Here is a 56,018-nt window from a genome sequence, read left to right as displayed (position 1 = left end):
GTGTACACCATTGGCGATAATCAGACGGTCGACCAGATGCGGATGAAACATCGCCAGCCCATAGGCGATTGCGGCGCCCCAATCGTGACCAAACACCGTCACCGGCCCCTGCTCGGCGCCAATCAGCGCAACCATATCGCCAATCAGACTTGAGGCGGCGTAGTTCTCGACGCCTTCAGGAGCCCAGCTCTGGCCATATCCGCGCTGGTCGGGGGCAATACAGTGGAAATGTTGACTGAGATGGCTTGCGGTTTCCGCCCAGGCCCCACCGTATTCCGGGAACCCGTGCAACAGCAACAGACGGGGCAGGGCGGGGTCGCCCCAGCGGCGGACAAAAAAGGGCTGCCCCTGGAGGCTTTCGATGGCGCTGTGCATGTGGTGTCCTCCTGCGATGAAAGACAAGGCTGGGGCCAGAGCCTTTTGCAATCAAGCCAACCGTTGCGTCACCAGGTGCGGCAAGACTGTTTTGAAATGCACTCCATATGACAGCTTCTTGACACAGGTCAGCGCGTGGATGCGCTGGGGCATATAACATCGCCTCGAACAGCGTCACTCGAACAGAGTAAATGAGTAAAAGGGAACACTGATGACAGAAACCACTGGAAATTCGCCAAGTGCTGCGACCCCCGCAGAGGCCCCGCAGGCCGCGGCCGTTAGCCATCCCTCACCAGAAGATATCCGCCGGGTCTTTGAAAGTGGGCGCTATCCCTACAAGCGTAAGATGTCGCGTCGGACCTATGAGGCCGAGAAGGCGCGCCTGCAGGCAGAGCTGTTGAAAGTTCAGATCTGGGCGCAGGACACGGGTCAGAAATTCGCCATGGTGTTTGAAGGGCGTGATGCTGCTGGCAAGGGGGGGACGATCAAACGCTTTACCGAGCACCTGAACCCGCGCTCGGCCCGGGTTGTTGCCTTGAATAAACCCACCGACGAAGAGCGTGGCCAGTGGTACTTCCAGCGCTATATCAATCACCTGCCTACCAATGGTGAAATTGTTCTCTATGACCGCTCTTGGTACAATCGGGCAGGCGTCGAGCGGGTCATGGGCTTTTGTGAGCCGGATGAGTACCTCGAGTTCATGCGCCAGACACCTGAGCTGGAGCGGATGTTGGTGCGGTCTGGAGTGCGGCTTTATAAATACTGGTTCTCGGTCACTCAGGCCGAACAGCGACGCCGGTTCCAATCCCGCGAAACGGATCCGCTGAAACAGTGGAAGCTGTCACCGATCGACAAAGCCAGCCTTGGCAAATGGGATGACTACACCGAGGCCAAGGAGGCGATGTTCTTTTACACAGACACCGCAGACGCGCCCTGGACCGTGGTCAAATCCAACTGCAAGAAACGGGCGCGCCTGAATTGCATGCGACATTTCCTGAGCACAGTGGACTACCCGGGCAAAGATCCCTCAATCGCCCAGGCCCCTGATCCACTGATCGTGGGCCAGGCGCATCATGTGATTCATCGGTCCGATCACATTCTGGGTAAGGCGCTGCATCCAGACGCAAAAGCGTGATACACGGAGTGCGATAGCGCCCCCTGTCTGGGGGCGTTATTGGGGTGGTATTGCGCGCAGTACTGTCGGTACTTGCCGGGCGCGCAGTACCTGCTAAGACTGCCCTATGATAGATCAATCCAGCACTCATCTTACCACATCCACAATGACCAAAGGCGGCCACCTGCGGGCTGTGTCTTTGCTTGGTTTTCCGTTGGTTGGCGGTCACGTGGCGCAATATGCCATTGGCATGACGGATTCGCTCATGCTGGGCTGGTACGGGGCCGAGGCTCTGGCGGCGGTGACACTGGCCGGATCCTATTTCTTTGTGTTTTTCCTGATGGGTGCAGGATTCGCCTTTGCGGTAATGCCTCTGGTGGCCGCCGCTGCCGGGGCCGGGGAAGAGCGCCAGATCCGCCGCGCCACCCGCATGGGGCTGTGGCTGTCGCTGCTTTATGCTGTGGCGGCGATGCCGGTGCTGCTGTTTTCAGAATATATCTTGTTGGCGCTGGGACAAAATCCAGAAGTGGCAGGACCGGCCTCTGCCTATCTGCAATTGGCGGGCTGGGGGCTGTTTCCGGCGCTGTTGGTCATGGTGTTGAAATCTTATCTGGCGGCGCTGGAGCGCACGCAGATCGTGCTTTGGATCACCATTTTGGCGGCTGTGGTGAACGGGCTGGTGAACTATGCGCTGATATTTGGCAACTGGGGCGCACCAGAGCTGGGCATTGCCGGGGCGGCCTATGCCTCGATTGCGACGCAGTCGGTGTCCTTGCTGACAGTGGGAGCATACGCCCTGTGGGTGCTGCCCGAGCATGAACTGTTAAAGAATTTTCACCGCCCGGATTGGGAGATGTTTTTCCGGGTGTTTAAATTGGGCATGCCCATTGGTCTGACCAATCTAAGCGAAGTCAGCCTGTTTGCCGCCTCCGCCATGATGATGGGCTGGTTGGGAACCATCCCGTTGGCGGCCCATGGCGTGGCGATGACGCTGTCGGGGCTGACATTCATGGTGCATCTGGGCCTGAGCAATGCAGCCACTATTCGTGCCGGCAACGCCTATGGGCGCCGTGATCGCGCTCATATGGCGCTGGGCGCCCGGGTGGTGATTTTACTGTCGCTGGCCATGGCGCTGCTTGGCAGTGCGGCCTTTTTATTGGTCCCGGACCCGCTGATTTCGCTGTTTCTGGACCCCACGGACCCCAACAAGCCTGAAATCCTGATTGTTGGGGCGGGTCTCTTGGCGATGGCAGCCCTGTTTCAGCTGGCGGATGGCATGCAGGTGATCGCGCTGGGCTTGCTGCGCGGTGTGCAGGACACCAATTGGCCGATGGTGATTGCGGCGCTCAGCTATTGGGCGATTGGCGTTCCGGCCTCTTATCTCTTTGGCTTTACCTTTGGCTGGGGCGGCGTCGGGGTCTGGTCGGGGCTGGTGCTGGGGCTTTGCTTTGCTGGTGTCTTCCTGATGTCGCGCTTTTGGCGCCATTCCATCCTGCTGACAGAAGAAAAGCCTGCGGCGTAAATCGCCACAGTGATTTGCTAAAACGCCGGGGCGGGCTGCAGAGCTTAGTCGCCCTTTTGCCCCTTGATGAGCCGATCTGCCTTTTTGCGCACCAAGACGCTGCGCAGGTCATGCATGGTCAGCAACAGATCATCGGTGACAGATTCGAGCTGTTCGTCGGTGGCCTTGGTCTGGGCCCAGTGGGCGGTGAGGTTCAGGTGATCCACCGCCCGCTTGATGTCATCTATGTCCCGTGCGGCCAGGACCGCGCGCCGGTCTGCCATCCAGGATTTGATCGCCGCCAGATCCTGGTCTGACAGGGCGCGTCCGCCATGTGGCTTGATCTCGCCGTTGCGGATGTTGATGGCTGCAATCTGATCCATGTCGATGCGCCGCTGCCGGTTTTCGGTATCAACCCGAAACACAAAAGCACCGTTTTCACGCACGCGAAAGAAATACTCGGGCAGCGTTGCAGCCATCAGCTTGGATCCTTTGGCTTAGGTCAGGGAGGCGCAGAACGCGGCAATACGCGCGCAGGCCTCGGTGAGGGCTTCGTCCGAGGTGGCATAGCTGACCCGGAAATTTGGCGACAGGCCAAAGGCCGCGCCAAAGACCACCGCGACATCCGCCTCAGCCAAAAGCGCCGTTGCAAAGGCCTTGTCGTCCTCAATCACTGTGCCTGTGGGCGTTGTCTTGCCGATCAGCCCTTTGATCGACGGATAGACATAAAAGGCGCCTTCTGGGGTGGGGCAGGTCAGGCCGTCGATAGCGTTGAGAGCAGCCACCACCAGATCGCGGCGCCGTTTGAAGGCGACATTGTTGGTTGCCAGAAAATCCTGCGGGCCATTCAGCGCCTCAACCGCAGCCCATTGGCTGATGGAGGAGGGGTTGGAGGTCGACTGAGACTGGATCTTGCGCATGGCAGCAATCAAATGCTGGGGGCCTGCGGCATAGCCAATGCGCCAGCCGGTCATGGCATAGGCTTTGGACACACCGTTGCAGGTCAGCGTGCGGTCATACAGACCGGGCTCCACCTGCGCCGGAGAGGTGAATTCAAAGCCATCAAAGACCAGGTGTTCGTACATATCATCCGACATCACCCAGACGTGGGGATAGCGCATCAGCACATCAGTCAAGGCTTTCAACTCGGCGCGGGTATAGCCGGCACCGCTGGGGTTGGAGGGCGAGTTGAAGATGAACCATTTTGTATTGGGTGTTATCGCCGCTTCCAGCTGTGCGGGCGTCAGTTTGAAATCCGTTTCCAGGCTTGCCTCAACCGCGACAGGTGTGCCGCCGGCCAGCAGTACCATATCCGGGTAGCTTACCCAGTAGGGGGCTGGAATGATCACCTCGTCGCCGGGGTTAAGTGTCGCCATTAGCGCATTATACAGTGTTTGTTTGCCACCGGTCCCGACCGAGACCTGTGCCGGTTCATAGGACAGGCCGTTCTCGCGCTCAAATTTGGCGCAGATGGCCTGTTTCAGCTCGATGATGCCGTCAGGGGCGGTGTATTTTGTCTTGCCCGCAGCAATGGCGGCATTTGCCGCATCCTTGATGTTCTGCGGGGTGTCAAAATCGGGTTCACCCGCGCTCAGTCCAATCACATCCCGGCCAGCGGCTTTCAGCTCGGCAGCCATTGCAGTAATCGCAATCGTGGGCGACGGTTTTACACGCTCGAGGGTCTTGGAGAGGAAAGACATGGCTGCGGGTCCTTGTTTGAATGTTCTTGGCATCTGTCATAGGGTGCCACCAAATTGCGATCAAGCAGCATTGACAAAGAGCAGAAACGGAGATGGCAAATGTCTGACGAAACAACAGATTGGTTCGGACCAGAGGCAGCAACATTTGGCGATCGTGTCGCCGCCGCCCGCGAGGCCGCCGATATGACCCAGGCACAGCTGGCGCGACGCCTTGGGATCAAGAAATCCACTCTGATGGGCTGGGAACAGGATCTGTCTGAACCACGCGCCAACAAGCTGTCGATGGTATCGGGGCTGTTGAATGTCTCGATGTCCTGGTTGCTGACCGGCGAGGGCGAGGGGATGTCGGAACCCGCAGATGTTGATCTTGCGGTGGGCGATTTCGCCGGTGTGCTGAATGAGCTGCGCGCCCTGCGCAATGAGATGCGTAGCAATGCCGAACGCACCGCACGGCTGGAAAAGAAGCTTCGCACACTGGTGCAGAGTGCCGCGTCTACGTGAGGCTGATTGGATGACTGAAACGACGGAATTGCACGAACATCGCCTCAAGCGTCTAAAGATGCGGTCCATGCGTCGCGGCATTAAAGAAATGGATATTCTGCTCACCGCCTATGCAGATGCCAACTTGCCTGCGATGGATGCGGCCAAGCTGGATCTCTATGATCAGATGCTGCACGAGAACGATCAGGATCTCTATCAGTGGGTGACAGGGCAGGTTGCTGCCCCCAGCTCTTATGAGGCTCTGATCAGGGAAGTCGCACAAACCCATCAAACTAAATAAAAAACCAGCTTAACGCATTTTTGGGGAATTTTCTGCATTCTCTCCTGAGCAAACTCGAGTCGGAGATGCGAATGAGTATGGAAATGCCAATCGGCCAGCAGGACCGCAAAGGGTTCATGACTGGTTACCTTGAAGCGCTGGCACTGGTGGAGCGACTGCACCGGCTGTTGTTGGATGTTATCAAGGATGAGTTCGAACGCGTCGGCGTTCTGGAAATAAACGCAGTGCAGGCACTGCTCTTGTTCAACGTTGGTGACAATGAAGTCACCGCCGGTGAGCTCAAGAGCCGTGGCTATTATCAGGGCAGCAATGTCAGCTACAATCTGAAAAAGCTGGTTGAGCTGGACTATATGCACCATCAGCGCTGCGAGATTGATCGCCGGTCTGTTCGGGTTCGCCTGACGCCACGCGGTCGCGAGATCCGCGATATCGTCGCGGGCCTCTTTGCACGCCACGCCGAAGGCCTAGAGGGCAAGGATGTTATCAGCCGCGAAGGCATCGCTGACATCACAAGCTCGCTGAAGCGTGTGGAACGGTATTGGTCGGATCAGATCCGCTATATCTATTAAAAACAGATCTTTGGGTGCGGAAGCTCCCTGAGAAAAGACCTGGGTGGGCAAGAAATGCACCGCCCATATCCAAATAATCCTGATTCGGCTGAACACCAGTCGCATCTAGACTTGAAGAATTCGGGTTCGCTATAAAACGCACCGCAAAGTCCTAACTGGACTGGCGGTGCGTTCTTATATCTGCCTGCCTGTTATCGCAGAGGCAGAACGCCGGGGCTGGTTCTGCCTGTGGCCGGTTTTACCAGTGGCCTGTCTTACCAGTGGCCGGTCTTACCAGTGGCCTGTGTTTGCCATGCTGGACCAGGGCTCTGCTGGCTCCAGGGCCTCGCCATTTTGCAGCAGCTCGATTGAGATATTGTCGGGCGAGCGAATAAAGGCCATGCGCCCGTCATGGGGGGGGCGGTTGATGGTGACGCCGTTGTCCTGCAAAAACTGGCAGGTTTCATAGATATTATCGACCCCATAGGCCAGGTGGCCAAAGTGACGGCTGTCACTCGGCAGGCCCTCGTCGCCATCCCAGTTATAGGTCAGCTCTACCGGGGTTTCTTCCTGACCGGGGGCGGCCAGATAGAGCAGGGTGAAACGGCCCTTTTCGCTGTCGTAGCGCCGGGTTTCGCGCAGTCCCAGAAGTTCATAAAATGCTCTGGATTTTTCCAGGTCTTTCACCCGAACCATTACGTGCAAATAAGTAAGCGCCATGTGCGAGGTTCCTTGATCGTTTGACATCTCCTCACCCAAGGTGTGAGGGCGAAGATTTTTCGGAGAGTTTATTTTGCTTGGTACAACTTGCCGACACTATAGGCCAGATCCAATCGATTCGCAGGGCCGGAAGGTTTGGAGTTTCCACATCTAGGCGCCAGGACGTGAAGGCAGAACGGTGGCCACCGCCGCCTTTAGCGCCCTGTGTGTACTGCATGACTGTGCAGCTGGTGCCAATCCGCCGCTACGCATCGGCTTGTTATTTGGGGTCACTCCCCGCTATGACTGCAGGACAGGCATCGAGTGTCAAAGAGGGATCACTGTGCAGCAATATCACGCGGCCTTGCGCCAAATTCTGGAAACCGGGGTGCCCAGCAGCGATCGCACTGGCACCGGTACGATCTCTTGTTTTGGTATGCAGACACGATACCCTCTGGCGGATGGTTTTCCGCTGGTGACCACCAAAAAGCTGCATCTGCGCTCAATCATACATGAGCTTTTGTGGTTCCTGTCCGGCGATACCAATATCAAGTATCTCAAAGACAATGGGGTCTCAATCTGGGACGAATGGGCTGATGAAAACGGTGACCTCGGGCCGGTTTATGGCCACCAGTGGCGCAGCTTTCCAAAACTGGAGCTGGTGCCCGGCACCACCGGGGATGAGCCGCTCTATCGCGCTGGTTCGGTTGATCAGATCGCCGACCTGGTAGAGATGATCAAAACCAGCCCAGACAGCCGCCGTCTGATTGTTTCCGCCTGGAACCCTGGCGATGTGCCGGATATGGCGCTGCCGCCCTGCCATACGCTGTGGCAGGTTCGGGTGTTAGGCGGCAAGCTGCATCTGCAACTGTATCAGCGTTCGGCGGATATGTTTCTTGGGGTGCCCTTCAATATTGCCTCCTACGCCTTGTTGCAGGTGATGCTGGCCCATGTGACGGGCTATGAGCCGGGGGACTTTGTCCACAGTTTTGGCGATGCGCATATCTATTCAAATCATCAGGACCAGGTGGCACTACAGCTGTCGCGCAGCCCTAAGCCGCTGCCACAGATCCGGATCAAACGGCAGGTCTCGTCGATTTTTGATTTTACCTATGATGATTTTGAGTTCCTGAACTATGATCCCGATCCGGGCATCAAGGCCCCCGTCGCTGTGTAAAACTGCTCGTCAGGCGCCGCTCGCCTTTTGTCGTTTCATCCACCCCCACCGCAGGCGGGGCGCTGTTTCAAGGCAGACCGTAGAATGATTACCCTGATTGTTGCCCGCGACCGGAATGGTGCTATTGGCAAGGACAATACCATTCCCTGGCATGCCCCCGAGGATCTTAAGGCTTTTCAGCGTGAAACCCTTGGCGGGGCCATTGTCATGGGGCGCAATACCTGGGACAGTCTGCCGTTCAAGCCCTTGAAAAACCGCCTGAACCTGGTGGTGTCTTCCAACCCCGAGGCCGCAGATGAGGTGCATGGCTCAGTCGCTGAGGCCGTTGCAGCGGCCTATGCACAGGGCTATCGTCGGGTTTACGGGATTGGCGGCGCGGGGATTTACCGCGAAATGATGCAGATCGCTGATCGGCTGTTGATTACCGAGGTCGCGGTAGAGGTCGAGGGCGCAGATACGTTCTTTCCTGAGATACCAGAGGCGGAGTGGCAACGGCAGGGCTCCACCCAGCTGCGCCCCGCAGATCCGGCCTGCGTCATGGTGGAATATCTGCGCATCCATTCTGGCCGCTAAGAGGGCGCTTTACCCGTTCCTACCTAAGTCTTGACGGTCGGCTGGGAGGAGCGGATTTGAGCGTTGCTGAACGCAAGCTGCCTCCAAGCAACCGCTGAAGGGGCGCACTGTCGGCAACGCGCATGTGCAGAGGCTTGAACCAGCAGGCCGTGCGGTTGGGGCAAGGCCCCAGGGCGAGTCTCTCAGATTAGTTGGAGCTCTGAAGGGGTTTGATTTCTCCCGCCATTTGTCGGCCATCGCGCCCCTCGGTGAGCTCATAGTCAACTTTCATATTGTCAGCGAGACCGGTGAGGCCGGACCGCTCAACCTGAGAGATATGCACAAAGACGTCACTTCCGCCGCCGTCGGGTTCAATGAAGCCAAATCCTTTGGTTGTGTTAAACCATTTCACGGTGCCGCTTGGCATTTCCCGTGTCTCCTTCTACTTATGTATTGTTCTGGGGCAGCCCAGAGAATTTCGGGGTTTGCGACAGGCAGCCCATTGTTTTCAAACGTAGTCTGCTGACATGCAGGCCACACCAGTGCCGACCTGTGTGTCAGCCCTGTTGCAACTGTTGCATGCAGGGGAAATAAATCAAGTGGCTATGGGTATTCTTCTTTAGATTGTGCTCATTGCCACGCTGAGGAAGGAAGATTGATGATCCTTTATGGCTTAAAGAACTGCGATACCTGTCGTAAGGCGTTGAAACAATTGCCTGACGCGGGCCTGGTGGATGTCCGAAGCGAAGGTGTGCCAACAGAGCTGTTGGCAGAGGCGCTGGCGCAGTTTGGCGACAAAGTGGTAAATACCCGGTCAACCACTTGGCGCGGGCTGAGCGAAGATGAGCGCGCCGGCGCACCAATTGACCTGTTGCAACAGCATCCGACCTTGATGAAACGTCCATTGATTCAGACCGCTGATGGCCTGTTTCTGGGCTGGGACAAGGCAACACAGGCGGCCTTGCTGAAGGGGTGAAACCGCGGGGCTTTGGGGCGGTCGTGTTAAGACATAAAAAAGGCGCCGCTGCCGGGAGCAGGGCGCCTTTATTCGTGCTTTATGAAAGATTACATCGCCTCAGTTTCAAGGCGGCGCTTGATGATCCGGTCCAAGGACAGCGCACCTGCGCCTTTGATCACCAGAACGGCAAGAACAAAGACCCAGAACAGACGTTGATCCAGGATGATGCTATCCGGGAAGCGGTCGAACAGGGCGCCCAGGGTTTTTGCATCGGTGGCATTGTGGCCAATGACGTCGGTCAGCGACTGCACGATGACAAATCCGATCATTCCCAGCGCCGCCAAGCGGGTGAACAGGCCCAGCAGGATCAACAGGGGCAGGATGAATTCGGCATATGTGCCTGCCAGAACAACCAGCTGATGAAAGATGCCGAATTGGGACACATCATATCCCGCGGCTTCGAGCTGTTTGGGAAAGATCTGGGAGTAGGCGCCAATAGACGGGCTGAACAGGCCCAAAATGCCGTCGCCCAGCTTGGTCAGGCCAGAGTTCCAATAGTAGAGCAGCAAAGTGGCGGCAAAGACAAAGCGTGCCGCCAGCGGCAGCACCCAGGTGCCAGCCTTTTCTACCAGGCCAAAAACGGCGTTATGAATGGTGACAAGTGCGTGCATGTTGTTACCCTTTGCTTTCTTCAAGTCCAGTGATTGCTCCGCCCTGCAACAACAGGGTGAGTGGGGAGCTGAGGTCAAAATCAGTATCTAGGTCCTGGGCTTGGCCGAGGGCCTCGCCAATGCTGGCCCCCCGCATCAAAGCCTCAATCCAGGCGGCATCCGCGGCGCTGACCACCTGCGGCAGGGGGTCGTATTCGGGGCGGGTGATCACCACAGCCTCGGCGCCGGCCTGCGGTTTTGGCGCCTTTTCTTCTGTGTTGAAGCGCCAGATCGAATGGATCGGCCAGGGGGAGCGCAGCAGATGCAGCGCCGGGGCAAGACAAAGCCTGGCCTGCAACAGGCTCTGCTCTGACAGGCCAGCCAGCTGCAACGGGTCAATGGCTGTGGCATCGGCGGCGTGATAGGCGTGGCGCAGGGCCAGTTCCAGTCGGGCCACATCCCCAAGATATCCAAGATGATCCAGCTGCTGCATGCCTTCCAGAAAGCCGGGGAACTCAGCGCCATAGAACATCATCAGGGGCGAGCTGGGGGGATGGGCGCGCAGATAAAGACCGGATAATCCATCCATGTTTTTACGCCCCAAAAGCTTGGCAATCACCGGAAAGGCGCTGTGCATGGCCTCGGTCAGCGAAACCGCGACATTATTGCGGTAAACGGAAAACCGCCGACCTGCCGCTTCTGCCGCCTGATCAACCAGACCGGCGGGCACCGGCACGGCAGCATCCATCAGCGCTGTGATGAACTGGGCCTGATCGACCGCAGGTCCCTGGGGTTTTGTGGTTCTGCTCATGCCGGAACGTGCTGTGTTGCGGTGGCTGTGGTCGTGGTGGGGAGGCTGGCAAGGGCAAAGGCGGCGCGTTCCGCTTCAGCAGCCAGGGTGGGCCAGTCAGGAACATCTGTGTCCCATTCAATCAGCACTGGCTTGGGACCGGCGCGGTCAAGCGTGTAGTCCAGCAGGGACCAGACAGGATCGACCACGGCGTGGCCATGGCTGTCGATCAACAGCGGCCGTCCCTGATCATCCGTATCTTCGTCGTGCCCCCCGAGGTGGATTTCCCCCACCTTGTCCAAGGCGAAGGCATCAATATAGCCCTGCGGAGAGAACTCCAGATTGGTGGCCGAAACAAAGACATTGTTCACGTCCAGCAGCAATCCGCAGCCGGTGCGTTGGCTGATCTCAGCCAGAAAATCCGGCTCTGACCAGGTGCTCTCGGCAAAGGCGAGGTAGCTGGAGGGGTTTTCCAGCAGCATTGGGCGGCCGATCGCCTCTTGCAGCTGATCAATATGGCTGCAGACCCGGTCGAGCGTTGCATCGGTATAGGGCAGCGGCAGCAGGTCGTTGTAGAACTGTCCCTCATGGGTCGACCATGCGAGATGTTCGGAAAAGCTGGCTGGATTGAGCCAGCCCAGCAGGTGTTTCAAGCGGGCCAGGTGCTCTGGGTCCAGAGGGGCCTCTCCACCAATCGACAGACCAACACCGTGTACCGAGATGGCAAATTTTTCGGCCAGGTGGCGCAGCTGGGCCAGGGGGCGCCCGCCCGCGCCCATATAGTTTTCGGCGTGAATCTCCAGCCACTGTACCGGGTCAGCCTGTTCCATGATCTCAGCAAAATGCTGCGGTTTGTAGCCAACGCCGGGGGCATTGGGCAGGGAGGGAGCGGTGCGGGGGTGAAGCATGGCAGATCTCATATCAGTCGGACCCGAACCGGACAGATCAGGTCAAAGCAGGAGGAGGTCAGGAAAAAACATTTGAGCAAACAGCCACATGCGATGGTCTGCAGAGGGTGTCAGGCAGGGGGCCCATTCGGACAGTCAGGCGGCAAAGGAGGGAGCCAAGAGGCCAGCGTCGTCACTGGCCTCTTGGGGTTTGTTTAAAGCGCTGACTTATGCAGGCAGATCGCGCTCCAGGGCTTCCAGCGAGCCAGTGCGCTTGGTGCCATCGGCGAGGTCGGGCAGTTCGACATCGGCACAGGTGCCCGCGTCGACCAGGGTCCAGGCGTTGCCCTGATAATCAACGGTCGAGCTGCCGGCGCAGGTTGTGCCGGGACCCGCAGCGCAGTCATTTTGACCGGCAAGGGATACACCATAGCACTTTTCCTTGGTGGCGGCGGCGGCAGGCATGGTGGCAGCTGCGGTCAGAGCGGCGGCTACGGCACTGGCAACGGCGAAAGATTTGGAAGTTTTCGACATATCATGAATTCCTTTTGTGTTGGTCTTGCGCTGTTTTATTCGCTGTCTTGTTGACACCAAAAACCTAACCCGATGTGAGGGAGAGTTTAAGTCACGAGAGCGTGTCTCACGGCTGCGTCAGCCTATGTGACAAAAGCATACAGTATAGGTGTCTGAAAATAAATGAAATTAGCGGAATTCAAAGCAAAACGGCCCCCAGATGGGGGCCGCCAAATGCGCTTTTATGGGTAAATGTTACAAAAGGTCGGGCGCGGTCGCTTCGAGCTTTAGCGCCTTTGTAACATTTTCGAGACTGTCGACACGGGTCTGCTTTTCGCCAAGGCGGCGGATCGAGACGGTGCGCTCTTCCACTTCGCGATGACCAATGGCCAGAATCACCGGCACCTTGCCGAGGGAATGCTCGCGGACCTTGTAGTTGATCTTTTCATTGCGAATATCTGCCTCAGCCCGCACGCCTGCTGCCTGCAGCTCGGCCACGACCTCTTGCACATAGTCATCCGCGTCCGAGGTAATGGAGGCGACAACAACCTGGCGCGGGGCCAGCCAGAACGGCAGCTTGCCGGCATGTTCTTCGATCAAAATACCGATGAAACGCTCGAATGAACCCAGGGTGGCCCGGTGCAGCATCAGCGGGCGGTGCTTGTCGCCGTCCTGACCGATATAGCTGGCGTCCAAACGCTCCGGCAGGTTGGGATCGATTTGCAGCGTGCCGCATTGCCAGTCGCGGCCAATGGCATCGGTGAGCACGAATTCGAGCTTTGGCCCGTAAAAGGCGCCTTCGCCTTCCTGGATCTCGTAGTCATAGCCCGCCGCCTGAATACCCGCCGCAAGCGCCGCCTCGGCCTGATCCCAGCTTTCCTCGCTGCCGACCCGTTTTTCGGGGCGGGTGGAGAGTTTGACACGCCAGGTCTCAAATCCGAGGTCCTTGTAGACCTTGGCGAGGAAGGAGACAAATTCCTTGGTCTCGGATTCGACCTGATCCTCGGTGCAGAAGATATGGCCGTCATCCTGGGTAAATCCACGCACCCGCATGATGCCATGCATGGCACCGGAGGGCTCGTAGCGGTTGCAGGAGCCGAATTCCGCCATGCGCAGGGGCAGGTCGCGGTAGGATTTCAGACCCTGGTTGAAGATCTGGATGTGGCAGGGGCAGTTCATCGGCTTGAGTGCGTTCACTGCCTTTTCGCGGGCGTGGTCTTCGTCGACCTCAACGATGAACATGTTTTCCTGGTAGTTGTCCCAGTGGCCCGAGGCCTCCCACAGCTTGCGGTTCACCACCTGCGGGGTGTTGACCTCGACATAGCCGTGGCTGTCCTGCATGCGGCGCATGTAGTCCTGAAGCTGGGTGTAGACGCGCCAGCCATTGGGGTGCCAGAACACCATGCCGGGGGCTTCTTCCTGCATGTGAAACAGGTCCATTTCGCGGCCCAGCTTGCGGTGGTCGCGTTTGGCGGCCTCTTCCAGCATGGTGAGATGGGCCTTGAGTTTTTCCTTGCCGGTAAAGGCCACGCCGTAGATCCGTTGCAACATGGCGCGGTCACTGTCACCGCGCCAGTAGGCGCCGGCGATCGACATTAGTTTGAAGGCATCCCCCGGCAGCTGCCCGGTGTGCTGCAGGTGCGGGCCACGGCACAGATCCTGCCAGTCGCCATGCCAATACATCCGCAGAGGCTCGTCGCCTGGAATAGCGTCGATCAGCTCGACCTTATAGGGCTCGTCATTGGCGGTGTAAAAATCAATGGCGCGCTGACGCTCCCAGACCTCGGTCCGCACAGGCTCGCGTTTGTTGATGATTTCTTTCATCTTTTTCTCGATCACGCCGAGATCTTCCGGGGTGAAAGGCTCTGCCCGGTCAAAGTCATAGTACCAGCCGTTTTCAATGACCGGCCCAATGGTAACCTTGGTGTCGGGCCAAAGCTCCTGCACGGCGCGGGCCATGACATGGGCGAGATCGTGACGGATCAACTCATTCGCCTGGGGCTCATCCTTGAGGGTGTGCAGGGCAATGGCGGCGTCGCCCTGTATTGGCCACTGCAGGTCCCAGTGCTGGTCGTCAAGGGTGGCTGAAATGGCCTTTTTCGCCAGCGAGGTGGAGATGTCGGCGGCAACTTCGGCGGCGGTGATGCCGGCCTCATAGCTGCGTGCGTTGCCATCGGGAAATGTGAGAGAGATTTGGGCCATGGTTTGGCTGCTCCTCGTCGGTTTGGCGCCCACTGAACGCCCGGTTGCGGGTTATGTGATGAGGCTGATTTCGCAGGTGCGCCTGGCCCTGTCAAGATCGGGATTGGCAAGAGTGAGGTCGGTAGGATGTGGAGCAACCAAAAGGCCGAGGGGCCAATTGAAACCCTGGGGGCTGGTTCTCCAGATCCTGGGCAGTATTCCTGGTTTATTTGTGCAGTGGGGAGGGCACGCCCCGGCGGATGATTTGGGAATAGTCGGGGGTGATGCCATGCGCCTGAGCACGCGCAGTGATGCGCCCCTTTTCGGTCAGCTCCTGCAGCGGTAGGCGACTGTTGAGAACGCCAGCGTCATAGGCGTACTCAGGCAGGTAGCCATTGGCGATGACCCGCCAATCCAGAGGCACATCGCCCACAATAGTGCGGATCATTTGAAACACCACAGTGGTACAATTGGTAAAGAGCGAATTGTACCACTGGGGCTGTGCTGCCAGTTGGTTGGCAGCTGTCACATAGTGCAACAACAGGGCGCGGGCCTTTTGCGGGCTGGTGTTTGTGCGGTAGAGCTGGACATCTTCGCCCCGAGCGTTGGTGCGGGTGCCCAGCAGGTCACGCTCATCTGCGGCGATGAGCGACAGGGTGTTGGTTTTGAACATATCGGCCAGGGGAGAAAAGCCCCCACCGATCTGGCGGCGGACCTCCACGGACCAGGCGAGCTGTTCGCCATCGGCAAAGCCAAAGCTGATGATCATATGGGCGATGGTTTTGCCGGACCAATAGGACAGGAAGAGATCGACGCTTTCCAGCTGGTCGAGGTCGTAACTGCGGGTTTCCCAGTTGGCGTCAAAATCCGTCGGGCTGCGCCAGGTAAAGTTGCGGATGTTCTCCAGGGTGAGAGTTGAACCGCTGAGCTGCCCGGTCACCTGACGCTCCACATCTTTGGCCCAGTTTCGATCCGCCGGCGGCGTGAGGCTGATCCACCAGGTGATCACCGCTGCCAGCGCCAGACAATAGGTGGCAAGGCCACGCAGCCGCCGGGGGCGGAAGAGACCAAGGATCACGGCCAGCGCCAGCAGGGCAAATCCGGTGGCAATAATCAGGCGCGTGGCGGCGCCAAACGGCAGCCTGTACCACAGGGCCAGTGCGGCCCAGCATCCGGACAGGACAATCGTCAGGCAGAGCACAGCAAGGCCGCCGCGGTAAAATATCTGTGTCATAGTAGATCCTTGGAGGAGCCGCGAGCAGGGGCTGGCCATCTGCTGTAACCTAGAAGCTCTGGACCAAGGGGGCAAGGCTGGCCGTTGTCCGGTATGTGGGTGTAACCGAGTGGCGAGGCTGTTTTGACAATTGCAGCCTTGCCCATTGCGTGACACATCTTGATCCGACAAGCACCAATGAGGGAGAGCATAGATATGGCGGCACCAAAGTTTCTGACCACCGAGCAGGGGCGCTCGATTGCCTATCACGCGCATGCCGGAGCGGGGGTGACGCTTGTTTTCCTTGGGGGGCTCAAATCTGACATGGAAGGAACCAAGGCAATCCATCTGGAGGCCTGGGCCAAGGCAGCTGGGCTGGGGTTCTTGCGGTTCGACTATTCCGGCCATGGTGAAAGCTCGGGGCGCTTTGAGGAGGGCTGCATTGGAGATTGGCATGAAGATACCATTGCGGCCGTCTCTCATCTGACCACAGGGCCATTGCTGATTGTCGGCTCCTCCATGGGCGGCTGGCAGGCGCTGTTGCTGGCCAAGGTCATGCCAGAGCGTATTCAGGGCATGGTGACCGTGGCCGCGGCGCCTGATTTCACCGAAGACGGCTATTGGGCCAGCTTCAGTGCAGCACAGAAGGCTGAGCTGGAGGCACAGGGGTACGTTGAGCTGCCCAGCGACTACATGGAGCCATACCGCATCAGCAAACGCATGATCGAAGATGGGCGCAATCGACTGGTCCTGCGGCAGCCGCTGGACTTGCCCTTCCCGGTGCGCTGTTTGCAGGGGACGGCGGATACAGCCGTTTCGACGGACACCGCGCTGCGGCTTTTGCAGCACGCTTCCTGTGTGGACATGCGGCTAAACCTGGTGAAGGATGCGGATCATCGGTTTTCGGATGACGCCTGTCTGAAATTGATCGAAACATCCATATCCGAGTTGCTTTAGCCGGTTGTCCGTTGGGGCTGGTTCCAGGGACCGACTGCGCAATACTGAGTGGAAAGGAGAGGTCATGAGTATGGAACAACGGGTGAGTTTGATCACCCTCGGGGTGCCGGATGTGGAAAAGGCTGCCGCCTTTTATGCCGCGCTTGGCTGGCAGGCAGCTGACAGCCTGGATGGCGTGGTTGCTTTTGATCTGATCTCGCAGACGCTGGGGCTTTATCCTCTGGACAAACTGGCAGAGGACATCGGACTGCCGGTTGAGGCTCTGGGCACTGGTGCGATGACGCTCAGCCACAATACCCGCAGCCGCGAAGAGGTGGACGATTTGCTGGCGCTTGCCAAGTCGGCAGGCGGGGAAATTCTGCGCCCCGGCGGCGAGGTGTTTTGGGGTGGCTATATCGGCTATTTCAAAGCGCCCGGTGGTCATATCTGGGAAGTGGCGCATAACCCGTTTTCACCGCTGGCCGACAATGGCGCGTTTCGCTGGAATGGCTACTGATTTTTGCTCGGCGGTGCCCCAACGCCATTGGGGGCTGCCGGAGATCTATGTTTGGTTGTAGAGCAGGAGGGGATTTCTCTTGCTCCCAAAGGCAAGTCACCGCAAGAGTGAGTGTGAAACGCGCGAGATTGATTTGACATTTCAGCGGCTATCCAAAGCAGAGAGTGTTTGCGGATCAACGCGATAAAGGTAGGACGGCATGGAACAAGCAGGGAATTGGGGGCGCGAGCCGGTGGTGTTTTTGCCGGGTATGATGTGTGATGCGCGGGTCTTTACGCCGCAGCTTCAGGCCCTGTCGGTACAGGCTCCGGTTATGGTGGCTCCTCTGCATGGTGGGGCGCGGGTCGACGATATCGCGACGCATATTCTGTCGATGCTGCCCGCAAAATTTGCACTGGTTGGCCTATCTATGGGCGGGATCGTGGCGCTGGAGATTTTGCGCCGTGCCCCGGAGCGGATCACCCGGCTTTGCCTGATGGCGACAACCCCATTGTCTGAAACGCCGGATCAGGCCGCCATGCGCGAGCCCTTGATCGTCAGTGCCCGTACCGGGGGGCTGGAAAAGGCGCTGCAGCTTTCCTTGCCGCCAGAGGTGCTGGCGCCGGGGGCGCGGCGGCTCGATGTCCTCAATCTGGTGCGTGCGATGGGGCTGGATTTGGGGGCGGAGCTGTTTGTTGATCAAAGCCGGGCATTGCAGCGCCGGCTTGATCAACAGGCGACAGCGCGGCGCTGTCAGGTGCCGACGCTTATTCTTTGTGGGGAATATGACCGCCTGACGCCGGTCAAACGGCATGAATTCCTGGCGGAGTTGATCCCCCATGCCAAGCTTGAAATCATTGCCGGCGCTGGGCATTTGCCAGGGCTGGAGCAACCTGAAGCGGTCAATCGCGCACTGTCACAGTGGCTGGCTACCCCGGCCAAGGCTGGCAGAATCGGAGCCTGAGCTTTAACCGCCAACTTGAGAGGTGCCTAGTGCGCAGGCTGAGCGATCAGGTGGGGACATCCAAGCGGTGGCCCTCAATCGGGGCCCTATGGGTAGAGCTTGGCGCGGGCCTCTTTTGACAGCACCTCTGGCTCTGCCACCGGCTTGCCGGTTTCCACATCAAAAAAGGGCGTTTCCCGCCAAAGACCAGACAGGCGTGCGGTTATCATACGGGAGAAAATTCCGTAGACCATGCGCGCCATGCCTTTGCTACGCGGCGGCTTGCCTGGGCGCGGGACATGGGCCTCGGCCTTGACCTTGCCCAGTGCGTCTTTGTCATCAAAGATATCTGTCCGCAGTCCGGCAAAGGCCAGTTGCGGTTTTGCCAGCGTATTGGCAAAGGGTGTGCCACAGCAGCCAGCATACCAGCGAAACAGGCCTTTGGGGCCAAGGCGCAACAGGCGCAGGTGCTCTGCGCCTTTGCTGATGGTGATGGCCTGCGGTGCCAGTTGAAACAGGTCGACACCTTCAACCGGGTCGGGCCTATGATGATAGAGCTCCGCCGCGCGACAATCCGGACAATGGCATAAAATTCGCAGTCCGGATTTTTGCCCCTGTGCTGAAACATGCCCGGCAAAACTGCCGCAGGAGCAGGAAAAGTCAAACTTCCCGTTGCTCATGGTATCAGCTTTTTACAGCTGAGAGTTTGGCCTGACCCTTGGTTGCCTTGGGTTTTGCAGCGGCTTTGGGTTTGCGGCTGTTTGCATCCATGAAATCAATGACCAGGGGGCGGATATTGTCGCGCCAACTGCGGCCGGCAAAGATGCCATAATGGCCGGCACCTGGTTCCACATGGCTGGCTTTTTTGCTGTCCGGCAGGCCGGTGCACAGATCCAAGGCAGCAATACACTGGCCAGGGGCCGAGATGTCATCATTGGCACCTTCAACGGTTTTCACCGCCACATCGGTGATCGCGCCCATATCAACCTTGTGGCCATCAACGATGAACTCATTGCGGGCGATCTCACGGGATTTGAACACCCGCTCGACGGTGGAGAGGTAGAACTCTGCCGTCATATCCATCACTGCCAGATATTCATCGTAAAAGCGATTGTGGGCATCGTGATCCGAAGCTTCGCCACGGCTGGCACGCTGGATCTGATCGCTAAAGGCCTGCGAGTGACGGTCCATGTTCATCGACATGAAAGAGGACAACTGCAGCAGGCCGGGATAGACCTTGCGGCCGACGCCTTTGTATTTGAAACCAACCCGCTGGATCATGGTTTCTTCCAGCTGGCCCATGGTGACGCGGCGCCCAAAGTCGGTGACCTCTGTAGGGGTGGCATCCGGGTCTACCGGACCGCCAATCAGGGTCAGCGAAGAGGGCTGTGCATCAGGGTCCTGCTCCGCCAGATAGGCGGTTGCCGCCAGGGTCAACGGCGCTGGCTGACAGACCGCTACCACATGGGTGTCGGGGCCAAGCTCGCGCATGAAATCAACAAGATAAAGCGTGTAATCTTCGATGTCGAACTTGCCAGCAGAGACCGGAATGTCGCGGGCGTTATGCCAATCGGTGATATAGACTTCACAGTTCACCAGCAGGCTGGTGACGGTGGAGCGCAGCAGGGTTGCATAGTGGCCAGACATCGGTGCAACAACAAGAACCTTGCGGGGCTGTTCTTTGCGTCCGGCGACACAAAAGTGAAGCAGATCGCCAAAATCGCGTTCAACAACCGGGGTGACTTCGACCAGATGGTCTTTGCCGTCCTCACAGGTGAAGCTGTGGATGCCCCAGTCGGGTTTAACGGTCATACGTTGAAAGGTGCGCTCGGTGACTTCGCCCCAGCCGGCCATCCAGCTCAGTGCTGGGTTGGGGATCGCTGAAAAGGCGGGGTAGGAGGCCATCGACAAGGCACTGGCGCCCAGCCATTGGTTCATATTCCGGGCGGTTTCCATCAAGTCGTAAGACATCATAAAACGCATATGGCTTTCCTTTTGTCTGCCCGCCGATTTAAATCCCACAACTGGGGGCGGAAATAATGCAGGGCCTCGGACCTTTCGTCGCTTTGGCGTAACATGGGGTTACCAGTATTCTGCACAGCAGAAAGAGTATGGGGGATTCCTTAAGATGACAACAAGTGACGCGCTGGACCATGGCACTTCGCCAGAACACCTTGAACGCCTTAAGGAAAATATGGAGCGAGTTGACCAGCTCTCTAAGAAAATGGTCGAGATCATGGCCAATCGGAAAGGGCACAACCCTGGTTTGGACGGTCCGAATCAGGAGCTGTTTGCACGTGCAGCAACCTCTTATTGGGCCGAACTCCTGCAAAATCCTGCCAAATTGATGGAAAAGCAGGTCGAGTTTTGGGGCAAATCTGTGCTGAACTTTGCCGAGGCCCAGAAAGTTCTGGCTGCACAGGGCCATGACGACACCGCGCCACAGACATCGCAAGACCGCCGGTTTGGCAATCCGATGTGGGAAAACAACCCCTATTTTAGCTTTGTAAAACATCAGTACCTGACCAATGCCGAGGCAATTCGCGAGGCCGTGGCCCAGGTCGATGATCTGGACGCCATTGATCGTCACCGGCTGCAATATTTCTCCGATCAGATCATCAACATGATGGCGCCGACCAATTTCCTGCCCACCAACCCGGATGCGCTGGAAAAGGCGCTGGAGACCGAGGGCACCTCTTTGATTGATGGGTTGCAGAACCTGGTCAACGATCTTGAGTCCAACAATGGTGAGCTGGTGGTGCGACTGGCGGATGAAACCGCCTTTGAGATCGGTGGCAATATTGCCACCAGCCCCGGCGAGGTGGTCTATCGCAATCGGATGATGGAGATGATCCAGTATCACCCGACCACCGAGACGGTGCACGAAACCCCCATCGTGTTGTTCCCGCCCTGGATCAACAAATTCTACATCCTCGACCTAAAAACGCAGAACAGCCTGATCAAATGGGTGACGGAACAGGGCTATACCCTGTTTGTGGTCTCCTGGGTCAATCCCAACCGGGACTATGCCGATGTCAGCATGGAAGACTACATCGAAGAAGGCTTCCTGACCGCCTTTGAGAAGGCCAAGGAGATCTGCAAGGTCAAACAGATCAACGCCATCGGCTATTGTATCGCGGGCACCACGCTCAGCCTGGTGCTGGCTTTGATGAAAAAGCGTGGCGATAAGTCGGTAAAGTCGGCAACGCTGTTTACTGCGCTGACGGATTTTTCCGATCAAGGGGATTTCACCCCCTTCCTGCAGAACGATTTTGTCGATGCCATTGTCGAGGAGATTGGCGAGGACGGTATTCTGCCCTCCTACATTATGGCGCGCACCTTCTCGTTCCTGCGGGCCAATGATCTGGTCTATGGTCCGGCCATCCGCAGCTATATGCTGGGGGAGACGCCGCCCGCCTTTGACCTGCTGTATTGGAACGGCGATGGCGCCAACCTGCCGGGCAAGATGGCAGAGGAATATCTGCGCGGGCTGTGCCAGGGCAACCAGTTTGCCGATGGCGGTTTTGAGCTTTTTGGCGAGACGCTGCATCTCAAGGATGTGGATATCCCGCTGATGGCGATCACCTGTGAAACGGACCACATCGCGCCCTGGCGCAATTGTTACAAGGGTGTGCAGCAGATGGGGGGGCGCAGCAAAACCTTCATCGTATCGCAGTCCGGTCATATCGCTGGCATCGTTAACCCGCCCAGCCGCAACAAATATGGTCACTACACCAACGATGACCTGAAACTGTCCCCCGAAGCCTGGATGGAAGGGGCGACCTTCAACGAAGGCTCATGGTGGCCGCGTTGGGAGAGCTGGCTGAAGAAGCGCTCTGGCAAGCAGGTTCCGGCGCGCACCCCTGGTGATTCGAATAATCCAGTGCTGGAACCGGCTCCTGGCAGCTATGTGCGTGTCCGTGCAAATGATTGATTTTGTGGATTTACGGTAATTTATTCTGCATCGCAGCATTATTTTCTTGAAATGCTGCGATGCAGAAAGTATATATTCCTCATGCTGAAACGCGGGGTGGTCCCGAGATGCAAACAGAGGAACCAGTACAATGGCTAAGACCCAAGATTTTACCGCTATGATGAAAGACATGATGGGCGCATTTCCGGTGGATACATCCGCCATGGAAGAAGCGTTCAAAAACACTGCCGCGCTGAACGAAAAGCTGAGCGCAGTTGTTCTGGGTGCTGCTGAGCAGTCCTCGGAAATCTCCAGCAAATGGACAAAAGACGCCCTGGCAAAGATGTCCGGCGTTTCCAAAGCTCAGACAGATCCTTCTGAGTATGCAAAATCGGCAACCGATTTCGCCAGCGCCTCTGCTGAAGTTGCCGCTGAAAACATGGCCGCTTTTGCTGAAGTTGCAAAAAAAGTGCAGATGGAAACCGTTGAACTGCTGATGGCCGCAGGCAAAGACATGGGCGAAGAAGCCTCTGCCGCTGTCAAAAAAGCGACGTCCGAAGTGACCACTGCCGCTAAAAAAGCAGCCGCTAAATAAGCAGCCCAACTGGGCTGATCACGAAGAGCGGGATCACGGCTCCTCCCTGCATATGATCCCTCTCTTACGTGTCCAAAAGGGCAGGTCGTTTGACCTGTCCTTTTTTGTTGTCGCCGGTATGTCCGACCAAACCGCATGTCCGACCAACTGGCTACCCAATCAGACTGGCTTCACGGCCAAACTGGTACAAAGGCTAAAACGCCGCCTGGGTGAAATCACTGATTTCTGGCTGCCAGCCACAGGCGGTCTGGATCTTATCGGCCCTCATTTGCTGATCCAGGGTTGGGCCCTCGGCCCAGGTGCCGTATTTAAACATCACATATTTGCGGTTGCGGACCACATAGGCCCCATCATGGGGATGCCGTCGAATGATCTCGTCCAGAATCTCGCGCAAGGGCACGCCGTTCTGGGCGGCAACATTGTAGTGACCGCAAAGCTCTGGGTGCTCTGCCAGCAGGCGATAGGCGCGGGCCAGATCCCGGCGATGCACCAGCGGCCAGCGGGTGTGAATACTGCCCCAAACCTCCAGCGGCAGACCCGTTGCTGCCTGTGTCAGCAGACGAGAAAACACACCGCCACCGTCTTCGTGATAGGTCATGGCTGGATGAACAATGCAGCTGTTGACCTTGGGGTCTCGTAACAACGCCAGCGCGTTTTTTTCCATCCAGGCAAAGGCCGGGATTGGCCGCCTTGGGCTGGTTTCAGAGGCGGCCAGGTCGCCGGTTTCCCCGTAAAGCCAACAGCCCCCAGTATAGAGCACCCGCAGGGGAGAACTGCGGTGGTGCGCTTCCTGTCTTATGGCCTCAATGGCGGCGGCATCGACTGCGCCCATGTCCTCTTCAAAACTTGTGGCCAGCTGGATAACCACATCCACTTCGCGCAGCGCCGCCCGCCAACTGGCCGGGCTCCGCAGATCTCCGCGCCAGGGCTGGGCGCCCAGAGATGCGAGCTTTTGGGCTGACCTGTCAGAGCGGCACAGGCCAGTGACAGTATGATTGTAGGCAACCAGTTCTGCGGTGACGGCGCTGCCAATGGAGCCGGTGCCGCCAAGGATCAAAATGTTCAAACCAGGACTCCTGTGATGGTGTAGGGGATGGTATAAAACCTCAAGCTAAGTTTAGCTCAAGGGCTTTTTACGAGAGATCCAGGCGCACGATTTTCGAGCCAAAGCTCCGCGCTTCCAGGGCTGTCGTCGAGGAAGGCGGTTCTGCAGGCTTTTCTTTTGTTCTGCGCTCGCATAGTCTTTTCTGCATTGCATCATGTCCGGGGAGGGACAGTATGGCCGATCAGGAAAAAGCCCTGCTGATCAAGCGTTACGCCAGCCGGCGTTTGTACAACACTGAGACCAGCGACTATGTCACCTTAGAGGATATTGCGGGGTTCATCCGGGAAGGGCGTGAAGTTCAGATTGTTGACTTGAAGTCCGGCGATGATCTGACGCGGCAGTACCTGCTGCAGATTATTGCCGAACACGAAAGCCGCGGTGAAAATGTACTGCCGGTCAATGTGCTGAACGATCTGGTGCGCAGTTACATGCAGCCGGGCGGTGGGGTGATGCCACAGTTCCTGCAGGCCTCTTTTGATATGCTGCGCGACAGTCAGTCTCAGATGGTTGAGAATATCTCGGCGATGAACCCGATGTCGCAGATCCCGGGATTTGACGCGATGAAGGTGCAGCAGGAAGCCTTTTTGAAGGCGATGACCGCTGGCCTGCCTGGTGGTCTGCCCGGAGGCTGGGGCGGTGGCACGACCACGCCAGAAGCGGAGACTGAAAAGGACGGCGAGGGAGAGGATCTGGATGCGATCAAACGCCAACTGTCGGAACTGCAGGACAAGCTGTCCAAGTTGAAATAGGCTTGGGTTAACTATCTGAATTGGAAAGGCTCTGATCCGATCAGAGCCTTTTTGTGTGCCATAGGAGTGAGACAAAAGGGGGGGGCTCCCGCCCGTCGGAAGATCCCTATGGGATCTCCTCCCGTTGGGCCTGGCGCCGCGCAGAGCGCGGCGCGGCAGCGTGATATTGCCGGGTCCTAAAAGGATTAGGCTGCAGCAGCACTGGCCATGGTTGTGGTCGCGGCATCAACCAGAATTCCGGCAACCACATCCAGCTCTTCCTTGGTCAGGCGCACCGGCAGGCGCACGTCGCAGGCCTGCATCAGCATGGCACGGGTTTGCGGCAGCTCTGGCAGGTCCTGAATGAACTGCCAGTTCCAGAAGGCCCGGGCATTGTCCGCAGAGCGGCCAAAGATCTGCACCTTGACGCCAGCCTGGGCGGTTGCCTCGGAGAAGGCGGTGATTTGCTCATCCGTCATGCCCACCAGGTTGAATTGGATGGAATCTGGCGCACGCTGTTCTGGGGCCAGAGGAGCGGGGACATCAAAGTAGGGCGAGGCATTCAGCTGTGCCGCCACATAGTCGTGGTTTTTAAGCCCGTCCCGCACCCGGCGCGCCAGCTCTGGCAGCTGTGGGCGAATGACCACGGCGGACAGGTTGCTCATCCGTAGATTATACAGCGGCAGCTGGTTTTGCCATTTGGCAAAGGCGTCTTCCAGGTCTGTGCTGTTGTCGCCCAGTGGGGCTTTGTGCTTTTGCCAGTTGTGCTCGTAAGCGCCGGACATGATCACTGCACGGGCCACCAGCTCGGCGTCATTGGTGATCAGGATGCCACCTTCGCCGGCGTTGATCATCTTGTAGGATTGAAACGAAAAACAGCCGATCTGGCCCAGTGTGCCAATCTTACGGGCATTCCAGGTGGTGCCAAGCGAATGGGCCGCGTCCTCGATGACTGGGATGCCACGCGCCTCGCAGAGCGCCAGAATGGCGTCCATATCAGAGGTATGGCCGCGCATGTGGCTGATGATAACCGCGGAAATGTCATCGCCGAGCCGGGTCTCAAAATCTGCCATTTCAATGCGGTAGTTTTCGCCCACTTCACAAAGCACCGGCACGCAATCGGCATGGATCACCGAAGAAGGAACCGCTGCAAAGGTGAAGCCGGGGATTAATACGCGGGCATCGCGGGGCAGGTTCAGGGCCTTGAGAGACAGGAATAGGGCGGCGGAACAAGACGAGACAGCTAAAGCATATTTACAGCCCAGAAGCGCCGCGAATTCCTGTTCCAGCAGCGCAACCGGCGCATCCTCGGGAGCTGTATAACGAAACAGATCGCCAGACTGCATCAGTTCGTCAAGTGCGATACGCGCGGCTTCTGGAATGGGTTCGGCGGCGTGAACATTAGGTGCCTTTGTCATATTTCAAATTCCTGAATTCTGGATTTGATAAATATAAAACAACTGAACAGATAAGCCAAGAGAAAGCCGATCCTTCGGTCTTGGGATCGGTGAAATTTCACCAATTTGTTGCATGGCGCCCCATGGCACCTCTCTGGTTTTGCCACGACGGCGACAAGGCCCGCTGCAAAACTGTAAACGCCCTGCGCAGGCAAAGCCGAGCAGGGCGTTGAGCCTAAATCAGCCCTGCCTAGGTCCTCGCTAAATCCCGAGGCGATCACGCAGGGCAAACCAGGTCATGGCCAGTGCCAACAGCGGAGACCGCATGGCGGGACCGCCTGGAAAGCGCGGGGCAGGCACGCGGGACATGGTGTCAAACCCCTCGGCCTGCCCCTGGATCGCCTGGGCAATCAGCTGGCCGGCATGGATGGCTGTGCCCACCCCGTGGCCGGAATAGCCTGAGGCAGAGAGTACATTTTCACCCAGGCGCGCCAGATAGGGCATGCGCTTCATGGTGATCCCCAATGTGCCCCCCCAAGCATAGTCCAGACGCACGTCTTTCAGGTGTGGAAAGATCTCTGTCATGGGTTTGCGCACCACCGCCTTGATGTCTGCGGGGAAGCGGTAGCCATAGCTTTCGCCGCCTCCAAACAGCAGTCGTTTGTCATGGCTGAGGCGAAAATAGTTGACCACAAATTTGCTATCCGCCACAGCGACATCTCGCCCCAGAACCTTGTCTGCCGCATCGCCGAGCGGTTCGGTGGCGACGATAAAGTTGTTGATCGGCATCACCTTGGCGGCGACCTGACGGTTCAGCCCGCCCAGATAGCCGTTACAGGCGAGGATCAGATGATTGGCGCGAACCTCTCCGGTGGCGGTTTTGACCCGCACCTCGGCGCCCTCCTGGATGTCCAGAACTTCACTTTCCTCGTGCAGCGAAGCACCGGCCGCCGCCGCGGCGCGGGCCAGGCCAAGCGCCAGATTGAGCGGGTGCAGGTGGCCGGCACCGTGATCCAGAATGCCGCCTTTGTAATCAGGGGAGGGGCACATCTGATGGCAGGCCTCAGGCGAGAGCAACTCGATCTGATCATAGCCATAGCGATCTTCAAGATGACGGCCGTAATCATGCAAATGCATGCTGTCGCGGTTACTGGAGGCGGTCCAGGCAACACCGGGGCGCAGGTGGCACTGAATATCGTGCTTGGTAATCAGGGATTTGACCAGATCCTTGGCCTCTTCCCCCAGCCGCCAAAGCTTTTGCGCCTCCTGTTGGCCAACAAAGCCCTCAAGCCCTTCCTGATCCATCCGCTGGCCGCTGCCAAGCTGACCACCATTGCGGCCAGAAGCGCCAAAGCCAACGCGATGAGCCTCCAGCAGGATCACCTTCATGCCCGCCTCGGCCAGGTGCAACGCCGCCGACAACCCGGTAAAGCCGCCACCGATAATGACGACATCGGCGCGCGCGTCCCCTGACAGGGCAGAAAACCGTGCAAGAGGCGTCGCGGTCGCGGCATACCAGCTGTTGGGGTACTGCCCCTTGCGATCATTGGAGTGGAGCAAATTTAGTCCCATCGCATACCTCTTTGAAAGCTCTGGCGCCCAGGGGCTGCCAGCAGCTCTTTATCTTTCCATAAATATTCGATTGCACTGGCGTCCCCTCTCAAGGCGACGCCAGAGTTTATGTCGGCGCCCTAGACATTCATCAGCAGATGCTCGCGCTCCCAGGGGGAGATCACCTGCAGGAATTCCTCATACTCAGCGCGTTTGACGATGCTGTAGACCCGGGCAAATTCAGGGCCCAAGACTTCGTGCAATGCAGTGGCGGTGTCAAACAGATCGAGGGCACTGCCCATAACCTGCGGAATATCGCCTTCACCCTCATAGGCATCCCCTTTGAACTGTTTCTCTGGGTGGGTCTTTTCCATCAGTCCCAGATAGCCACAGGCCAGAGAGACGGCGATGCCCAGGTAGGGGTTGCAGTCCATGCCGGCAATGCGGTTTTCAACCCGCCGTGCCGCAGCCCCAGAGAGCGGAATGCGGATGCCGGTGGTGCGATTGTCGCGCGCCCATTCCAGATTGATTGGGGCGGCGTGATCTTTGACATAGCGTCGGTAGGAATTCACATAGGGTGCCATCACCGCGATACCTGCCGGCAGGTGGTTCTGCAGCCCGGCAATAAAGTGGAAAAACGCATCCGTTTCGGACTCATCCTCGGCGGAAAAGATGTTCTTGCCGGTTTTGCGGTCCAGCACAGAATGGTGGATATGCATCGCCGAGCCGGGCTCATTCTCGATCGGCTTGGCCATGAAGGTGGCAAAGCAATCATGGCGCAGCGCCGCTTCGCGGATCAGCCGTTTGAAATAGAACACCTCATCCGCCAGTTTGACCGGATCACCATGTAGCAGGTTGATCTCCAGCTGGCCGGCGCCGCCTTCCTGGGTGATGCCGTCGATTTCAAACCCCTGGGCCTCGGCAAAATCATAGATATCGTCGATAACCGGGCCAAATTCATCCACGGCCGTCATCGAATAGGCCTGGCGGGCGGCAGCAGGGCGGCCAGAGCGCCCCATCATGGGCTCGATCTTTTTGGCAGGATCGACGTTGCGCGCCACCAGGAAGAACTCCATCTCCGGTGCCACAACCGGATCCCAGCCCTGATCGTGATAGAGCTGCACCACCCGCTTCAGCACGTTGCGCGGGCTAAAGGGGATCGGGTCGCCGTTACGGTCAACGGCGTCATGGATCACCTGCAGGGTCCAGTCCCCGGTCCAGGGCGCCGCCGTAGCGGTGGACATATCGGGGTGCAGGGTCATGTCCTTCTCGATCCAGCCATCCTCATCCGCAGCCTCGGCCCAATCGCCGGTGATGGTCTGGTAAAAGATGCTGTCGGGCAGGTGAAAGTAGTCCTGCTTTGCAAACTTGGATGCCGGTACTGCCTTGCCCCGGGCAATACCGGGAAGGTCCGAAATAACGCATTCAACTTCGTCGAGACGACGGCCCTCCAGATAGAGCTTTGCCGCTTCGGGAAGGTCGTCTAGCCAAGATGACATCAAGTCCTCTCTTTCTTCATAAATTCTGCGAGGAAATTTGCAATTGCGGGGGAGTCTACGGGGGTGTCGAGCTGCTGGCTGGCCTGATCAAGGATCTGGTCCGGCACCACGCCACGGCCCCGTTTGTCGATCAAGCCACTGGTGAACGCATTGCTGAATTCGGGATGCGGCTGCAGGGTCCAGATATGGTCACCATAGGCGAGGATGCCGTTTTCACAAAACGCATTTCCGGCCAGCACGCGGGCCCCGGCGGGACGTTCGATCACCTGATCCTGGTGCCAGGCGTTGAGAGTCAAAGGCACGCCGTCCTGCTCATAGGTAACATGGCCAACGGCCCAGCCACCCTCATATTTGGCAACCTTGCCGCCAAGCGCCTGGGCGATGATTTGATGGCCAAAGCAGATCCCGGCCATGGGCTGTTTCTTGGCGTGGATCTCACGGATCAGCTCTTCGAGCGGCGGGATCCAGTCGTGGGGTTCATAGGCACCATGGCGCGAGCCAGTGATGATCCACCCATCTGCGGCATCGGCATTTGCGGGAAACTGGCCGTCAACGACTGCAAAGGTCTCAAACTCAAAACCATTGCCCGCCAGGAGAGTGCAAAACATCTGGTCATAGTCGCCCGAGTCCTGAATGAGATCTTCAGGCGCGTGGCCGGTTTGCAGGATGCCGATTTTCATAATTCACCAGATTTGATCAAAAGGGGATGGGGTGGGGCCGCGCATCGGGGCTGACAGTGTTCATACCGCGTCCAACCAGCTGAGCCAATGTTGATCTGTCGGCAGGGCGGCAAAGCCCGCCAGTTCCTGGCGTTTGGTCATCACCAGGTTGCGGATCATCATCTGCGGTAGGATCCGTGCGATCAGCGGGCTTTCTTCAAACCGGGCAATGGCGGTTTCCCAATCGGGCGCCAGCTGCGGCAGATCGGTCTGCTCATAGATGTTCCCACTGGAGGCGGCGGGCGGCACCATTTTGTCAGTAATGCCCAGCAGGGCGGCACCCAGGACAACAGAAAGCATCAGATAAGGGTTGATGTCCCCACCGGCGGTGCGGTGCTCAATGCGCCGCGCCTTGGGGCTGCCGCCGGGAATGCGGATGGCTGCGGTTCGGTTTTCATAGGCCCAGGCGGCTCCGGTCGGGGCGTGGGCACCGGGCACCAGGCGGGCATAGGAATTACCATGTGGCGCAAAGATCAGCGTACTGGCTGGCATTGCCGCGATGCATCCCGCGACCGCCTGGTGCAGCAGGTCGGTGCCGGTTGCGGATCCATCATCAAAGACATTGTTGCCCTGCGCATCCACCACCGAGAAATGCACATGCATGCCATTGCCGGCTTCCTCGGCATAGGGTTTTGCCATAAAGGTGGCCGCCATGCCGTGTTTGCGCGCCAGGCCTTTGACCAGGGCTTTGAACAGCCAGGCATCATCCGCCGCGCGCAGGGCATCCTGATGGTTCAGGTTGATCTCGAACTGGCCCAACCCGGCCTCAGAAATTGCCGATTGTGCCGGGATGCCCATATCTTCGGCGCCGGCATAGAGATCGGTGAAAAACACATCAAAGGCGTCCAGCTCTTCCAGTGACAATACCGACTGCTGGCTGAGCTTTCGCCCGGTGTGGGGATGCGCTGGTGGGCCGGGTTGCGCGCCGCTGTCATCCACCAGATTGAATTCCATTTCGGTGGCGGCCATCACCGTCCAGCCGCGCGCCGCATAGCCGTCAAGCACCTGTGCCAGAACCTGACGCGGATCGCCCAGAAAAGGCGCGCCATCGTCGGTTTCCAGCATCATCGGAACCAGAGCCGACGGAGTGTCCAACCAGGGCATCGGCACCGGGCCACGTTGCGTTGGCTTTAAGATGCCATCGGCATCGCCGGTTTCAAACACCAGCGGGCTGTCTTCGATGTCGCGTCCCCAGATATCAACGTTGAGGGCAGAAACCGGCATCCGCGCCGCGCCATCAGCCAGTTTTCCCGCCTGTGCGGCAGGCATGCGTTTGCCGCGCATCTGTCCGTTCACATCACAGGCGGCGATGCGGATGGTCTTCAGCGTGGACAGGTCCATGGGGCGGCTCCTTGGTAGCGGTGCCTCTGTTGTACTGCAGGATTTTGCATGAGCCAAGAGAATTTGATCAAAAGTTTGCATCAAGACGTGGAAACCCTAAAAACTGCCATAAAAAATGGCCCCCGAAGGAGCCATTATGTCGTTCATTTTTTGATCTTTTAGCGCATGAAGTTGGGTCTGTACTTCAACTTTGGGCGCTGTCCCCGCGGCAGATGCCGGTTCAGCCGCTTGTTTATCAGCCCAAACAGGGCAATCACCATCAGGGTCAGGAGGATGAAATAGAAGGCCAGAATAGGGTAGGGGACAAAGGGGTTGAAGGTCTTATCTGCAAAATACTTTGCATAGTAGAGCGCATCGCCTTTTTGGCGCCAGGCCGGGAAGGCCGAGACAAAAACCAGGGTGGTGGCATGAAACAAAAAGATCGCCTCATTGGTATAGGCGGGCCAGGCCAGACGCATCATGGTAGGCCACATCACCTTGCGATACCGCGGCCAGCCGGTCAGCCCATAGGCATCCGCAGCCTCGATATCGCCTTTGGGGATCGACCGCAGCGCCCCGTAGAAGATCTCGGCGGAATAAGCGGCGGTGTTCAGAAACAGCACGATGAGCGCGCCAGCCCAGGCCGAGGACAGCGGATCAAAGACGCTTGATACGCCTTTCAGGCTGAGGAACAGGAAGTAGGCAAAGAAGAACTGGATGAACAGGGGCGAGCCGCGAAACAGAAAGATGAACCATTCAGCAGGTTTGCGGGCCCAGGGCGAACTGGCATTCTTTGCCACCGCCAGGAGATTGGCCAAGAAGAAGCCAGTCACGATCGCAAGGACGCCATAGTAGACGTTCCAGATCATCCCCGAGCCGATCAGGGTGAAATGCTCACATAGGGTGAAATCACTGCGCGGCAGCATCCGTTCGCCATAGCCAAGCGAGCGGAACGCATAGTCCTGAACGGTTTGAAAGCAGCTCATAACGCTTTCCTTTGCGCTTCGCCAGCCAGGGTGGCTTGACCATGGGACAGGCGGATGGTGATGCGGTTCAAAACCAGTTCGGAAACCTTGGTAAAGCTGAGATAAAAGATCAGCAATCCAAGGAAGTACCAGGTGCGCCAATCGGTATGGGGATAGGCGGTGAACCTGGCGGTTTTCGAGCCGCCGAGTTCCTTGGCCCAATAGACGATATCCTCAACCCCCAGCAGGAACAGCAGGGGTGTGGCCTTGATCAGGACCATCCAGAGGTTGGAAAGACCGGGCAGCGCATAGGTCCACATCTGTGGCACCAGAATGCGCCAAAAGGTCTGGCTATTGTTGAGCCCATAGGCCTCTGCTGTTTCGATTTGCGCATGGGGCACCGCCTGCATCGCGCCATAAAGCACATTGGCGGCGAAGGCCCCAAAAACAATGGCAAAGGTCACAACCGCAATGGTGAAACCATAGACTTCATGGATCCATTGCGCAGAATCCCCCAGTGGCAGCTTGGCAATATCGCAGACGATGAAATCGCTGCCCTGGCGAATGGGTTGGTCCCAATCCGGGCATTTAACCTTATGGCGCAGATATTCCAGCGCCTGATCCAATGCGATGACAAAAAACAGGAAAAAGGCGATGTCCGGCACGCCACGCACAATGGCGATATAGCCACGTCCCAACCAGCTGAGCGGCGCAAAACGCGCCCGCGCGGCCATGGCGCCGCCAAAACCAAACAGCAGTGCGGCAGGGGCAGCAAGTGCCAACAGCAACAGAACCGTCCCGAACGACATGTAAAAGGCCATGTGCTTACCGGTGGTGAGATAGCAGCTCATCCACTGGAAAGTCTCGAGAGTGGCCGGGTCAGAGCAAAAGGAGAAAATGGCGGACCTCGTGGGGATCGGGACCGATGGCGCGAGGATCTGAATGCACCGTTGCGGTCAAGGGCAAAGGGGGGCGCGGCGCCCCCCTTTATTAGTGTTTAGGGATCAAAAGGTTCAGAACTTGCCTTCGATTTCCCATTTGTCGAGCAGCATGTTCAGCGAACCGTCTTCTTTCATTGAAGCAATTGCCGCGTCGAACTTGGCAATGACGTCGGTATCAGACTGGCGGAAGGCCATGCCGATGCCATCACCCAAGAAGACGTCTTCGCCTACAAACTGCAGATCGGTTTCGTCAACGATCGGCAGCAAGAAGTCTTTGTCGGCCATGACGGCATCTGCTTCGCCTGCGTTTACTGCGGCAATGGTTTCATCCGGCGTGGGGAATTCGACGAGCGTCGCGCCGGTGCCCGCGACATGCGAAGATTGAATGGTCGAGGCCTGCGCAGAGATAACGGCGGAGGTCAAATCAACATCTGCCGACAGGGCGGCAAAAGCGGAAGGCGAGGGGCGTGTGTAGCCCTGGGTGAACTGAACAACTTCTTTCCGCTCAGGTGTGATCGACATGCCGGCGATGATGGCATCGTAGTTGCCTGACAGCAGGTTGGGGATGATGGAATCCCAGTCATTTGTGACCCATTCGCAGGTCAGCTCGGCGCGTTTGCACAGCTCATCGCCCAGCTCGCGCTCAAAACCGTCCACTTCGCCGTTGTCGTTCAGGAAGTTGTAGGGAGGGTAGGCGCCCTCGGTGCCCAGACGGACTGTGTCAGCCAGGCCCATGCCAGCGGTCAAAGCAAGCGCTGCGGTGGTCAGAATGAGTGATTTCATGGTGATACTCCCAGTTTTTGGTTTCTGTTTTGGTTTGTTCTTGTCGTCGCCAAGGCCCGGATCGGGCCTCAGGGAAGGGGCTAACGGCTTGCGCGCAGGTGCCGGGTCGGCGCCAGGAAGTTGCGCAACCGTTCGGATTGCGTATTGCCAAAGACCTCATCGGCGGTGCCCTGTTCCTCGATCAGGCCCTGGTGCAGAAACACCACCTTATCGGACACATCAGCGGCGAGGTTCATATCATGGGTCACAATCATCATTGTGCGGCCTTCGCCGGCCAGGTCCTTGATGACTTTGACCACTTCCTGTTCCAACTCAGGATCCAGCGCCGAGGTGGGTTCGTCAAACAGCAGGGCCTCGGGCTCCATGCACAGCGCCCGCGCGATGGCTGCACGTTGCTGTTGGCCGCCAGACAGCTGCGCCGGGTAGGCGTCCCATTTGTCGGCAATACCAACCTTGTCCAGATATTGGCGCGCGGCGTCCTCGACCTCTTTGGCATCGCGCCCCAGAACCGTGACCGGGGCTTCCATCACATTTTGCAAAATGGTCATATGGGCCCAGAGATTGAACTGCTGAAACACCATCGACAGATTGGTCCGAATACGGAGAACCTGTTTGGCATCACTGGGACGACGGTTCAGCCCTTTGCCGGACCAGGTGATGGGCTCTCCCTTAAAATTGATCTCTCCGGCCTGGCTGTTTTCCAGCAGGTTGCAGCAGCGCAAAAGGGTCGATTTCCCCGACCCGGAGGAGCCGATCAATGACACAACATCCCCGCGATGGGCAGTGATGTTGACACCTTTGATAACTTCCAGCTCTCCATAAGATTTATGCAGGTCGCGGATCTCGAGTACAGGTGCCAGTGTGGTCAAAACGGTTTCGCCCAGTTGTGAAAAAAACTCGCTCTAATTGGACCGAAAAAATGGCTGAATGCAATGTCAAAACCGGGAAGTATTCAGGATAACTGCACGGAAAGGAGGTCACAGTCTTCGAAATGGGCAGCTGTGCACTAACCGCGTGCCTTGATCTTTAGCCCTGTCAGGACCGGCCCCGGAGGCGTTGGCACTGCCAGGTACTCGCTGGTTGGAATGTGCAAGAACCCTTTCAGCCTGAGAGTGGCGCGCGTCGTTTCATCCAGAGAGTCAATTGCGGATTTTATCGCCAGAAACAGCGTTGTAGGGTCCTGGTTTAATGCGGTGATAAAGGGCAGGCCAGGGGTTGGTACAGTGAGATCAACAACGGACAGTTCATCCGCAAAATCATCGTAGGTCTGGATCATCTCCCAGGACAACAGGTCGAGAGCGGCAAAATCAGCGCGCCCTTCGGCCACCGCTTGGGCAGAGCCGCGATGGCTGCCGGTTTCGATCAGGGCGCCCGGTAGGATACTGCGGTCTTGCAGGTGGATCAGCGGGGCTGCCCAGCCGGATTGCGACAAGGCATCATTATAGGCAAAACGCCCCCGGTCGAATTGTTCCAGCCGTGGCGTGGCAGCGGATTTTTTGGCGATCAATACGCTGCGATAAAACCCGGGCGCACAATCTGGCAGGCCATAGTCCGGGGTGCCTACCAGCTCTACCTCGCCATACAATCGGGTACGGAAGGGGCAGCCGCAGGTCTGCGCCAACAAAAGGTCGGGTGAGCTCCAGGCTGACCATGGCTCAATCTCGCGGGAAAGGGTCGCCGGCCCGTTTTCCAGATTGTAGCGAATGGCAGACCAGAGCAGGTCATTGGCCGCAGCGGTTTCAGGCCTGTCATACATGCCGAGAAAGGCAATCATATGGCTGCCTCCATCCGTTTGCGGGCCTGGGCACTTTCCAGGTCGTTGACGCCCAGAAGATTTGCGGTGAGCCGCATCAAAGCATCTTCACCAGCGTCGCGGTGGCCATCCGCCAGTACCACTTGCCACATGGCTTCGACGACACCAATGCGATCTTCCAGGCTGACAGCCTCTTTGATGGCGCGGGTAAAGCGCACCGTATCGGGGGCCTCGGCCTCCATTGCCTCGGCCTGTTCGCGCAGAATGATCGCGCCCCCAGTATCCTGGTCAAACCGCGAGCAGATAATGCGATCTATGCGATCTTTCTCGACTTCAGAATAGTTTTGATCAGAGCGGGCGATCCGGACCAATAGCGCAGTAAGCGCCATGCGGGCGCCTTCATCCGTCAATGGTTCTGGTGCGGGGGCCAAAAGGCGGGCCAGAAGTTCTTTAAACATTATTGTCCCCTTGGCTTGCCAGGAGCTTGACCTGGGCTTTTGTCCGCGCGGCCTCATTGTCTGCAAAGGACAGGCCCATCGCCTTATAGGCCTCTTCAAGAATGCGAACTTCGCCTTCGTGTTCATTATTGTCGGCCAGCACAACTTCCCACAGGGCATCCAGGGCGGCCAGACGTTCGTCCAGCCCGGTGGTCTCGCGGATCAGGCGGCCAAAGGTGTCGGTCTCGGGGGCGGCGGAATGCAATTTCTCACAGGTCGCCCGGACCTTGGCAGCCTCAAGGGCGTCGTGTTGATACAGTCGCGACAGGATCCGATCAATCAGGCTGATCTCTTCCAGCTTATATTCGCGGTCCGATTTTGCGACGCGCACCAGCAAAGCCCCCAAAGCCAGTTCGGCATCCGGATCAGGAAGGGCCGGCGGATCGTTGGGCCGGAAGGCCTGAAAAAGTTTCTTGAGCATGCCAGGGATACTCCGTGGATCTAGGGGCCGGTGGCGGCGGCGAAACGCAGCTGGCCATACTATTTTAATCGATGGTTGGGTCGATATCTCTGACCCGGAAACCTGACCAGTCAACGCGCTGGGAACCCCAGAATGTGCCAGCTGGTCAATCTGTTGATGTTAGCTATCGTAGCCTTCGATAATCTCCATGTCGCCGGTAGAAACCGGATCACGTAGCGCTTTGGCGTCTTGATAAGACACACTATCATAACAGGATTTTGCTGTTGTGAAATCCTTGAATTCGATCACCACGGTGCGGGCGCGCATCGCACCTTCGCGCACCTCTTTCGGCCCACCCCGTACCAGAAAGCGTGCGCCATACTCGGCAAAAGGTGCGGCATTGGCTGCGACATATTCCTTGTACCGGTCCAGGTCGTCAACATCGACATGCGCGACCCAATAGCCCTTTGGCATTTTCAGAACTCCCTCATGCAGTTTGCAACAAGCTGATACAGAACCACGGCAAAGACAATGGTGAGCTGCCAGACATTTTCCCCGTAAGCGCGTGAAAATACCAAAAAATAACAAAAATACACGTCGCATATATGAAAAACGCCCGCGCGGTGGCGGGCGTTTTTTGGTGCGTATCCGTTCGAGAGCGGCGGTTGCCTTATTCAATTTCCTGCAGGCGCGACAGGGCGTCTTGCAGCTTGGCTTCTTCCTCTTCGCGTAAGGCGAGGTTCTCGCGGGCCTCTGCCACCACCTCATCCGGCGCCGAGGCGACAAATTTGGGGTTCTTGAGCCGACCGCGCAGCCCGCCCAGCTCTTTGGCCAGTTTGCCGAGGTTTTTCTTCAGCCGCGCCTTTTCCGCGTCCACGTCGATAATATCCGCCAGGGGCAGGCCAAAGCTGGCACCGGGTGCGGCAACGCTGGCGCAGCCTTTGGGGAAGCTCTCCACCTGATCCAGGCTCACCACGCGGGCGAGCTTCTTGATCATGGTTTCGTTGGCCTCCCAGGCGGCGCGGGCCGCATCATCAAACTGGGTGACAACCATCGGGATTTTGGAGCCGGCAGGTACGTTCATCTGGGCGCGGGCCGAGCGGATGTTTTCAATGGTGGTGATGACCCAGGTCATTTCCGTATCCGCCGCCTCGTTGACCAGCTCCAGCCCATATGTGGGCCAATCTGCATGCACCAGCATAGTGTCGCGCTTGGCGGTCTTGCCCCACAGCTCTTCGGTGATGAAGGGCATGATGGGGTGCAACAGCACCATACATTGATCCAGCACCCAGCCCAGGGTCTGGCGGGTCTCATTGATCACCGCCTCATCCTCTGAGCCAAACAGCGGCTTGGAGAGTTCGATATACCAGTCACAGACCTTGCCCCAGACAAAGGCATAAAGCGACAGCGCCGCATCGTTGAAACGGTAGGCCTCAAGCGCGGCGTCGACCTCAACGCGGACCTTGGCGGTTTCGCCAATGATCCACTGGTTTACGGCTGCCTGTGCATCCGGGCAGGAATAGCCAGGTTTGGCCTCATCATAGACCTCGTTGAAATTGGCAAAGTTCACCGCATTCCACAGTTTGGTGCCAAAGTTCCGGTAGCCGGCGATACGCTGCATATCCAGTTTCAGCACGCCACCAAGGGAGGCCATGGAGGCATTGGTAAAGCGCAGCGCATCGGCGCCGTATTCGTCAATGATTTCCAGAGGATCCACCACGTTGCCAGTGGATTTGGACATCTTCTTGCCCTTGGCGTCACGCACCAGCCCATGCAGGTAGACGGTGTCGAAGGGGATGCGCTGCTCGACGGGGAGGTCCTGATCCAGAACCGCCATCTGCATCATCATCATCCGCGCCACCCAGAAGAACAGGATGTCCTGACCGGTGACCAGCGTTGAGGTAGGGAAGTATTTCGAGGTTTCCTCGCTCCACTCGGGCCAGCCCAGGGTGCCAATCGGCCAGAGGCCAGAAGAGAACCAGGTGTCCAGCACGTCGGGGTCGCGCATTAGGTGCGCGTAGGCTTGGCCTTCCCACCAGAACTCATTGCTCTCGTCTTTGAAATCAGCAAAGCTATCACCAGCTTCGAGTTCTGTGTAACCGCCTAATCCCAGGTGAAATTTGTTGTAGTACTCATCAGCTTTCTTACATGCTTCATGGAAGTCAGCCCCACAGAATGCGACGACTTCGCTGTAATCAAGGGGGGAGGGCGAAAGAGGGGCCCCGGCTTCATCAACTGCGACTTTTGGCCCGTACCAAACCGGGATCTGGTGGCCCCACCACAGCTGGCGCGAGATGCACCAGGGCTCGATGTTTTCCAGCCAGTGATAATAGGTCTTCTCGCCGCTCTCGGGCAGGATCTTGACGGTGCCGTCTTTCACCGCGTCCAGCGCCGGGCCGACGATCTTGTCGGTCTCAACAAACCACTGGTCGGTCAGCATCGGCTCGATCACCACTTTGGAGCGGTCGCCAAAGGGCTGCATGATTGGCTTGGCCTCAACATAAGGCACGACCTCCGAGACCTCAGTCTCGTTGCCGTCCTCGTCTTTGACCGTTTTGGTCTCGGTCACCATCACGGCGAGACCCTCGGCAGTGATGTCAGCGATCACCGCCCTACGGGCCTCTTCGCGGGTCAGGCCGCGGTATTCTTCCGGCACCAGGTTCATCGCGGCGATGCTGGCCTCGGTGAACTCTGCCTCGCCATTGGCAATCGCCTGGGCGGTGGTGGCTTCCTCAACATAGGGCGCGCCGTCGCTGCGCATATTGGCCTTGGTGTCCATCAGGTTATACATCGGAATGCCGCCGCGCTTGGCGACCTGATAGTCGTTGAAATCATGGGCACCGGTGATTTTCACCGCGCCGGAACCAAAGTCTTTGTCGGGGTATTCATCCGTGATGATCGGGATCAGGCGGCGCTGCGCCTTGGGACCAACGGGAATCTCGCAGAGCATGCCCACGATGGGCGCGTAGCGTTCATCCGAGGGGTGCACCGCAACCGCGCCATCACCCAGCATGGTTTCGGGACGTGTCGTGGCGATGGAGATATAGTCGCGCTCTTCTTCGAGCGTAACATTGCCGTCCTCGTCCTTCTCGATATAAGTATAGGTGGCACCACCTGCCAGCGGGTATTTGAAGTGCCACATATGGCCGGGGGTCTCGATGTTCTCGACCTCCAGATCCGAGATCGCGGTTTCAAAATGCGGGTCCCAGTTGACCAGGCGCTTGCCGCGATAGATCAGGCCTTTGTTGTACATCTCCACAAAAACCTTGATCACGGCATCGTGGAAATTGGGCGAGTTCTCGTGGCCCGTACGGGTGTCGCCAGCTGCGCCTGCCATGGTAAAGGCGGTGCGGTCAAAGTCGCAGGAGGCGCCAAGGCGTTTGAGCTGCTCAATGATGGTCCCGCCGGACTGCTCTTTCCATTCCCAGATCTTGGCCAGGAAGTCAGGGCGGCTAAAGTCGGTGCGTTTCTTGCCTTCTTTGGCGAGCTCTCGCTCAACAACCATTTGCGTCGCAATACCTGCGTGGTCACATCCCGGCTGCCACAGGGTGTCAAAGCCCTGCATGCGCTTCCAGCGGATCAGGATGTCCTGCAGCGTGTTGTTAAAGGCATGGCCCATGTGCAGAACGCCGGTGACGTTTGGCGGCGGGATCATGATGCAATAGGTCGAGGCCTCAGGCTTGGCATTGGCGCCTGCTTTAAAGCAGCCGGCCTCTTCCCAGGCTTTGTATAGGCGGCTTTCAGCTTCGGCCGCGTCGAATGTCTTGTCCAGTGCCATGAGGGTCGTCCTGCGTCGGTTGAATTCGGGTTGCTGCATCCAATAACGAATGGACAGGCAAAGGGAAAGCCATCGCTGGGTTTGCAGGTAAAAAGGCCAGCGCCTAGGGGGTGCGATCCAGCTTGGTGGCCAGATGGATCAGGCTCTCGGAGGAGCGCACGCCACGGGCCTCGCCAATGCGATCTATGGTCTGATCCAGCTCGGCTGTGGTCTGGGCCACCACCTGGGCCAAAAGATCAAACCGCCCGGAGGTGGTATGCACCACCTCAACCCCCGACAGGCTGCGCAGCCGGGACAGCACCTCGGGGCCGGACCTTGGCTCGATCGAGATCAGCACCGTGGCCTGCAACGGCGGGCGCGTCGCCGCCGAGGCGCGCAGAGTATAGCCCTCAATTGCGCCGGTGGTTTCCAGCCGCTCAATCCGGGCCTGCACCGTGGTGCGGGCGAGCCCAAGCGCGCGGGCAAGGTCGGAGACCGGGCGGCGGGCGTTTTCTCGCAACAGGGTCAAAAGCTGCTGGTCAGTTTCGTCTGTTTTCATGCTGTGGCCTGCAATTTGCCGAAATTTTTCGTCACCCTAGTCGAAATGCCGGGGGATATCGACGCCAAAGCGACGGAAAATAAGCAAAACACTATGAGGCTTTACCAGATGCAGCAGATCCCCCCCCTATGGCTTGACCCTGAAACTCACCTGGCGCGACACAACCCGGATCACCCGATCCTTTATTTCTCGCCACGGGTGCTGCACCAGGTGGCGCAGCGGTTTCAGGCGGGTTTTGACGGGGTGGTCACCTATGCGGTCAAGGCCAACCCGCACCAGGCGGTGCTGTCGAATTTGGTGGCGGCCGGGATCTCGGCCTTTGACGTGGCCTCTCCGGCGGAGATGGCGGCCGTACGCCTGGCCAGCCCTGACGCGGTGATGCATTACAACAACCCGGTGCGTTCTATGGCTGAAATCGCAGCGGGGATCTCTCAGGATGTGGCCAGCTGGTCGGTGGATGAGCAATCCGAGCTGGATAAGCTGGCCGCCGTGCCCCGTGACAAGGAAATCGCAGTGCGTTTTGCCTTGCCGGTGGAGGGCGCGGCCTATGATTTTGGCAGCAAATTTGGCGCTGCCCCGGATGAGGCCGTTGCCTTGCTGAAACGGGTCGCCGCTGAGGGCTGGACCCCGGCGCTGTGTTTTCATCCCGGCACCCAGTGTGAGGATGCTGCGGCCTGGGTTGAATACATCCATGCGGCCAAGCGCATTGTTGAGGCGGCGGGGGTGTCGATTGCCCGGCTGAATGTGGGCGGGGGCTTTGCCGCTAACCGCGATGGGGTGGCGCCGGATCTGGAGCGGGTCTTTACAGCCATCAAAGGCGCCGTGGTTGCGGCCTTTGGCGCCAACCACCCGCAGCTGATTTGCGAACCGGGTCGGGCGATGGTTTCTGAATCCTTCACCCTGGCGGCGCGGATCAAGGGCATGCGCCAAGGCGGCGAGAGGGTGTTCCTGAACGATGGGATCTACGGCGGTCTGGTTGATATCCGTGATATGGGGCTTCCCGGGCGGGTTGAGGTGGTCAGCGCCACAGGCATCCACCGGCAAGCGGTGCGTACTCCGCGGGTTGTCTTTGGCCCCACCTGTGACAGCCTGGATCGACTGCCAGATGGTCTGCCGCTGCCGGCGGATACCCAGGCCGGGGATTATGTGCTGTTTCCGGGGTTGGGTGCCTATTCTTCCGCCATGAGCACCCAGTTCAATGGCTACGGGTTGTCTGACGTGGCGACGGTGATCGAGCTCTCTGGACAAGCGCGCCACTAAGGCTAAGGTCCCCCTAAAGCACCAGCCAGCGCGAACAGGGGGCGAGCATGGAAAAATTTGGAAAGAGTCAGCCGGTCAAACGGGTCGAGGATGTGCGGTTTCTGACCGGGCATGGTAACTATATCGAAGACTGCGCCCCGGCAGGCGCACTGCGGGCCTGGGTGCTGCGCAGTCCGGTTGCCCATGGGGTAATCTCGACCCTGGATCTGGCAGAGGCCCGCGCCGCCGATGGGGTGCATATGGTGTTGACCCTGGCTGACCTGCAGGCGGCGGGGCTGACCACCACCATGGATGCCACCGTGGTCAAAAACCGCGATGACAGCGATGGGGCCGCCCCTGAACGCCACATGCTGGCCAATGGCCGGGTCCGTTTTGTCGGGGAACCCATTGCGGTGGTGATTGCCGACACGCTGGATAAGGCGCGGGACGCGGGTGAGCTGATTGAGCTGGATATCGACGATCTGCCGGTCAAGTTGGACCTGCAGGCGGGTGGCGAGCCGTTGCACCCAGAAGCGCCAACCAACAGCGCCTTTGACTGGGGCATGGGAGACGAGGCGGCCACACAAGCGGCCTTTGAGGCTGCGGCCCATACCGTGGCGCTGCAGGTGGATGACAACCGCATTATCGTCAACGCCATGGAGCCACGGGGCTGTTTTGCCACCTGGAGCGAGGGGCGTTTGCATTTCACCTATGGGGGTCAGGGCGTCTGGGGGGCCAAAAGCCAACTAGCAGCCAAGCTGCATCTGTCCGAGGAGGAGGTGCATGTGGTGACGCCCGATGTGGGCGGTGGCTTTGGCATGAAGGCGATGACCTATCCGGAGTATTTTGTCGTCGCTCATGCCGCTAGGGCGTTGAAAAAACCGGTGTTCTGGATGTCGGACCGCACCGAGGCGATGCTCAGCGACAACGGTGGCCGCGATCTCACCTCGTTGGCGGAACTGGCCTTTGACGCGGATCTGAAAATCACCGCTTACCGGGTGCAGACCCGCTGTAACCTTGGGGCCTATAATTCGCAGTTTGGCCAACCGATCCAGACCCAGCTGTTCAGCCGGGTCCTGGCCGGGGTCTACGATATCAAAACCGCCTGGCTGCAGGTGGAAGGCATCTATACCAATACCACCCAGGTGGATGCCTATCGCGGCGCTGGGCGCCCCGAGGCGATTTATGTGCTGGAACGGGTGATGGATCGCGCCGCACGGGAGCTCGGGGTTGACCCGCTTGAGCTGCACCGTCGCAATTTTATTGCCCCGGGAAATTTCCCCTATGCCACGGTCACCGGCGAAAGCTATGATGTTGGCGATTTTTCTATGGTCCTGTCACGCGCCGAAGAAGAGGCCGATATTGCAGGGTTTGCGGCCCGTCGTGCCGCTGATGCAGAGGCCGGCAAACTGCGTGGTCTTGGCCTGTGTTACTATATCGAAAGCATTTTGGGCGACCCTTCAGAAGGCGCAGAGGTCGAATTTCTGGAGGATGGCCGGGTGAATATCTATGTTGGCACGCAGAGCAACGGGCAGGGGCATGAAACTGTCTATGCCCAGTTCCTCGCGGATCAGACGGGTATTCCGGCCGAGATGATCTCGACCATTCAGGGCGACAGTGACCGCATCGCCAAGGGCGGTGGCACCGGCGGGTCGCGTTCGGTGACCACCCAGGCCAATGCCACCTTGGCGACCGTGGACGTGATGGTTGCCGCCTTTAGCCCCTTCCTGGCAGAGGAAATGGGGGTTGAGGAAGAGGCGGTCAATTTTGACGGCGAGACGTTCCGGGCACCGGGGTCAAACCTGACGCCTTCGATGTTGGAAGTGGCAGAGATGGCCCGCGCGAAAGGCCGCATTGATTTGCTGCGTCACGCGGCGCGGGCGCAATTGCCGGGGCGCTCGTTTCCAAACGGGGCCCATCTCGCGGAAGTTGTGATCGACCCGGAGACCGGCACCTGCCATGTGGATCGCTATACCGTCGTTGATGATTTTGGTAACCTTATCAATCCTATGCTTGCCGAAGGTCAGGTGCATGGCGGTGTTGTGCAGGGGCTGGGCCAGGCGATGATGGAGCATGTGGTCTATGATGATGAGGGGCAGCTGCTCACGGCAACGTTTATGGACTACGCCTTGCCGCGCGCCGGTGACGTTCCCATGATTGGGTTTACCTCTGAGCCGGTGCCCTCGACCCAAAACCCGATGGGGATGAAGGGCTGCGGCGAGGCCGGGACAGTTGGCGCCCTGGCGGCATTGGCCAATGCGGTTCAAGATGCCACCTGGGACAAGGGCTTGCGGCAAGTGGACATGCCGTTCACACCGCTGAAACTATGGGAAGCACTACGGAATGGGACTGAAGCAGCTTAGAAATCGCTTTCTCGGATGGCTCGGGCGCCCCTTGCGCTCGGAACATTCCGGTGAGGCCAAGCTGCGGGGGCCGCAGGCCCATGTGATCATTCTAGATGGCACCATGTCGACGCTGGAACCGGGGCATGAGACACATGCCGGCAGGCTCTATCAGATGTGCCGTGAAATGGGGGCTGAGGTTTCGGTCTTTTATGAAGCCGGGGTGCAGTGGACCGGTTGGGCCAGTGCACCGGATGTGATGATGGGGCGCGGTATCAACCGGCAGATCCGCCGTGCCTATGGCTATCTTGCCTCGCGCTATCGCCCTGGCGACCGCATCTACCTGTTGGGCTATTCCCGTGGTGCCTATGCGGTGCGCTCGTTAGCGGGGGTGATCGGCGAGGTTGGCCTGTTAAAGGCGGAACATGCAACCGTGCGCAATATTCGCACCGCCTACCGCCATTACCAGCAGGCCGGATCGCCTGAGGTGGCGCAGGCCTTTCGCCGGGCGCATTGCCACGGCGAGACCAAAATAGAGATGATCGGCGTCTGGGACACGGTCAAGGCCCTGGGGCTGCGGCTGCCCCTGCTGTGGCGCTGGGCTGAAAGCCGCCATGCCTTTCACAACCATGAACTGGGCCCGCATGTAAAGCATGGCTACCATGCCCTGGCGCTGGACGAGACCCGCGATGTTTTCAAACCGGTGCTTTGGACCTGCCCGGAGGGCTGGAATGGTCGTATCGAACAGGTCTGGTTTCACGGGGCACATGGCGATATTGGCGGCCAGCTTGCTGGTTTTGAGGAGGCGCGACCCCTGTCCAATGTGCCGTTGGTCTGGATGTTGGAAAAGGCGGAGGACTGTGGCCTCGCCCTGCCGCAAGACTGGCGCATGCGTTTTCCGGTCGATCCCAAAGCGCCCTCAATCGGCACCTGGAAGGGCTGGGGCAAGATCTTTTTGCTGCGCAGCAAACGGCAGGTGGGATTGGACCCCAGTGAGCGGCTGCACAGCAGCGTTCAGGGCCGGGTGATGCAGCAGAAATCTGCGGGCTGGTTTGCCGGGCTGACAGGCAATGCGCCTTCAGCGCCGCGCCAATAACCAGGGTCTTTGGCCTCCACAGCGAAGGTCTCAGTTAAAGTCCCTGGTGGCTATTGTGGTGGAGTGGCGCCTACAGCGCCAAGCGCTCAGGCTTTGCTGCCAAAGACATTCATCACGATACAGGTGGTTGACCCCGTGGCGTAGAGCTTGCCATCCTTGACGCCGCGGATCTCGCCATGGGCCACCCCGGTGGAGCGCCCAACATGATCAATCAACCCGACGCAATCCACAGTGGTGCCCAGGGGAATGGATTTCAGGATATTGATCTTATATTCCAAGGTTGTATAGGCGGAGCCTTTGGGGACGGCCGTCATCACAGCGCAGGCCATGGCACTGTCGAGCAGCGTTCCGTACCAGCCGCCATGCACAGTCCCCATGGGATTGGTGACTTCGAATTCCGGGGTGCCACGAAACACCGCGCGCCCCTCTGAGACTTCGTGCAGGGTATAGCCCAGTTGTGCCCCGATTGGGGGGCCGGGCAGGCGCCCTTCCAGTATGCCCTGCATGAACTCAAGCCCGGAAAACTGAACAACCTGATCCATCGGCAACAGATCGGCTGGGGATTTTGCAACTGCCATGTCAGGGCCCTTTTTGTGCGAATTCCAAAGACGCACCAAAGGCGCCTCTTGAGTGAGGTGCCTTTAGTGCGTTCCTTTTTGGAATTACCTTAAAGGTCGGACCTGCAACAAGCTTTACGCTACGTTCTCCAAAGAGATGTTCGGCGTGAGGCCAAGCGCAAAGCAGACATCGCGGGTCAGTTCCGGACGGTTGAGCGTATAGAAATGCAGCTTCTTCACGCCCTCATCCAGCAGATCAGAACACAGTTCGCTGCAAATGGCGGTGGCCAGCAGGTCTTCGCGGTCGTCGCGGGCGGCCTTCGCAAAGGCGTCATCCACCCAGGCTGGGATCACGGTGCCGCAGCGCTTGGCAAAGTTACGTGCACCTTTCCAGTTTTCAATTGGCAGAATGCCGGGAACCAGCTTATCGCCGTTAATGCCCGCCTTGGCGCAGGCATCGCGGAAGCGCAGGAAGGTCTCGGGCTCAAAGAAGAACTGAGTGAGCGCCTCATCGGCGCCGGCGTCCAGCTTGCGCTTGAGCCAATCCACATCCGCTTGCGCATTGGCTGCCTCGGGGTGGGGATCTGGGTAGGCACCGACGCGTAGGGTAAATTTGCCGGTGGCCGCCAGGGCTTCGATGAGTTCAACCGAATTGGCAAAACCATCGGGATGGGGCACGAACTGGCTGCTGCCCTTAGGAGGGTCGCCGCGCAGGGCGACAATTTCACTGACACCAGCGTCGGCAAAGGTCTCGGCGATCTCCAGTGTTTCGGTCCGGCTGGCATCGACGCAGGTCAGATGCGCCGCCACGTTGAGCCCAGAGCTGCTATGGAGGGTTTTTACCGCATCCCGTGTCAAATCCCGTGTGGTGCCGCCGGCGCCGTAGGTGACGGATACAAAACGCGGATCAAGTGGAGCCAGGGTCTGCACGGTGTCCCATAGACGAAATGAGGCCTCCAGCGACTGCGGCGGGAAAAACTCAAATGAAATCTCAGGGCTGGTCATGACTTTGCTCTCCGTTTGATTTCGCTCTTGTTGCATGTGCAGCATTGTGAAACAATTTCATAATTCTCAAGAACAACATGAGCTGAGCTGTAGTTATGCATATCGAGTTTCGCCACCTGCGCACCATTAAGGCCATTCACGAGGCCGGAGGTTTGGCGCGGGCTGCTGATCAGCTCAACATTACCCAAAGCGCTTTGAGCCATCAAATCAAGGGTTTGGAGGATCAAGCCGGGGTCGAGCTGTTTCTGCGCCGCTCCAAGCCGATGAAGCTGTCGGCGGCGGGGCTGCGGTTGCTGCGCCTGGCGGAACAGGTGTTGCCCCAGGTCGAAGCAACCCAGGCGGAGTTTTCCTCATTGCGCGATGGCCATGCGGGACGGATGCATATCGCCATTGAATGCCACGCTTGTTTTGAGTGGCTGTTCCCGGTGCTTGAGGCCTTTCGCAAAAGCTGGTCCGATGTGGATGTGGACATTCGTCCGGGCCTCGCTTTTGACGCTTTGCCCGCGCTGCAAAAAGAGGAGGTGGATCTGGTGGTCTCGTCGGATCCTGAGGACATTCCCGGCGTCGATTTTATCGAACTCTTTGACTACAAGGCGGTTTTTGTCGCTTCCGCACAGCACCCGCTGGCCCAGAAAACCTATGTTGAGGCAGAGGATTTTGTCGGCCAAACGCTGATTACCTATCCGGTCGAGAAGTCACGGCTGGATGTGTTCAGCCAGTTGCTGACCCCGGCGCGGGTTGAACCGGAAAGCATTCGCCAGGTAGAGCTGACGGCAGTCATCCTGCTGTTGGTGGCCTCGAACCGGGGTATCACGGTGCTGCCGGACTGGGTGGTGCGCGAGGTGAAATACTCGTCTGATTATGTCACCCGGCCGCTGACTAAATCCGGCATCACCCGCCGCCTTTATGCGGCGATCCGCAGCGATGACCGGCAAAAGCCCTATATGCAGGAACTTATCCGCCTGGCCAAGGTCGAGGCGCGCAAACTGCAGCAGCAGTAGGCAGCGGGTCGGCAGTGTGAGGAAATGTAGACATGCACAGGTTCGATCTGAATGCGAAATTTCGCGCAATAGGAAGTGAAACTTCAGAAACGAGGATCGGCGAGATCTACCACGTTCGGGGCAGCTGGGGCGGGTCTGGTTCTGTTTCTACCCCGATTGCCAGGTATTTTGTCTGGCGGCCAGAACACATCGAAGGCGCGGCGCCCCATTGGCGCATTGACTGCTATTTCAAGAAGCACAAGCTGGCAGGGGATCCCAAAGCGCTGTCGCGGTTGCTTTCCAACAATATGCAAAATGCAGGGCTCTGCGATACGCCGATTTGGGTATCGTGGCATAGAAGTGATGAAATCAGTGGTGAAAGCATCGGCACTTTGTTTACCGACGACTAACTGACACATCAGTTTTTAGGGTGGTCTACTAACTAAAAAGGGCCCCAGATCCGCTGATCCTCTGAGGCCCTTTACTTTCATCATCGCGGCTATCTATTACACCAGCTTGACGATCTGCTTGCCGGTATTGCCACCCTTGAGCATCGCCATAAAGGCGGTTGGGGCGTTTTCCAGACCTTCGGCGATGTCTTCCACAAAGCGGAGCTCGCCTTTGGCCACCATTGGACCAACTTCCTTGAGGAACTCTGGGTAGCGGTCAAAATGGTTGGAGATGATAAAGCCGTTTACCGACAGGAACTTCACCAGCACATTGCGCCAGATGTTGGGGCCGGTGAGGGCCGCATCGCTGGCGCCTTCGCCCAGACCGCCGGCGTTGTACCAGGCGATCATGCCGCAGATTGGAATGCGGCCATGGGGGTTCATCATCGGCAGTACCGCCTCCAAAACCTTGCCGCCAACGTTTTCAAAATAGATGTCGATACCTTTGGGGCAGGCCTCTTTCAGATCCTTGCGCAGGGCGCGGGCATCCGCATAGGCGCGGTGATCCAGGCAGGCGTCAAAGCCAAAGGTTTCGACCGCCATTTTGCACTTTTCTGCGCCTCCAGCGATGCCGACAACACGCAGCCCTGCCTTTTTGGCCAGTTGCCCCACCATGGATCCAACCGGGCCAGTTGCCGCCGCCACAACAAGGGTTTCCCCCTCCTGGGGGCGGCCGTAAGCGGATAAGCCATGCCATCCGGTAAACCCGGGCATGCCCAAAACGCCAAGCGCAGCAGTGATAGGCCCCTGACTTGGATCCAGCTTGCGCAGCTCACGCGCAGGCAGGCAGCCATGGCTGGCCCAGCCAAACATACCAAAGGCAAAATCGCCCACCTTAAAATGGGGGCTGTTTGATGCGATGACCTCGCCGACGGCGCCGGCTTCCATACGGCCGCCGATTGGCACTGGGGCGGCGTAGGATTTGGCGTCATCCATACGTCCCCGCATATAGGGGTCCAGTGACATAAAGTGAACTTTTACAACTACTTCCCCGTCACCCGGAGTGGGCAGGGGGCTTGTTTCCAGTCGAAAATTTTCAGGCGTTGGTTCCGCCTCGGGGCGGCTTGCCAAAACGATTTCTTGCATTTCTGTGCTCATCTCTCTCTCCCTGTTGTGGCCCATCGCTCAGCGTGGTCTGCGGTGGGTTTTACTGAACTGTGTCGTTCAGTTTGGCCTTTGACAACCGTTGCACAGATATGACCCTGCGGAAAACCCAGCGGCCCGAAGGGGGAGGGGTATTTACCTGATGCTGCATTCACCCTTGGCAAATGCGACACTGGGGCGTATAGGCACGCATTGACCGACATCTCCCCGCATTCAACAGGATCCAGCAAACATGATTGGCAGCGCAAACCTTAATGTGATGATCAAAGCCGCCCGCAAGGCTGGCCGTTCCCTGGTGAAGGATTTCCAGGAAGTGGAAAACCTGCAGGTCTCGCGCAAGGGCGCTGGCGACTTTGTCTCCAAGGCCGATATCGCCGCCGAGAAGATCCTGAAGGATGAGCTGATGGGCGCCCGCCCGACCTATGGTTGGCTGGCCGAAGAAGGTGGCGAAACCCCCGGCGAGGATCCAACCCGTCGCTGGATTGTGGATCCGCTGGATGGCACCACCAACTTTCTGCATGGTCTGCCGCACTGGGCGATCTCCATCGCGCTGGAGCACAAGGGCAACATCGTTTCCGGGGTGATCTATGACCCCGCCAAGGATGAGATGTTCTTTGCCGAAAAAGGCACTGGCGCCTGGATGAACGAGACCCGTATTCGGGTGTCTGCTCGTCATCGCATGATTGAATCAATCTTTGCCACTGGCCTGCCTTTTGCGGGCCGGGCCGATCTGCCCGAAACCCTGCAGGATCTGGCGCGGCTTTTGCCTGCAACCGCTGGCGTGCGCCGCTTTGGTTCGGCAGCACTGGACATGGCCTATGTGGCTGCGGGCCGCTACGAGGGCTTTTGGGAGCGTCGCCTGCATTCCTGGGATCTGGCAGCGGGTATCATCATCGTAAAAGAAGCCGGCGGTCTGGCAGAATCCATGGACCCAGAGGCAAGCATTGTTGAGAGCGGCGAAGTGATCTGCGCCAACGAGCCGATCTTTGAAAGCTTTGCGAAGGTGGTCCGGGGCTAACCCCGCACTGAAGTCAGCGAGAACGATGAAAACGCGGCCCCTTTGGTCGCGTTTTTTGTTGCGTGGCGTTGTGTGTGCCAGTCGCGGCATCCTCGTCAACGCCCTGTACCTCCCCCCCCTGTATCTGCCTCATGGCGCAGATGCGGCCGCCGGTGCTCAGGCCTGCTGATCCGCAGGGTGGTTTACCCCGTCATTCCAGGGAATTTCGCCATGGCTCTGCGCATGGGTTCTGGGATTGGCCCCGTCGATGCAGCCCAGGTTGACCCCGCATTCATTCGGATCAGAGCGGCGTTGATGATGGGTGTAGATGCCGCAGGTCTTGCAGAAGTAGTGCTTGGCCGTTCCGGTGCCCCAGGTGTAGAGTCTCAGGTTTTTGTCGCCTTTGTGCACCTTTAGCGTACTGGTCAGCGCCGTTACCGCGGCAGCGCCCCGACGGCTGCAATAGGAACAGTCACAACGGGCGGCAGAGGCAAGCCCCTGCGGGAATTCGGCGCTCAAAACGACTGCGCCACAATGGCAGCGTGCGGTGAGTGTAACCACTTGGCTCTCCTTCATTTCCCCCAGGGGCCGGGATGTGTTCGGTTTGGGTTTTTCTTTTTGCGCGGCAGGCGCGGCACGCGGGTGACACTATAGGTGTATTCGGTCTTGGGGTTCGGTGGTGACCCCGCTGTTCGTTCCCAATACTTTGGACCGCCGCGGCGCAGCCAAAGGGGAAGCACCAGCACCAGACCCACCGCAAAGCCACCTGCATGGGCCCAATAGGCGACACCGCCCTCATCAGGGTTCGAGCCAAAGCCACCAAAGATCTGCAAGGCTAGCCAAAGCCCCAGCATCAGCGCGGCCGGCACCGTGATAACGCGGAAAAACACGATCAGGATCAGCAGTATATCGACGCGCGCCTTGGGAAACAGCAGCAAATAGCCGCCCATGACCCCTGCAATGGCACCAGAGGCTCCGATGGTGGGCACCTGCGAGGTCGGGGCCGCCAGGACATGGATCAGCCCGGCGCCAACGCCACAGGCAAGGTAGAAGGCGAGAAAGGGCAAATGCCCCATCTCATCCTCCAAGTTGTCGCCAAAGATCCAGAGAAACAGCATATTGCCGCCCAGATGCATCAACCCGCCATGGATGAAGACCGATGTGAGCAGGGTGGAAGAGTTCTCACCACCTACAATCTGGGCGGGGATGATCGCATAGGCCTGATAGAACTGCATCAGCGCACGCGGGTCGGCGCTGAGCCCCGAATACATCACAAAGGCCAGAATATTGGCCGCCATCAGGGTATAAACCACATAGGGGGTGCAGTTCGATGGGTTGTGGTCACGCAGTGGGAACATGGGGTGACGCTGGGCCGATTTTGGCCCAACGTCAAGATCTTATAGCGTTAAGGTCATCTTAACTTTCGCCGCCCAACAGGGCCGCATTACCACCTGCGGCGGTGGTGTCGACGCAGACGTGGCGCTCTGCCAGAACCCGGGCGCGATCAGGGTGGCCGGGGATCAGCGGCAGGATTGGCCCCTGGCGTTTGGCCAGGGTGCGCTCAATCTCGCGGCCGGTGTCTTCATCGCCCCACCACAGCACGCCTGCAATACCCTGGATGAACTCCAGCCGATGTAGATCAAACATGCCGTGGGCCTCAATGGCGGTACCGCCCATGCCGATGACCTCTTTGGCCTGGGCCGCTGCGGCGGTGGCACCGGGCCCCATGCACAGCAGTGGCGGGCGGGCCGAGGTGGTCAGCCGGTTGGACTCCCCCGTCGGCCCGGGCAGCGAGGTAGTGATGGGACGGCCAGGAACGCCAGTCTCACCGGGCAGATCTGCGGTGGTTGTCCCCCAGGTCTCGGCGCTGGTCTGGCGGTCTGGCGCGCAGAAGCGGGCCAGATAGTTCGGCCCCCCTGCCTTGGGGCCGGTGCCGGACAGGCCCTCGCCGCCAAAGGGTTGGCTGCCGACAATGGCGCCAATCTGGTTGCGGTTCACATAGATGTTGCCCGCGTGAATGCGGTCACAGACATGCTGAACCCGGTCATCAATGCGGGTGTGCAAGCCAAAGGTCAGCCCATATCCGGTGGCATTGATGTCGTTGATGACCTTGTCCAGATCCTGAGATTTAAAACGGGCCACATGCAGAACCGGGCCGAAGATCTCTTGCTCCAGATCGCCGATGCCCGTGACCGAAATCAGGGTCGGCCCGACAAAGGTGCCGGCCTGCGGCGTGCTCATCTCCTTCAACACCCGGCCTTCTGCACGGGCCTGATCGATATGGGCCAGAATGCCCGCACGGGCACCGGCATCAATCACCGGACCGCTGTCGACATTCAGGTGCCAGGGATCGCCAAGGTTCAGCACATCCATCGCGCCTTTGAGCATGGTCAGCACACCGTCGGCAACATCGTCCTGTAGATAGAGACAGCGCAGCGCGGAACAGCGCTGGCCTGCGGATTGAAAGGCGCTTTCAATTATCGACTGAACGGCCTGTTCGGGCAGGGCGGTGCTGTCGACGATCATTGCATTTAGCCCCCCGGTTTCGGCGATCAAAGGCGCGCCAGGGCGCAGGGTCTCGGCCATGGTGCTGCGGATCCGCATGGCGGTGGCGGTGGAGCCGGTAAAGGCAACGCCATCCACGCGGGCATCCCCCGTCAGGGCGGCACCAATTTTTGAACCTTGCCCTGGCAGCAATTGCAGGGCGCTGCGCGGCACACCGGCCTCGTGCATCAGCGAAATGGCGCGATGGGCAATCAGCGGCGTCTGTTCTGCTGGTTTCGCCAGCACCGCGTTGCCACAGGCCAGCCCTGCAGAAATCTGCCCCGAGAAAATCGCCAGCGGAAAGTTCCAGGGTGAGATACAGGTGAACACACCGGCAGGGGCTGCTTCGGGGATGTTTGCGGCGTAGTAGCGCATGAAATCCACCGCTTCGCGCAGCTCAGCCACCGCGTCTGGAATGCTCTTGCCGGCTTCGCGCGCCAGAATGGCAAAAAGCTCGCCAAAGTTTTCTTCATACAGATCCGCCGCCTTGTTCAGCGCCGCAGCCCGCTCAGCCGCAGGGGCATCCCAGGGCTGCGCGGCAGCGAGTGCCTGTTCCACATCCGCCGCACTGGCGGGGGTAACCTGCCCGACGGCGGTCAGATCAGAGGGGTTGATGACATCCTCAGCCGCCTCGGGGGCAGCATCACCGGCAATCAGCGGCGCCGCTTGCCAGCTGTGTGTGTGCCAGGGGGCGCGGGCCTGCTCAATCCGGGCAAGGGTGGGCGCGTGGCCCAGGTCAAAGCCTTTGGAATTGGGTCGTTCCGGGGCATAAAGCTCTGGCCCGGTTGGGATTTTATTGGCGCAATCCGCAGCCTCGACAAAGGGGTCGGCGGCGACCACTTCGGGGGCCACATCTTCGTCAACGATCTGATTGACAAACGAGCTGTTGGCGCCGTTTTCCAGCAGGCGACGCACCAGATAGGCCAACAGGTCACTATGGGCGCCAACAGGCGCATAGATGCGGCAACGGGTCTGGTTTTGCTCCAGCACCATGTTGTGCAGGGTTTCGCCCATGCCATGCAGGCGCTGGAATTCATAGGCCTCGGCATCGTCGGCCATATGCAGGATTGCGCTGACGGTATGGGCATTGTGGGTGGCAAACTGCGGATAGATCCGGTCGGTCATCTGCAACAGTTTGCGGGCATTGGCGATATAGGAAACATCGGTCAAGGCCTTGTTGGTGAAGACCGGAAAGCCATCGACGCCTTCGACCTGCGCCAGCTTGATCTCAGTGTCCCAATAGGCGCCCTTGACCAGACGCACCATAAAGCGGCGGTCGTATTTTTCGGCCATCTCATAGAGCGCGTCAATCGCCAGGCCGGTGCGTGGCCCATAGGCCTGGACCACAACGCCAAAGCCTTCCCAACCGGCCAGCGATGGATCCGAGACCACGGCTTCGATCACTTCCAGTGACAGCGACAGGCGGTCGGCCTCTTCGGCGTCTATGTTGAGGCCCATCTTTGCGGATTTCGCCAGCAGCGCCAGCGCCTTGATGCGTGGCACCAGCTCTTCCATGACGCGGGCTTCCTGGGCCAGTTCATAGCGCGGGTGCAAGGCTGAGAGCTTGATCGAAATGCCGGGGTTTTTGCGGATGTCATCCTCGGTGCAGCCTGCCGCAATTGCCGAGATCGCCTTGGAATAAGCCAGGTGATAGCGCGCGGCATCGGCTTCGGTACGGGCGGCTTCCCCCAGCATGTCGTAGGAGTAGGTATAGCCCTTGGACTCCATCCCGGCGGCCCGCTTCATGGCCGCTTCAATGTTTTCCCCCAGCACAAACTGACGGCCCATTTCCTTCATTGCGCGGCCTACGGCAGTGCGGATCACTGGCTCGCCCAGACGTTTGATTGCGCCGCGCAACGCGCCTACGGGGCTGCGGTCCTCATCCAGCACCCGCCCGGTCAGCATCAAGGCCCAGGTCGAGGCATTGACCAAAGACGAGGAGGAGCGACCCAGGTGTTTGCCCCAATCAGAGGGCGCGATCTTATCTTCGATCAGCGCATCAATGGTTTCCGCATCCGGCACCCGCAACAGGGCCTCTGCAAGGCACATCAAGGCGACGCCTTCGTCGGTGGAGAGGCCGTATTCCGCCAGGAAAACTTCCATCAGGCCCGGATTGGAATGGCCCCGGATGTCGCGCACCAATGTGGCCGCCTTGGCGCAGATCGCCGCGCGGTCCGCCGCATCCAGCGCTGCGGTCGTGCACAGCTGGGCGAACATCTTTTGTTGGTCGACATAGGTTCCGGCATCAATCCGGTCACGCAGTTTGCTGTGCTGGGTCATTCTGAGGCTCCAATTCTATAAGGAGGGCGTTTAGGCCAGATTATCGCTATTCTCGCAGGACAACAGACTTAAGATGGTGTAAATGTCAGGCTACTGATTGTATTTTTGGCTTTGGAGCGATCCAAATGGATTTTTCAGACCTTGATCTCTTTGATCGAAAGATTCTCAACGTATTGGCTGAGGATGGGCGAATTTCCATTGCCGATCTGGCCCGACGCATTGGGTTGTCGAAATCTCCGACCCAGGCACGGCTACGCCGACTGGAGAGCGCCGGGGTCATCACCGGATATCGTGCCCTGATTGATCCGATCCGTTTGGGACTGGATCACGTGGCCTTTGTGGAGGTCAAATTGGATGATACCCGCGAAGCAGCCCTGTCCAAGTTCAACGCGGCCGTGGTGAAGCTTCCGGAAATTGAGCAGGCTCATATGATGGCGTCGCATTTTGACTACCTTCTTAAGGTGCGCACGCGGTCAATGTCTGCCTACCGGCAGGTGTTGGGGGAAAAAATCTCCTCCCTGCCGCACGTGGCATCTACGTCGACCTATGTTGCGATGCAGGCGGTCAAGGAAGATGCGGTCATGGCCCCGGTCTGAGCGCCCCTTGTTTGGGTGCGCCTGGCAGGCGCAGGGGGGCAAAGGAGAGAGGCAAAAATGCACTTTTAGCCGATAAAACCGATTGTGCCTCAAGGTTTAGGCGGCTAGACCTTGGGACCAAGGCAAAGCCGAATACTGTGCCTCATTTGCGGGCGTGATGGAATGGTAGACATACCAGACTTAAAATCTGTTGGGCCTTGTGCCCGTGTGGGTTCGAGTCCCACCGCCCGCACCATTTGACTTTCGGACATGGACAGAAACCGTAAGGCCTTGAATGGTAAGGTGGTTTCTGCAGTTTGAAGTCCGGTTTCGCGCGATACACTCAGAGTGCCT

56 protein-coding genes and 1 tRNA gene (1 of these 57 cut by a window edge) are annotated in these 56,018 nt (G+C 58.5%); 22 read left to right on the top strand and 35 right to left on the bottom strand.

Going from position 1 to position 56,018, the window contains the following annotated elements:
• Window positions 1–375, bottom strand: partial view of an alpha/beta hydrolase gene (locus N1037_14395; GenBank protein UWS78455.1) — the 5' end (the start) only. The gene continues 495 nt to the left of window position 1, outside the view; 375 of the gene's 870 nt are visible here — the first part of the coding sequence; its start codon is at window positions 373–375; its stop codon lies off the left edge, out of view.
• A gap of 211 nt (window positions 376–586) precedes the next feature.
• Between N1037_14395 and ppk2 the strand changes: the two genes are divergently transcribed.
• Window positions 587–1,510, top strand: coding sequence for a polyphosphate kinase 2 (ppk2, locus tag N1037_14390; protein UWS78454.1), 924 nt, complete (start codon window positions 587–589; stop codon window positions 1,508–1,510).
• Window positions 1,511–1,616: 106 nt separating this feature from the next.
• Complete coding sequence (locus N1037_14385; GenBank protein UWS78453.1) at window positions 1,617–3,011, top strand: MATE family efflux transporter; 1,395 nt, start codon at window positions 1,617–1,619, stop codon at window positions 3,009–3,011.
• Between the two features lie 44 nt (window positions 3,012–3,055).
• Here N1037_14385 and N1037_14380 read toward each other — a convergent pair whose 3' ends face one another.
• Complete coding sequence (locus N1037_14380; GenBank protein ID UWS78452.1) at window positions 3,056–3,469, bottom strand: hypothetical protein; 414 nt, start codon at window positions 3,467–3,469, stop codon at window positions 3,056–3,058.
• A gap of 18 nt (window positions 3,470–3,487) precedes the next feature.
• Complete coding sequence (locus N1037_14375) at window positions 3,488–4,690, bottom strand: pyridoxal phosphate-dependent aminotransferase (GenBank protein ID UWS78451.1); 1,203 nt, start codon at window positions 4,688–4,690, stop codon at window positions 3,488–3,490.
• 99 nt (window positions 4,691–4,789) lie between these two features.
• Here N1037_14375 and N1037_14370 point away from each other — a divergent pair, with 99 nt between their 5' ends.
• The 3 genes from N1037_14370 (at window position 4,790) to N1037_14360 (ending at window position 6,040) form a co-directional block, all read left to right on the top strand.
• Window positions 4,790–5,191: a helix-turn-helix domain-containing protein gene (locus N1037_14370; GenBank protein UWS78450.1), complete on the top strand. Its 402-nt coding sequence runs from the start codon at window positions 4,790–4,792 to the stop codon at window positions 5,189–5,191.
• Between the two features lie 10 nt (window positions 5,192–5,201).
• Entirely contained in the window at window positions 5,202–5,471 is a 270-nt protein-coding gene (locus N1037_14365) for a succinate dehydrogenase assembly factor 2 (GenBank protein ID UWS78449.1), read from the top strand.
• A 71-nt stretch (window positions 5,472–5,542) separates the two neighbouring features.
• Window positions 5,543–6,040 (top strand): winged helix DNA-binding protein, encoded by a 498-nt coding sequence (locus N1037_14360; GenBank protein UWS78448.1) that lies wholly within the window; start codon window positions 5,543–5,545, stop codon window positions 6,038–6,040.
• Between the two features lie 270 nt (window positions 6,041–6,310).
• Here the strand turns inward: N1037_14360 and N1037_14355 are convergent, their stop codons facing one another.
• Window positions 6,311–6,739 (bottom strand): VOC family protein, encoded by a 429-nt coding sequence (locus N1037_14355; protein UWS78447.1) that lies wholly within the window; start codon window positions 6,737–6,739, stop codon window positions 6,311–6,313.
• A 322-nt stretch (window positions 6,740–7,061) separates the two neighbouring features.
• On the opposite strand from N1037_14355, the gene N1037_14350 reads away from it, so the two are divergent.
• Both N1037_14350 and N1037_14345 read left to right on the top strand, forming a co-directional pair.
• Window positions 7,062–7,895, top strand: a complete 834-nt coding sequence (locus N1037_14350) for a thymidylate synthase (protein ID UWS78446.1) — start codon at window positions 7,062–7,064, stop codon at window positions 7,893–7,895.
• A gap of 84 nt (window positions 7,896–7,979) precedes the next feature.
• Window positions 7,980–8,468: a dihydrofolate reductase gene (locus tag N1037_14345; GenBank protein UWS78445.1), complete on the top strand. Its 489-nt coding sequence runs from the start codon at window positions 7,980–7,982 to the stop codon at window positions 8,466–8,468.
• A 187-nt stretch (window positions 8,469–8,655) separates the two neighbouring features.
• Here N1037_14345 and N1037_14340 read toward each other — a convergent pair whose 3' ends face one another.
• A complete protein-coding gene (locus N1037_14340) occupies window positions 8,656–8,874 on the bottom strand; it encodes a cold-shock protein (GenBank protein ID UWS78444.1) in 219 nt (72 codons plus the stop codon).
• Between the two features lie 231 nt (window positions 8,875–9,105).
• Between N1037_14340 and N1037_14335 the strand changes: the two genes are divergently transcribed.
• Window positions 9,106–9,423 carry an arsenate reductase gene (locus N1037_14335; protein ID UWS78443.1) on the top strand — a complete coding sequence of 106 codons (318 nt, stop codon included), beginning with the start codon at window positions 9,106–9,108 and terminating at the stop codon, window positions 9,421–9,423.
• A gap of 89 nt (window positions 9,424–9,512) precedes the next feature.
• Here the strand turns inward: N1037_14335 and N1037_14330 are convergent, their stop codons facing one another.
• The 6 genes from N1037_14330 to N1037_14305 all read right to left on the bottom strand — a co-directional run bounded on the left by N1037_14330 (window position 9,513) and on the right by N1037_14305 (window position 15,660).
• The gene (locus tag N1037_14330) at window positions 9,513–10,076 is read right to left on the bottom strand and encodes a DoxX family membrane protein (GenBank protein UWS78442.1); all 564 of its coding nucleotides are present in this window, start codon (window positions 10,074–10,076) and stop codon (window positions 9,513–9,515) included.
• Between the two features lie 4 nt (window positions 10,077–10,080).
• Window positions 10,081–10,866 (bottom strand): DNA-binding domain-containing protein, encoded by a 786-nt coding sequence (locus N1037_14325; GenBank protein ID UWS78441.1) that lies wholly within the window; start codon window positions 10,864–10,866, stop codon window positions 10,081–10,083.
• Window positions 10,863–11,753 carry a DUF692 domain-containing protein gene (locus tag N1037_14320; protein ID UWS78440.1) on the bottom strand — a complete coding sequence of 297 codons (891 nt, stop codon included), beginning with the start codon at window positions 11,751–11,753 and terminating at the stop codon, window positions 10,863–10,865. The genes N1037_14325 and N1037_14320 overlap by 4 nt, the downstream gene beginning before the upstream one ends.
• A 207-nt stretch (window positions 11,754–11,960) precedes the next feature.
• Window positions 11,961–12,266: a DUF2282 domain-containing protein gene (locus tag N1037_14315; GenBank protein ID UWS78439.1), complete on the bottom strand. Its 306-nt coding sequence runs from the start codon at window positions 12,264–12,266 to the stop codon at window positions 11,961–11,963.
• Between the two features lie 234 nt (window positions 12,267–12,500).
• Window positions 12,501–14,447, bottom strand: a complete 1,947-nt coding sequence (gene thrS, locus N1037_14310; GenBank protein ID UWS78438.1) for a threonine--tRNA ligase — start codon at window positions 14,445–14,447, stop codon at window positions 12,501–12,503.
• Between the two features lie 205 nt (window positions 14,448–14,652).
• Window positions 14,653–15,660: a DUF4105 domain-containing protein gene (locus N1037_14305; GenBank protein ID UWS78437.1), complete on the bottom strand. Its 1,008-nt coding sequence runs from the start codon at window positions 15,658–15,660 to the stop codon at window positions 14,653–14,655.
• 195 nt (window positions 15,661–15,855) lie between these two features.
• On the opposite strand from N1037_14305, the gene N1037_14300 reads away from it, so the two are divergent.
• The 3 genes from N1037_14300 to N1037_14290 all read left to right on the top strand — a co-directional run bounded on the left by N1037_14300 (window position 15,856) and on the right by N1037_14290 (window position 18,035).
• Window positions 15,856–16,596 (top strand): alpha/beta hydrolase, encoded by a 741-nt coding sequence (locus N1037_14300; GenBank protein ID UWS78436.1) that lies wholly within the window; start codon window positions 15,856–15,858, stop codon window positions 16,594–16,596.
• A gap of 70 nt (window positions 16,597–16,666) precedes the next feature.
• Window positions 16,667–17,092, top strand: a complete 426-nt coding sequence (locus N1037_14295) for a VOC family protein (protein UWS81370.1) — start codon at window positions 16,667–16,669, stop codon at window positions 17,090–17,092.
• Window positions 17,093–17,291: 199 nt separating this feature from the next.
• Window positions 17,292–18,035 carry an alpha/beta hydrolase gene (locus tag N1037_14290; protein UWS78435.1) on the top strand — a complete coding sequence of 248 codons (744 nt, stop codon included), beginning with the start codon at window positions 17,292–17,294 and terminating at the stop codon, window positions 18,033–18,035.
• Between the two features lie 86 nt (window positions 18,036–18,121).
• Here N1037_14290 and N1037_14285 read toward each other — a convergent pair whose 3' ends face one another.
• Both N1037_14285 and phaZ read right to left on the bottom strand, forming a co-directional pair.
• Window positions 18,122–18,694, bottom strand: a complete 573-nt coding sequence (locus N1037_14285; protein UWS78434.1) for a DUF6151 family protein — start codon at window positions 18,692–18,694, stop codon at window positions 18,122–18,124.
• 4 nt (window positions 18,695–18,698) lie between these two features.
• Window positions 18,699–19,997 carry a polyhydroxyalkanoate depolymerase gene (gene phaZ / locus N1037_14280; GenBank protein ID UWS78433.1) on the bottom strand — a complete coding sequence of 433 codons (1,299 nt, stop codon included), beginning with the start codon at window positions 19,995–19,997 and terminating at the stop codon, window positions 18,699–18,701.
• A 145-nt stretch (window positions 19,998–20,142) separates the two neighbouring features.
• Between phaZ and phaC the strand changes: the two genes are divergently transcribed.
• Window positions 20,143–21,948 (top strand): class I poly(R)-hydroxyalkanoic acid synthase, encoded by a 1,806-nt coding sequence (gene phaC / locus N1037_14275; GenBank protein ID UWS78432.1) that lies wholly within the window; start codon window positions 20,143–20,145, stop codon window positions 21,946–21,948.
• Window positions 21,949–22,078: 130 nt separating this feature from the next.
• On the top strand, window positions 22,079–22,522 hold the full coding sequence (locus N1037_14270; protein ID UWS78431.1) for a phasin, PhaP: 444 nt from the start codon (window positions 22,079–22,081) through the stop codon (window positions 22,520–22,522).
• Between the two features lie 193 nt (window positions 22,523–22,715).
• On the opposite strand, the gene N1037_14265 is transcribed toward N1037_14270, so the two are convergent.
• A complete protein-coding gene (locus tag N1037_14265; GenBank protein UWS78430.1) occupies window positions 22,716–23,588 on the bottom strand; it encodes an NAD-dependent epimerase/dehydratase family protein in 873 nt (290 codons plus the stop codon).
• Between the two features lie 212 nt (window positions 23,589–23,800).
• On the opposite strand from N1037_14265, the gene phaR reads away from it, so the two are divergent.
• Window positions 23,801–24,376, top strand: a complete 576-nt coding sequence (phaR, locus tag N1037_14260) for a polyhydroxyalkanoate synthesis repressor PhaR (GenBank protein UWS78429.1) — start codon at window positions 23,801–23,803, stop codon at window positions 24,374–24,376.
• Window positions 24,377–24,561: 185 nt separating this feature from the next.
• Here phaR and N1037_14255 read toward each other — a convergent pair whose 3' ends face one another.
• From N1037_14255 to N1037_14185, 15 genes are all read right to left on the bottom strand, one after another.
• Complete coding sequence (locus N1037_14255) at window positions 24,562–25,773, bottom strand: aminotransferase class I/II-fold pyridoxal phosphate-dependent enzyme (GenBank protein ID UWS78428.1); 1,212 nt, start codon at window positions 25,771–25,773, stop codon at window positions 24,562–24,564.
• A 240-nt stretch (window positions 25,774–26,013) separates the two neighbouring features.
• On the bottom strand, window positions 26,014–27,324 hold the full coding sequence (locus N1037_14250) for an FAD-binding oxidoreductase (GenBank protein ID UWS78427.1): 1,311 nt from the start codon (window positions 27,322–27,324) through the stop codon (window positions 26,014–26,016).
• A 119-nt stretch (window positions 27,325–27,443) separates the two neighbouring features.
• A complete protein-coding gene (locus N1037_14245; protein ID UWS78426.1) occupies window positions 27,444–28,802 on the bottom strand; it encodes a glutamine synthetase family protein in 1,359 nt (452 codons plus the stop codon).
• Window positions 28,802–29,482 carry a type 1 glutamine amidotransferase gene (locus tag N1037_14240; protein ID UWS78425.1) on the bottom strand — a complete coding sequence of 227 codons (681 nt, stop codon included), beginning with the start codon at window positions 29,480–29,482 and terminating at the stop codon, window positions 28,802–28,804. Before N1037_14240 ends, N1037_14245 begins: the two co-directional genes overlap by 1 nt.
• A gap of 60 nt (window positions 29,483–29,542) precedes the next feature.
• Window positions 29,543–30,862, bottom strand: coding sequence for a glutamine synthetase family protein (locus N1037_14235; protein ID UWS78424.1), 1,320 nt, complete (start codon window positions 30,860–30,862; stop codon window positions 29,543–29,545).
• A gap of 158 nt (window positions 30,863–31,020) precedes the next feature.
• Window positions 31,021–31,827, bottom strand: a complete 807-nt coding sequence (locus N1037_14230) for an ABC transporter permease subunit (GenBank protein UWS78423.1) — start codon at window positions 31,825–31,827, stop codon at window positions 31,021–31,023.
• Entirely contained in the window at window positions 31,824–32,705 is an 882-nt protein-coding gene (locus N1037_14225) for an ABC transporter permease subunit (GenBank protein UWS81369.1), read from the bottom strand. The genes N1037_14230 and N1037_14225 overlap by 4 nt, the downstream gene beginning before the upstream one ends.
• A gap of 114 nt (window positions 32,706–32,819) precedes the next feature.
• A complete protein-coding gene (locus N1037_14220; protein ID UWS78422.1) occupies window positions 32,820–33,530 on the bottom strand; it encodes a transporter substrate-binding domain-containing protein in 711 nt (236 codons plus the stop codon).
• A gap of 80 nt (window positions 33,531–33,610) precedes the next feature.
• Window positions 33,611–34,399 carry an amino acid ABC transporter ATP-binding protein gene (locus tag N1037_14215; GenBank protein UWS78421.1) on the bottom strand — a complete coding sequence of 263 codons (789 nt, stop codon included), beginning with the start codon at window positions 34,397–34,399 and terminating at the stop codon, window positions 33,611–33,613.
• Between the two features lie 137 nt (window positions 34,400–34,536).
• Complete coding sequence (locus tag N1037_14210; GenBank protein UWS78420.1) at window positions 34,537–35,304, bottom strand: phosphate/phosphite/phosphonate ABC transporter substrate-binding protein; 768 nt, start codon at window positions 35,302–35,304, stop codon at window positions 34,537–34,539.
• Window positions 35,301–35,741: a TerB family tellurite resistance protein gene (locus tag N1037_14205; protein ID UWS78419.1), complete on the bottom strand. Its 441-nt coding sequence runs from the start codon at window positions 35,739–35,741 to the stop codon at window positions 35,301–35,303. Before N1037_14205 ends, N1037_14210 begins: the two co-directional genes overlap by 4 nt.
• Entirely contained in the window at window positions 35,734–36,201 is a 468-nt protein-coding gene (locus tag N1037_14200) for a TerB family tellurite resistance protein (protein ID UWS78418.1), read from the bottom strand. Before N1037_14200 ends, N1037_14205 begins: the two co-directional genes overlap by 8 nt.
• 159 nt (window positions 36,202–36,360) lie before the next feature.
• A complete protein-coding gene (locus N1037_14195; protein ID UWS78417.1) occupies window positions 36,361–36,654 on the bottom strand; it encodes a DUF1330 domain-containing protein in 294 nt (97 codons plus the stop codon).
• A gap of 196 nt (window positions 36,655–36,850) precedes the next feature.
• The gene (locus N1037_14190) at window positions 36,851–39,958 is read right to left on the bottom strand and encodes a valine--tRNA ligase (protein UWS78416.1); all 3,108 of its coding nucleotides are present in this window, start codon (window positions 39,956–39,958) and stop codon (window positions 36,851–36,853) included.
• Between the two features lie 103 nt (window positions 39,959–40,061).
• Entirely contained in the window at window positions 40,062–40,496 is a 435-nt protein-coding gene (locus tag N1037_14185) for an AsnC family transcriptional regulator (protein UWS78415.1), read from the bottom strand.
• Window positions 40,497–40,604: 108 nt separating this feature from the next.
• Between N1037_14185 and N1037_14180 the strand changes: the two genes are divergently transcribed.
• The 3 genes from N1037_14180 to N1037_14170 are packed head-to-tail and all read left to right on the top strand — an operon-like array spanning window position 40,605 to window position 45,173.
• A complete protein-coding gene (locus tag N1037_14180) occupies window positions 40,605–41,756 on the top strand; it encodes a type III PLP-dependent enzyme (protein UWS78414.1) in 1,152 nt (383 codons plus the stop codon).
• Window positions 41,757–41,803: 47 nt separating this feature from the next.
• Entirely contained in the window at window positions 41,804–44,098 is a 2,295-nt protein-coding gene (locus tag N1037_14175) for a xanthine dehydrogenase family protein molybdopterin-binding subunit (protein ID UWS78413.1), read from the top strand.
• Window positions 44,079–45,173: a DUF2235 domain-containing protein gene (locus tag N1037_14170; GenBank protein UWS78412.1), complete on the top strand. Its 1,095-nt coding sequence runs from the start codon at window positions 44,079–44,081 to the stop codon at window positions 45,171–45,173. The genes N1037_14175 and N1037_14170 overlap by 20 nt, the downstream gene beginning before the upstream one ends.
• 86 nt (window positions 45,174–45,259) lie before the next feature.
• Here N1037_14170 and N1037_14165 read toward each other — a convergent pair whose 3' ends face one another.
• Window positions 45,260–45,751, bottom strand: coding sequence for a PaaI family thioesterase (locus N1037_14165; GenBank protein ID UWS78411.1), 492 nt, complete (start codon window positions 45,749–45,751; stop codon window positions 45,260–45,262).
• A 114-nt stretch (window positions 45,752–45,865) separates the two neighbouring features.
• Window positions 45,866–46,735: a methylenetetrahydrofolate reductase [NAD(P)H] gene (gene metF, locus N1037_14160; protein UWS78410.1), complete on the bottom strand. Its 870-nt coding sequence runs from the start codon at window positions 46,733–46,735 to the stop codon at window positions 45,866–45,868.
• A 95-nt stretch (window positions 46,736–46,830) separates the two neighbouring features.
• On the opposite strand from metF, the gene N1037_14155 reads away from it, so the two are divergent.
• Window positions 46,831–47,736, top strand: a complete 906-nt coding sequence (locus N1037_14155) for a LysR family transcriptional regulator (GenBank protein ID UWS78409.1) — start codon at window positions 46,831–46,833, stop codon at window positions 47,734–47,736.
• Window positions 47,737–47,768: 32 nt separating this feature from the next.
• A complete protein-coding gene (locus N1037_14150) occupies window positions 47,769–48,125 on the top strand; it encodes a hypothetical protein (GenBank protein ID UWS78408.1) in 357 nt (118 codons plus the stop codon).
• Window positions 48,126–48,221: 96 nt separating this feature from the next.
• On the opposite strand, the gene N1037_14145 is transcribed toward N1037_14150, so the two are convergent.
• On the bottom strand, window positions 48,222–49,262 hold the full coding sequence (locus N1037_14145) for an NADP-dependent oxidoreductase (GenBank protein UWS78407.1): 1,041 nt from the start codon (window positions 49,260–49,262) through the stop codon (window positions 48,222–48,224).
• Between the two features lie 238 nt (window positions 49,263–49,500).
• On the opposite strand from N1037_14145, the gene N1037_14140 reads away from it, so the two are divergent.
• Entirely contained in the window at window positions 49,501–50,286 is a 786-nt protein-coding gene (locus N1037_14140; protein ID UWS78406.1) for an inositol monophosphatase, read from the top strand.
• 156 nt (window positions 50,287–50,442) lie between these two features.
• Here the strand turns inward: N1037_14140 and N1037_14135 are convergent, their stop codons facing one another.
• The 3 genes from N1037_14135 to putA are packed head-to-tail and all read right to left on the bottom strand — an operon-like array spanning window position 50,443 to window position 55,089.
• Window positions 50,443–50,841: a GFA family protein gene (locus N1037_14135; protein ID UWS78405.1), complete on the bottom strand. Its 399-nt coding sequence runs from the start codon at window positions 50,839–50,841 to the stop codon at window positions 50,443–50,445.
• A complete protein-coding gene (locus N1037_14130) occupies window positions 50,838–51,623 on the bottom strand; it encodes a rhomboid family intramembrane serine protease (GenBank protein ID UWS78404.1) in 786 nt (261 codons plus the stop codon). The genes N1037_14135 and N1037_14130 overlap by 4 nt, the downstream gene beginning before the upstream one ends.
• Window positions 51,624–51,681: 58 nt before the next feature.
• Complete coding sequence (putA, locus tag N1037_14125) at window positions 51,682–55,089, bottom strand: bifunctional proline dehydrogenase/L-glutamate gamma-semialdehyde dehydrogenase PutA (GenBank protein UWS78403.1); 3,408 nt, start codon at window positions 55,087–55,089, stop codon at window positions 51,682–51,684.
• A 125-nt stretch (window positions 55,090–55,214) separates the two neighbouring features.
• On the opposite strand from putA, the gene N1037_14120 reads away from it, so the two are divergent.
• Window positions 55,215–55,685, top strand: a complete 471-nt coding sequence (locus N1037_14120) for an Lrp/AsnC family transcriptional regulator (GenBank protein UWS78402.1) — start codon at window positions 55,215–55,217, stop codon at window positions 55,683–55,685.
• Between the two features lie 148 nt (window positions 55,686–55,833).
• Window positions 55,834–55,920, top strand: a tRNA-Leu gene (locus N1037_14115).
• Window positions 55,921–56,018: the final 98 nt, after the last annotated feature.

Origin of the sequence: Phaeobacter sp. G2 (assembly GCA_025163595.1) — a bacterium.
In the GTDB taxonomy this organism is placed as follows: Bacteria; Pseudomonadota; Alphaproteobacteria; order Rhodobacterales; family Rhodobacteraceae; genus Pseudophaeobacter.
Note: the sequence above shows the minus strand (reverse complement) of the source record. Positions and strands in the feature narration are given on the sequence as shown.

What these genes read in the sequence shown, in the direction of transcription:
- ppk2 (UWS78454.1), top strand. Translation starts at nt 587, where the DNA reads ATGACAGAAACCACTGGAAATTCGCCAAGTGCTGCGACCCCCGCAGAG.
- N1037_14385 (UWS78453.1), top strand. Translation starts at nt 1,617, where the DNA reads ATGATAGATCAATCCAGCACTCATCTTACCACATCCACAATGACCAAA.
- N1037_14380 (UWS78452.1), bottom strand. Translation starts at nt 3,469, where the DNA reads ATGGCTGCAACGCTGCCCGAGTATTTCTTTCGCGTGCGTGAAAACGGT.
- N1037_14375 (UWS78451.1), bottom strand. Translation starts at nt 4,690, where the DNA reads ATGTCTTTCCTCTCCAAGACCCTCGAGCGTGTAAAACCGTCGCCCACG.
- N1037_14370 (UWS78450.1), top strand. Translation starts at nt 4,790, where the DNA reads ATGTCTGACGAAACAACAGATTGGTTCGGACCAGAGGCAGCAACATTT.
- N1037_14365 (UWS78449.1), top strand. Translation starts at nt 5,202, where the DNA reads ATGACTGAAACGACGGAATTGCACGAACATCGCCTCAAGCGTCTAAAG.
- N1037_14360 (UWS78448.1), top strand. Translation starts at nt 5,543, where the DNA reads ATGAGTATGGAAATGCCAATCGGCCAGCAGGACCGCAAAGGGTTCATG.
- N1037_14355 (UWS78447.1), bottom strand. Translation starts at nt 6,739, where the DNA reads ATGGCGCTTACTTATTTGCACGTAATGGTTCGGGTGAAAGACCTGGAA.
- N1037_14345 (UWS78445.1), top strand. Translation starts at nt 7,980, where the DNA reads ATGATTACCCTGATTGTTGCCCGCGACCGGAATGGTGCTATTGGCAAG.
- N1037_14340 (UWS78444.1), bottom strand. Translation starts at nt 8,874, where the DNA reads ATGCCAAGCGGCACCGTGAAATGGTTTAACACAACCAAAGGATTTGGC.
- N1037_14335 (UWS78443.1), top strand. Translation starts at nt 9,106, where the DNA reads ATGATCCTTTATGGCTTAAAGAACTGCGATACCTGTCGTAAGGCGTTG.
- N1037_14330 (UWS78442.1), bottom strand. Translation starts at nt 10,076, where the DNA reads ATGCACGCACTTGTCACCATTCATAACGCCGTTTTTGGCCTGGTAGAA.
- N1037_14325 (UWS78441.1), bottom strand. Translation starts at nt 10,866, where the DNA reads ATGAGCAGAACCACAAAACCCCAGGGACCTGCGGTCGATCAGGCCCAG.
- N1037_14320 (UWS78440.1), bottom strand. Translation starts at nt 11,753, where the DNA reads ATGCTTCACCCCCGCACCGCTCCCTCCCTGCCCAATGCCCCCGGCGTT.
- N1037_14315 (UWS78439.1), bottom strand. Translation starts at nt 12,266, where the DNA reads ATGTCGAAAACTTCCAAATCTTTCGCCGTTGCCAGTGCCGTAGCCGCC.
- thrS (UWS78438.1), bottom strand. Translation starts at nt 14,447, where the DNA reads ATGGCCCAAATCTCTCTCACATTTCCCGATGGCAACGCACGCAGCTAT.
- N1037_14305 (UWS78437.1), bottom strand. Translation starts at nt 15,660, where the DNA reads ATGACACAGATATTTTACCGCGGCGGCCTTGCTGTGCTCTGCCTGACG.
- N1037_14300 (UWS78436.1), top strand. Translation starts at nt 15,856, where the DNA reads ATGGCGGCACCAAAGTTTCTGACCACCGAGCAGGGGCGCTCGATTGCC.
- N1037_14295 (UWS81370.1), top strand. Translation starts at nt 16,667, where the DNA reads ATGGAACAACGGGTGAGTTTGATCACCCTCGGGGTGCCGGATGTGGAA.
- N1037_14290 (UWS78435.1), top strand. Translation starts at nt 17,292, where the DNA reads ATGGAACAAGCAGGGAATTGGGGGCGCGAGCCGGTGGTGTTTTTGCCG.
- N1037_14285 (UWS78434.1), bottom strand. Translation starts at nt 18,694, where the DNA reads ATGAGCAACGGGAAGTTTGACTTTTCCTGCTCCTGCGGCAGTTTTGCC.
- phaZ (UWS78433.1), bottom strand. Translation starts at nt 19,997, where the DNA reads ATGCGTTTTATGATGTCTTACGACTTGATGGAAACCGCCCGGAATATG.
- phaC (UWS78432.1), top strand. Translation starts at nt 20,143, where the DNA reads ATGACAACAAGTGACGCGCTGGACCATGGCACTTCGCCAGAACACCTT.
- N1037_14270 (UWS78431.1), top strand. Translation starts at nt 22,079, where the DNA reads ATGGCTAAGACCCAAGATTTTACCGCTATGATGAAAGACATGATGGGC.
- phaR (UWS78429.1), top strand. Translation starts at nt 23,801, where the DNA reads ATGGCCGATCAGGAAAAAGCCCTGCTGATCAAGCGTTACGCCAGCCGG.
- N1037_14255 (UWS78428.1), bottom strand. Translation starts at nt 25,773, where the DNA reads ATGACAAAGGCACCTAATGTTCACGCCGCCGAACCCATTCCAGAAGCC.
- N1037_14250 (UWS78427.1), bottom strand. Translation starts at nt 27,324, where the DNA reads ATGGGACTAAATTTGCTCCACTCCAATGATCGCAAGGGGCAGTACCCC.
- N1037_14245 (UWS78426.1), bottom strand. Translation starts at nt 28,802, where the DNA reads ATGTCATCTTGGCTAGACGACCTTCCCGAAGCGGCAAAGCTCTATCTG.
- N1037_14240 (UWS78425.1), bottom strand. Translation starts at nt 29,482, where the DNA reads ATGAAAATCGGCATCCTGCAAACCGGCCACGCGCCTGAAGATCTCATT.
- N1037_14235 (UWS78424.1), bottom strand. Translation starts at nt 30,862, where the DNA reads ATGGACCTGTCCACGCTGAAGACCATCCGCATCGCCGCCTGTGATGTG.
- N1037_14230 (UWS78423.1), bottom strand. Translation starts at nt 31,827, where the DNA reads ATGAGCTGCTTTCAAACCGTTCAGGACTATGCGTTCCGCTCGCTTGGC.
- N1037_14220 (UWS78422.1), bottom strand. Translation starts at nt 33,530, where the DNA reads ATGAAATCACTCATTCTGACCACCGCAGCGCTTGCTTTGACCGCTGGC.
- N1037_14210 (UWS78420.1), bottom strand. Translation starts at nt 35,304, where the DNA reads ATGATTGCCTTTCTCGGCATGTATGACAGGCCTGAAACCGCTGCGGCC.
- N1037_14205 (UWS78419.1), bottom strand. Translation starts at nt 35,741, where the DNA reads ATGTTTAAAGAACTTCTGGCCCGCCTTTTGGCCCCCGCACCAGAACCA.
- N1037_14200 (UWS78418.1), bottom strand. Translation starts at nt 36,201, where the DNA reads ATGCTCAAGAAACTTTTTCAGGCCTTCCGGCCCAACGATCCGCCGGCC.
- N1037_14195 (UWS78417.1), bottom strand. Translation starts at nt 36,654, where the DNA reads ATGCCAAAGGGCTATTGGGTCGCGCATGTCGATGTTGACGACCTGGAC.
- N1037_14190 (UWS78416.1), bottom strand. Translation starts at nt 39,958, where the DNA reads ATGGCACTGGACAAGACATTCGACGCGGCCGAAGCTGAAAGCCGCCTA.
- N1037_14185 (UWS78415.1), bottom strand. Translation starts at nt 40,496, where the DNA reads ATGAAAACAGACGAAACTGACCAGCAGCTTTTGACCCTGTTGCGAGAA.
- N1037_14180 (UWS78414.1), top strand. Translation starts at nt 40,605, where the DNA reads ATGCAGCAGATCCCCCCCCTATGGCTTGACCCTGAAACTCACCTGGCG.
- N1037_14175 (UWS78413.1), top strand. Translation starts at nt 41,804, where the DNA reads ATGGAAAAATTTGGAAAGAGTCAGCCGGTCAAACGGGTCGAGGATGTG.
- N1037_14170 (UWS78412.1), top strand. Translation starts at nt 44,079, where the DNA reads ATGGGACTGAAGCAGCTTAGAAATCGCTTTCTCGGATGGCTCGGGCGC.
- N1037_14165 (UWS78411.1), bottom strand. Translation starts at nt 45,751, where the DNA reads ATGGCAGTTGCAAAATCCCCAGCCGATCTGTTGCCGATGGATCAGGTT.
- metF (UWS78410.1), bottom strand. Translation starts at nt 46,735, where the DNA reads ATGACCAGCCCTGAGATTTCATTTGAGTTTTTCCCGCCGCAGTCGCTG.
- N1037_14155 (UWS78409.1), top strand. Translation starts at nt 46,831, where the DNA reads ATGCATATCGAGTTTCGCCACCTGCGCACCATTAAGGCCATTCACGAG.
- N1037_14150 (UWS78408.1), top strand. Translation starts at nt 47,769, where the DNA reads ATGCACAGGTTCGATCTGAATGCGAAATTTCGCGCAATAGGAAGTGAA.
- N1037_14145 (UWS78407.1), bottom strand. Translation starts at nt 49,262, where the DNA reads ATGAGCACAGAAATGCAAGAAATCGTTTTGGCAAGCCGCCCCGAGGCG.
- N1037_14140 (UWS78406.1), top strand. Translation starts at nt 49,501, where the DNA reads ATGATTGGCAGCGCAAACCTTAATGTGATGATCAAAGCCGCCCGCAAG.
- N1037_14135 (UWS78405.1), bottom strand. Translation starts at nt 50,841, where the DNA reads ATGAAGGAGAGCCAAGTGGTTACACTCACCGCACGCTGCCATTGTGGC.
- N1037_14130 (UWS78404.1), bottom strand. Translation starts at nt 51,623, where the DNA reads ATGTTCCCACTGCGTGACCACAACCCATCGAACTGCACCCCCTATGTG.
- putA (UWS78403.1), bottom strand. Translation starts at nt 55,089, where the DNA reads ATGACCCAGCACAGCAAACTGCGTGACCGGATTGATGCCGGAACCTAT.
- N1037_14120 (UWS78402.1), top strand. Translation starts at nt 55,215, where the DNA reads ATGGATTTTTCAGACCTTGATCTCTTTGATCGAAAGATTCTCAACGTA.